This window comes from Mitsuokella jalaludinii DSM 13811 (assembly GCF_000702905.1).
GTDB classification, from domain to species: Bacteria; Bacillota; Negativicutes; order Selenomonadales; family Selenomonadaceae; genus Mitsuokella; species Mitsuokella jalaludinii.
In genome coordinates, this window is sequence record NZ_JNKR01000001.1 from 114,828 (window position 1) to 172,498 (window position 57,671).

General features: G+C 59.8%; 49 protein-coding genes, 1 pseudogene, 2 riboswitches and 2 other annotated features (2 of these 54 cut by a window edge). Of the genes and pseudogenes, 7 read left to right on the forward strand and 43 right to left on the reverse strand.

The genetic code is table 11. From position 1 onward, the window contains the following. Both T518_RS00520 and T518_RS00525 read right to left on the reverse strand, forming a co-directional pair. Window positions 1–284, reverse strand: partial view of an ABC transporter permease gene (locus tag T518_RS00520; protein WP_036373619.1) — the start only. The gene continues 469 nt to the left of window position 1, outside the view; 284 of the gene's 753 nt are visible here — the first part of the coding sequence; the start codon lies at window positions 282–284; its stop codon lies off the left edge, out of view. Then, window positions 281–1,054: an ABC transporter ATP-binding protein gene (locus T518_RS00525; protein ID WP_036373622.1), complete on the reverse strand. Its 774-nt coding sequence runs from the start codon at window positions 1,052–1,054 to the stop codon at window positions 281–283. Before T518_RS00525 ends, T518_RS00520 begins: the two co-directional genes overlap by 4 nt. A 147-nt stretch (window positions 1,055–1,201) precedes the next feature. Here T518_RS00525 and T518_RS11815 point away from each other — a divergent pair, with 147 nt between their 5' ends. After that, the gene (locus T518_RS11815; RefSeq protein ID WP_051652117.1) at window positions 1,202–1,693 is read left to right on the forward strand and encodes an HMA2 domain-containing protein; all 492 of its coding nucleotides are present in this window, start codon (window positions 1,202–1,204) and stop codon (window positions 1,691–1,693) included. Between the two features lie 79 nt (window positions 1,694–1,772). On the opposite strand, the gene T518_RS00535 is transcribed toward T518_RS11815, so the two are convergent. The 24 genes from T518_RS00535 to T518_RS00650 all read right to left on the reverse strand — a co-directional run bounded on the left by T518_RS00535 (window position 1,773) and on the right by T518_RS00650 (window position 26,175). After that, on the reverse strand, window positions 1,773–2,891 hold the full coding sequence (locus tag T518_RS00535) for an ABC transporter permease (RefSeq protein ID WP_036373623.1): 1,119 nt from the start codon (window positions 2,889–2,891) through the stop codon (window positions 1,773–1,775). Further along, a complete protein-coding gene (locus tag T518_RS00540; RefSeq protein ID WP_036373626.1) occupies window positions 2,888–4,009 on the reverse strand; it encodes an ABC transporter permease in 1,122 nt (373 codons plus the stop codon). Before T518_RS00540 ends, T518_RS00535 begins: the two co-directional genes overlap by 4 nt. Then, a complete protein-coding gene (locus T518_RS00545; RefSeq protein WP_036373629.1) occupies window positions 4,006–5,790 on the reverse strand; it encodes an ATP-binding cassette domain-containing protein in 1,785 nt (594 codons plus the stop codon). The genes T518_RS00540 and T518_RS00545 overlap by 4 nt, the downstream gene beginning before the upstream one ends. Before the next feature lie 15 nt (window positions 5,791–5,805). Then, window positions 5,806–6,807 carry an HlyD family secretion protein gene (locus T518_RS00550; RefSeq protein WP_036373632.1) on the reverse strand — a complete coding sequence of 334 codons (1,002 nt, stop codon included), beginning with the start codon at window positions 6,805–6,807 and terminating at the stop codon, window positions 5,806–5,808. Window positions 6,808–6,873: 66 nt separating this feature from the next. After that, entirely contained in the window at window positions 6,874–7,926 is a 1,053-nt protein-coding gene (locus tag T518_RS00555) for a sulfate/molybdate ABC transporter ATP-binding protein (RefSeq protein ID WP_036373635.1), read from the reverse strand. Between the two features lies 1 nt (window position 7,927). Then, window positions 7,928–8,599, reverse strand: coding sequence for a molybdate ABC transporter permease subunit (gene modB, locus T518_RS00560; protein WP_036373637.1), 672 nt, complete (start codon window positions 8,597–8,599; stop codon window positions 7,928–7,930). After that, entirely contained in the window at window positions 8,599–9,384 is a 786-nt protein-coding gene (gene modA / locus T518_RS00565; protein WP_036373640.1) for a molybdate ABC transporter substrate-binding protein, read from the reverse strand. The genes modB and modA overlap by 1 nt, the downstream gene beginning before the upstream one ends. Next, window positions 9,378–9,516: riboswitch (molybdenum cofactor riboswitch) on the reverse strand. (Overlaps the previous gene by 7 nt.) 48 nt (window positions 9,517–9,564) lie before the next feature. Further along, window positions 9,565–10,560 (reverse strand): sirohydrochlorin cobaltochelatase, encoded by a 996-nt coding sequence (locus tag T518_RS00570; protein WP_036373643.1) that lies wholly within the window; start codon window positions 10,558–10,560, stop codon window positions 9,565–9,567. Between the two features lie 146 nt (window positions 10,561–10,706). After that, window positions 10,707–10,888: riboswitch (cobalamin riboswitch) on the reverse strand. 17 nt (window positions 10,889–10,905) lie between these two features. Then, complete coding sequence (sigH, locus tag T518_RS00575; RefSeq protein ID WP_051652118.1) at window positions 10,906–11,652, reverse strand: RNA polymerase sporulation sigma factor SigH; 747 nt, start codon at window positions 11,650–11,652, stop codon at window positions 10,906–10,908. A gap of 93 nt (window positions 11,653–11,745) precedes the next feature. Next, window positions 11,746–12,615 (reverse strand): 23S rRNA (guanosine(2251)-2'-O)-methyltransferase RlmB, encoded by an 870-nt coding sequence (gene rlmB / locus T518_RS00580; RefSeq protein WP_415949644.1) that lies wholly within the window; start codon window positions 12,613–12,615, stop codon window positions 11,746–11,748. Between the two features lies 1 nt (window position 12,616). Beyond that, window positions 12,617–13,309, reverse strand: coding sequence for an FAD-dependent thymidylate synthase (thyX, locus tag T518_RS00585; protein ID WP_036373646.1), 693 nt, complete (start codon window positions 13,307–13,309; stop codon window positions 12,617–12,619). Further along, window positions 13,306–13,815, reverse strand: a complete 510-nt coding sequence (locus T518_RS00590; protein ID WP_036373649.1) for a Mini-ribonuclease 3 — start codon at window positions 13,813–13,815, stop codon at window positions 13,306–13,308. The genes thyX and T518_RS00590 overlap by 4 nt, the downstream gene beginning before the upstream one ends. Continuing rightward, the gene (gene cysS / locus T518_RS00595; protein ID WP_036373651.1) at window positions 13,812–15,242 is read right to left on the reverse strand and encodes a cysteine--tRNA ligase; all 1,431 of its coding nucleotides are present in this window, start codon (window positions 15,240–15,242) and stop codon (window positions 13,812–13,814) included. The genes T518_RS00590 and cysS overlap by 4 nt, the downstream gene beginning before the upstream one ends. Then, window positions 15,235–15,987: a serine O-acetyltransferase gene (cysE, locus tag T518_RS00600; RefSeq protein ID WP_036373654.1), complete on the reverse strand. Its 753-nt coding sequence runs from the start codon at window positions 15,985–15,987 to the stop codon at window positions 15,235–15,237. Before cysE ends, cysS begins: the two co-directional genes overlap by 8 nt. Before the next feature lie 40 nt (window positions 15,988–16,027). Continuing rightward, window positions 16,028–16,233: a binding site (T-box leader), on the reverse strand. Between the two features lie 19 nt (window positions 16,234–16,252). Continuing rightward, window positions 16,253–16,729 (reverse strand): 2-C-methyl-D-erythritol 2,4-cyclodiphosphate synthase, encoded by a 477-nt coding sequence (ispF, locus tag T518_RS00605; RefSeq protein ID WP_036373657.1) that lies wholly within the window; start codon window positions 16,727–16,729, stop codon window positions 16,253–16,255. Window positions 16,730–16,733: 4 nt separating this feature from the next. After that, a complete protein-coding gene (ispD, locus tag T518_RS00610; protein ID WP_036373661.1) occupies window positions 16,734–17,507 on the reverse strand; it encodes a 2-C-methyl-D-erythritol 4-phosphate cytidylyltransferase in 774 nt (257 codons plus the stop codon). A gap of 30 nt (window positions 17,508–17,537) precedes the next feature. Then, on the reverse strand, window positions 17,538–18,701 hold the full coding sequence (locus T518_RS00615; RefSeq protein WP_036373664.1) for a PIN/TRAM domain-containing protein: 1,164 nt from the start codon (window positions 18,699–18,701) through the stop codon (window positions 17,538–17,540). 97 nt (window positions 18,702–18,798) lie between these two features. Continuing rightward, entirely contained in the window at window positions 18,799–19,293 is a 495-nt protein-coding gene (locus T518_RS00620; protein ID WP_036373667.1) for a CarD family transcriptional regulator, read from the reverse strand. A 179-nt stretch (window positions 19,294–19,472) separates the two neighbouring features. Beyond that, a complete protein-coding gene (locus T518_RS00625; RefSeq protein ID WP_081828372.1) occupies window positions 19,473–20,423 on the reverse strand; it encodes an LPP20 family lipoprotein in 951 nt (316 codons plus the stop codon). A gap of 139 nt (window positions 20,424–20,562) precedes the next feature. Continuing rightward, window positions 20,563–21,525, reverse strand: coding sequence for an NAD(P)H-dependent glycerol-3-phosphate dehydrogenase (locus T518_RS00630; RefSeq protein WP_036373669.1), 963 nt, complete (start codon window positions 21,523–21,525; stop codon window positions 20,563–20,565). Next, entirely contained in the window at window positions 21,522–22,253 is a 732-nt protein-coding gene (locus T518_RS00635; protein WP_036373672.1) for a tRNA threonylcarbamoyladenosine dehydratase, read from the reverse strand. Before T518_RS00635 ends, T518_RS00630 begins: the two co-directional genes overlap by 4 nt. Before the next feature lie 42 nt (window positions 22,254–22,295). Continuing rightward, entirely contained in the window at window positions 22,296–23,474 is a 1,179-nt protein-coding gene (gene ftsZ / locus T518_RS00640; protein WP_036373676.1) for a cell division protein FtsZ, read from the reverse strand. 322 nt (window positions 23,475–23,796) lie between these two features. Then, on the reverse strand, window positions 23,797–24,687 hold the full coding sequence (locus tag T518_RS00645) for a DMT family transporter (protein WP_036373678.1): 891 nt from the start codon (window positions 24,685–24,687) through the stop codon (window positions 23,797–23,799). A 105-nt stretch (window positions 24,688–24,792) separates the two neighbouring features. Beyond that, on the reverse strand, window positions 24,793–26,175 hold the full coding sequence (locus T518_RS00650) for a GntP family permease (RefSeq protein ID WP_051652119.1): 1,383 nt from the start codon (window positions 26,173–26,175) through the stop codon (window positions 24,793–24,795). A 375-nt stretch (window positions 26,176–26,550) separates the two neighbouring features. Here T518_RS00650 and T518_RS00655 point away from each other — a divergent pair, with 375 nt between their 5' ends. Next, entirely contained in the window at window positions 26,551–27,810 is a 1,260-nt protein-coding gene (locus T518_RS00655) for an NAD(P)-dependent oxidoreductase (RefSeq protein ID WP_036373683.1), read from the forward strand. A 58-nt stretch (window positions 27,811–27,868) separates the two neighbouring features. On the opposite strand, the gene T518_RS00660 is transcribed toward T518_RS00655, so the two are convergent. From T518_RS00660 to T518_RS00675, 5 genes and pseudogenes are all read right to left on the reverse strand, one after another. After that, window positions 27,869–29,032 carry an EAL domain-containing protein gene (locus T518_RS00660; protein WP_255241109.1) on the reverse strand — a complete coding sequence of 388 codons (1,164 nt, stop codon included), beginning with the start codon at window positions 29,030–29,032 and terminating at the stop codon, window positions 27,869–27,871. Window positions 29,033–29,086: 54 nt separating this feature from the next. Continuing rightward, window positions 29,087–29,392, reverse strand: a pseudogene (locus tag T518_RS12290) (diguanylate cyclase domain-containing protein); the annotation flags it as partial. 51 nt (window positions 29,393–29,443) lie between these two features. Beyond that, window positions 29,444–29,821, reverse strand: a complete 378-nt coding sequence (locus tag T518_RS00665) for a hypothetical protein (RefSeq protein WP_162177172.1) — start codon at window positions 29,819–29,821, stop codon at window positions 29,444–29,446. 300 nt (window positions 29,822–30,121) lie between these two features. Further along, window positions 30,122–30,544 carry a polysaccharide deacetylase family protein gene (locus T518_RS00670; protein ID WP_211248159.1) on the reverse strand — a complete coding sequence of 141 codons (423 nt, stop codon included), beginning with the start codon at window positions 30,542–30,544 and terminating at the stop codon, window positions 30,122–30,124. Window positions 30,545–30,930: 386 nt separating this feature from the next. Further along, window positions 30,931–31,512, reverse strand: a complete 582-nt coding sequence (locus T518_RS00675; protein ID WP_036373694.1) for a flavodoxin family protein — start codon at window positions 31,510–31,512, stop codon at window positions 30,931–30,933. A 122-nt stretch (window positions 31,513–31,634) separates the two neighbouring features. Between T518_RS00675 and thiT the strand changes: the two genes are divergently transcribed. Then, window positions 31,635–32,243: an energy-coupled thiamine transporter ThiT gene (thiT, locus tag T518_RS00680; protein WP_244881828.1), complete on the forward strand. Its 609-nt coding sequence runs from the start codon at window positions 31,635–31,637 to the stop codon at window positions 32,241–32,243. Between the two features lie 12 nt (window positions 32,244–32,255). Continuing rightward, a complete protein-coding gene (locus T518_RS00685) occupies window positions 32,256–33,407 on the forward strand; it encodes an MFS transporter (RefSeq protein ID WP_036373699.1) in 1,152 nt (383 codons plus the stop codon). A 53-nt stretch (window positions 33,408–33,460) separates the two neighbouring features. Here T518_RS00685 and holA read toward each other — a convergent pair whose 3' ends face one another. The 6 genes from holA to T518_RS00715 form a co-directional block, all read right to left on the reverse strand. Further along, window positions 33,461–34,483 (reverse strand): DNA polymerase III subunit delta, encoded by a 1,023-nt coding sequence (gene holA, locus T518_RS00690; protein ID WP_036374431.1) that lies wholly within the window; start codon window positions 34,481–34,483, stop codon window positions 33,461–33,463. A gap of 117 nt (window positions 34,484–34,600) precedes the next feature. Continuing rightward, the gene (gene gdhA, locus T518_RS00695; protein ID WP_036373702.1) at window positions 34,601–35,950 is read right to left on the reverse strand and encodes an NADP-specific glutamate dehydrogenase; all 1,350 of its coding nucleotides are present in this window, start codon (window positions 35,948–35,950) and stop codon (window positions 34,601–34,603) included. Window positions 35,951–36,085: 135 nt separating this feature from the next. Continuing rightward, on the reverse strand, window positions 36,086–38,674 hold the full coding sequence (locus T518_RS00700; RefSeq protein WP_036373706.1) for a 3'-5' exonuclease: 2,589 nt from the start codon (window positions 38,672–38,674) through the stop codon (window positions 36,086–36,088). Between the two features lie 27 nt (window positions 38,675–38,701). After that, window positions 38,702–41,122, reverse strand: coding sequence for a DNA internalization-related competence protein ComEC/Rec2 (locus T518_RS00705; RefSeq protein ID WP_036373708.1), 2,421 nt, complete (start codon window positions 41,120–41,122; stop codon window positions 38,702–38,704). 15 nt (window positions 41,123–41,137) lie between these two features. Next, entirely contained in the window at window positions 41,138–41,725 is a 588-nt protein-coding gene (locus tag T518_RS00710) for a ComEA family DNA-binding protein (RefSeq protein ID WP_036373711.1), read from the reverse strand. A 146-nt stretch (window positions 41,726–41,871) separates the two neighbouring features. Then, the gene (locus tag T518_RS00715; RefSeq protein WP_036373713.1) at window positions 41,872–42,102 is read right to left on the reverse strand and encodes a hypothetical protein; all 231 of its coding nucleotides are present in this window, start codon (window positions 42,100–42,102) and stop codon (window positions 41,872–41,874) included. A 419-nt stretch (window positions 42,103–42,521) separates the two neighbouring features. Between T518_RS00715 and brnQ the strand changes: the two genes are divergently transcribed. Beyond that, window positions 42,522–43,850, forward strand: a complete 1,329-nt coding sequence (gene brnQ / locus T518_RS00720) for a branched-chain amino acid transport system II carrier protein (protein WP_036373715.1) — start codon at window positions 42,522–42,524, stop codon at window positions 43,848–43,850. 91 nt (window positions 43,851–43,941) lie between these two features. Here brnQ and serA read toward each other — a convergent pair whose 3' ends face one another. Further along, entirely contained in the window at window positions 43,942–45,528 is a 1,587-nt protein-coding gene (gene serA / locus T518_RS00725; protein WP_036373718.1) for a phosphoglycerate dehydrogenase, read from the reverse strand. Window positions 45,529–45,572: 44 nt separating this feature from the next. Beyond that, window positions 45,573–45,766 (reverse strand) — a binding site (T-box leader). A 256-nt stretch (window positions 45,767–46,022) separates the two neighbouring features. Between serA and serC the strand changes: the two genes are divergently transcribed. Together serC and T518_RS00735 are read left to right on the forward strand one after the other, a co-directional pair. Next, window positions 46,023–47,114, forward strand: a complete 1,092-nt coding sequence (gene serC, locus T518_RS00730) for a 3-phosphoserine/phosphohydroxythreonine transaminase (protein ID WP_036373720.1) — start codon at window positions 46,023–46,025, stop codon at window positions 47,112–47,114. Window positions 47,115–47,213: 99 nt separating this feature from the next. Beyond that, window positions 47,214–47,957 (forward strand): DeoR/GlpR family DNA-binding transcription regulator, encoded by a 744-nt coding sequence (locus tag T518_RS00735; RefSeq protein ID WP_244881827.1) that lies wholly within the window; start codon window positions 47,214–47,216, stop codon window positions 47,955–47,957. A 77-nt stretch (window positions 47,958–48,034) separates the two neighbouring features. Here T518_RS00735 and T518_RS00740 read toward each other — a convergent pair whose 3' ends face one another. The 5 genes from T518_RS00740 to glgB form a co-directional block, all read right to left on the reverse strand. Then, window positions 48,035–49,612: a DUF4127 family protein gene (locus tag T518_RS00740; RefSeq protein WP_051652145.1), complete on the reverse strand. Its 1,578-nt coding sequence runs from the start codon at window positions 49,610–49,612 to the stop codon at window positions 48,035–48,037. Between the two features lie 97 nt (window positions 49,613–49,709). Then, window positions 49,710–50,396, reverse strand: a complete 687-nt coding sequence (locus T518_RS00745) for a hypothetical protein (protein ID WP_036373725.1) — start codon at window positions 50,394–50,396, stop codon at window positions 49,710–49,712. A gap of 157 nt (window positions 50,397–50,553) precedes the next feature. Further along, entirely contained in the window at window positions 50,554–54,009 is a 3,456-nt protein-coding gene (gene malQ / locus T518_RS00750) for a 4-alpha-glucanotransferase (protein ID WP_036373729.1), read from the reverse strand. 82 nt (window positions 54,010–54,091) lie between these two features. Then, the gene (glgA, locus tag T518_RS00755) at window positions 54,092–55,534 is read right to left on the reverse strand and encodes a glycogen synthase GlgA (protein WP_036373732.1); all 1,443 of its coding nucleotides are present in this window, start codon (window positions 55,532–55,534) and stop codon (window positions 54,092–54,094) included. A gap of 56 nt (window positions 55,535–55,590) precedes the next feature. Beyond that, window positions 55,591–57,671 carry the 3' portion of a 1,4-alpha-glucan branching protein GlgB gene (gene glgB, locus T518_RS00760; protein ID WP_036373734.1) on the reverse strand. The gene runs 226 nt beyond the window's last position, so 2,081 of the gene's 2,307 nt are visible here — the last part of the coding sequence; its start codon lies beyond the right edge, outside the window; its stop codon occupies window positions 55,591–55,593.

Genomic DNA, 57,671 nt, shown 5'->3' on the forward strand with positions numbered 1-57,671 from the left:
TACTCCTCGAGGCTCTTGTGGTAGATGCGCTCCGCGTGCACCGGTGTGATGCTGTTGAAGCTGATGTTCATGGAATTGAGCGCGAGGATGCCCGGCACGAGGAAATCGAGGTAGGTGCCAGAGCTGACCTCGATGCTGCGCCCGAGGCCCCAGCCGAACGCGACGAGGTAGAGCATCGGCGCGACCATGCGCGAGAGGATGAACTTCGCCATGCGCCGCTTGAGCACGACCCAGTCGCGCCAGAACACCGTCGCAATGTCAAAGAGATTCTCCTTGATGTTCATACGCGCCCTCCCTTCCCAGCGGCACCGTCCTCCGCCGTCAGCGCGAGGAAGACTTCCTCGAGATTCGGCAGATCCATCTTCTGGCGCAGATTCGCCGGCGTGTCGAGGTCGATGAGATGGCCCTTCGAGAGGATGGCAACACGGTCGCAGAGCGCTTCTGCCTCCTCGATGTAGTGCGTCGTCAAAAAGACCGTCACACCGCCCTTGGCCATATCCTTGACGAGCGCCCAGATGCGCCGGCGGACCTGCGGATCGAGCGCCACCGTCGGCTCGTCGAGGAACAGGATGCGCGGCCGGTGCAGGAGCGCCCGCACGATGAGCAGCCGCCGCTTCATCCCGCCCGAGAGACGCCTGACGCCGTCGTTTATGACATCGGCAAGCTCGACGTAGCGCAGGAGCTCCTCGATGCGCGCGCGGCGCTCTTCTTTTCCCATGTGATGCAGCCGTGCGTGCAGCTCCAGATTCTCGCCGACCGTGAGGTCCTGGTCGAAGTTGACGTGCTGCGGCACGACGCCGATAAGCGATTTGATGCGCCGCGCATCCCGGCGCGTATCGAGCCCATCGTAGAGGATGATGCCGCTCGTCGGCCGCGCCTGCATGGTCATCATGCGGATCGTCGTCGTCTTGCCCGCGCCGTTCGGGCCAAGCAGCCCGAAGATCTCGCCGTTCCCGACGCAGAGCGTCAAGTCATCGACGGCCGTCTTGAAGGCCGCCCGCCCCGCCTTGTCCTTGTGCGGGAATCTCTTCACGAGATGCTGCACTTCTATCATATTCCTGAAATCCTTCCTCTAATAAACAAAAATTCGATGATACTTCCCTATTCTCTCACACTTTTTTGCAGATGAAAAGGGGTTTTGAGAGGATTTCTCTGTTTTACGGCGAATCATTCTCATATGCAATACAAAGGAGGAATATGCATGAACAAATCATTCAAGCGACTGCCCCTCGGCCTGCCCCTGACGGTCAGCGGCATCGCAACCATCGCCACGATCTTCACGGGGAAGAAACTCCATGTCGCCTTCGGCGCAGTCTGGGGCCTGCTCTCCATTCTCCACGGCCTGCAGCACGCCGGGAAACTCGAGCATGATGTCAAGGCGTTTGCGGGAAAGACCGCGCGCAAAGCCGTCGACAAGGCAGAGTCCATCTCCCTGCACGCCTTTCTCGCCGGCACGGATATCGCCAGCTACGCGCCCGGCCGCATCCGCGTCTACAACCTCGCGCTCGCCGGCAATGACAAGCTCGCCGATCAGGTCTCCTCGTTCGTCCGTTCATTCAGCGGCGTCACGGATGCCAAAGTCGCCCTGAACACCGGCAGCCTGCTCATCACCTATGAACCAGACGAGCTCCGCAAGAACCCGCATCTCGCCAACATCGAAACATTCGTCCGCGAGCACGCCAAGATACGCTGACCTGCAAAGCAGGGATCGAACCAGGAAAAGGGGCTGTGACAAAATGTAAAACCATTTTGTCCACAGCCCCTTTTTGTCGTCATGTCGTTTTATGGCGGAAGAGCCAGCCGGCCAGCGGCATGGTCACAGCCGCCACGGCGAGCATCGGCACAAAGTCCCAGGCGATGTCGCAAAGGCCCGCGCCCTCGAGGTAGATGCGGCGCACGGCATCGATGACGAAGCGCATGGGGTCGGCGTACGTGATGATCTGCAGGAACTCCGGCATATTGTGGATTGGCGTCACGAGGCCGGACAGCAGGACCATCGGGATCATGAGCACGAGCAGGTAAACGAGAACCTGCTGCATATTCTTCGCGACGGACGAAATGGAAAGGCCCAGGCCTGTCGTACTGACCATGAAGATGAAGAGGGTCAAGAGCAGCGTGAACAAGTTGCCGGCAAACGGCACCTCAAACCAGAACCGCGCAATGAGGAAGACCATCGCGGCCTGAAACAGGCCGACGATCACCGGCGGTGTCGCCTTGCCGATCAGGATCTCCGTCGGCGAGAACGGCGTGACGAGCAGCTGATCAAATGTACCCTGCTCGCGCTCTTCCGCAATCGAGAGGCCCGCGAGGAACATGACCTGCACAAAGGCAATCATCGCGAGGAATGAAGGCAGGAAGGTCCAGCGCGAAAGCTGATTCGGATTGAACCACGTGCGCGTCTCAATGGAGACCGGCAGTCTGGAAAAGCCCTTCGCCTCACTCCAAGAAGCGGCGATCTCTGTGACGTAGCTCTTGACCATCGAGGCGATCATCGGATTGCGGCCGTCCGTGATGACTTGTACAGGCGCCGGTTCGCCATGTTCCAGTTTTTTCTCGAAGTCTTCGGGCACGATGATGCCGCCGAGGACTTCGCCGGCATCGATGAGTGTGCTGACTTCCTGTACATTGCCACAGACTGCATAGCACGAGAACGTCGGGGCACCGGCGACATGCGCGAGGAAATCGCGCGCCGAAGAGGTCTCCGAACGATCGACGACAGCATACGGCACTTCCTCGATGTTGTAGTTGGCCGCATAGCCGAACAAAAAGCCCTCGATGATGACGGGCATGACGAGCTGGATCCGCATGCGCGGGTCCTTGAAGAGAGAGAGCAACTCCTTCTGGCAGAGGAAATAAAGGTGGCGCAGAAAACGCTGCAGGGAAATGTTCATGGCTCCACCTTCTTTCGCGTCATATGAAAGGCCCAGCCGAGGAAGAAGAGGGCGAAGCCCAGGAGGATGGCCGTATCGCGCGCGATTAGCGGCCAGTAATTGCCCGAAAGGAAGAGCGATTTCATGAGTTCCAGATAGTAGGTCGTCGGGATGAGGCTGCTGACCACGCGGATGGCCGCAGGCTCCGCATGCAGGTCAAACAGGAAGCCCGACAGCACGACCGATGGCAGGAAGCTGATCATCAGCGAGACATGGCAGGCGAGGAACTGGTTCTTGGTCAGCGCCGAGATGACGAGGCCGATGGTTAGCGCCACGATGAGGTAGAGCATCGACTCGCCGAGAATCAACGCGAGCGAGCCGCGCATCGGCAGGTCATAGAGCACTCGGCCGACGATGAGGCAGAGCACCATGCCGAGCATGGCGATGACGAAGTACGGGATCGTCTTAGAAAGGACGAGCTCGAGAATCTTCATCGGCGTGACGAAGAGCGACTCGAACGTGCCGCGCTCCCACTCGCGCGCCATGACAACGGACGTCAGGAAAACACCGCTGATCGTCAGCACGAGCATGAGGATGCCCGGCACGTAGAACCACGTGCTCGTATTCGCATCGTTGAACCAGATGCGCGACTCGATGGCGATACCGCCTGCATGGGCCCCGCGCCTTGCTCCCTCGCCAGCGGCCCATGTAAGGATGCCTGCCTCAAAGTAACCCTGCGCGCTCATGGCCGTCGTCGCCTCCGTGCCATTGAGGATGACCTGCAGTTCTGCCCGGCCCTCGGCAAAGCGCGCCGAGAAGTCCGACGGCACGACGAGCATGGCATCGACTTCATGACGGCGCATCATCGCCTCGCCGTCCGCCAGCGAGGAGACGAATACAGGCGCGAAATACTCCGAGCCCTGCGTGAAGTGCACGGCCTGCCGCGCAAACGGCGAGCTGTCCTCGAGGACAACGGCCGTCGGCACCTGCTTGACATCGAGGCTCATGCCGTACCCGATGATCAGAATCAGCACGAGCGGCAGCACGACGCCGAGCGCCAGGCTGCTGTTGTCGCGCAGGAGTTCGCGCGTCTCCTTGCGCATCAGTGCAAGAAGGCGCCGCCAGAATCCACTTGTCATGATACCGCCCCCTTTGCCTTGCTATCCTTCTCCGCCTCACTGCGCGCCTGCTCGACAATCGCGACAAAGATGTCATCCATGGTCGCATCCGGCAGGCGCATGCGCTGGCGGATCTCTTCGGGACTGCCGAGCACGAGCATCCTGCCGTGATCCTGTATCATGAAGCGATCGCAGTACTCCGCCTCTTCCATGAAATGCGTCGTGATGATGATCGTCGTGCCGCGCTCCGAAAGCGCCGTGATTTTCTGCCAGAATGTGCGGCGGGCCAGCGGGTCAATGCCGCTCGTCGGTTCATCGAGGAACAGGATCTCCGGCTTGTGGATGAGCGCAGCGGCCATCGAAAGGCGCTGCTTGTAGCCGCCCGGCAGGCTGCCGGCCGCATGGTCCGCCACGTCCTGCAGGTGAAATTCCCGCAGGACGGCCTGGATGCGCGCGTAGAGATGTGCGCCATAGAGGCCGTAGGCACCGCCGAAAAACCGCAGGTTCTCATAAACGGAAAGGCTGCTGTAAAGCGAGAATTTCTGCGCAACATAGCCGACCTTCGCACGTGCCTCGATGCGGGCCGTGCGCAGATTGACGCCGGCTACGGAGATCTTGCCGCTCGTCGCCGGCAAAAGGCCGCAGAGCATGCGGAACGTCGTCGTCTTGCCCGCGCCGTTTGGCCCGAGCAGACCGAAGACCTCTCCTCGGTGCACCGAGAATGAGGTGTGCGAGACGGCGGTGAAGTCGCCGAACCTGCGCACGAGGTCGTGCACCTCGATCTCCACAGGCGCAGCCACCCTCGAGCGTTCCGAAAAAGTTCCCATCTGCCCGGACGAAGCCGCGGCAGTCTGCACAGCAGGCCCGCCCTGCTCCTGTACATCCTCCTTGAGGAGCGTCATGAAGCCGTCCTCAAGGCGCGGCTCGATGGCTTCAGCCGTTAACGACAAGCGCGCGAGAGGCTTGAGTTCCACAGGATTACCGCGCGTGATGAAGCGGACGACGCCGCCAGACGGCACGGCATCGATAACACTCTTTTCCGCGAGCAGGCGGCTCTGCAGCGAGCGCAGGGGCATCCCCTCCGGCGGCGTCACCTTGTAGCACATGCCCGCTGCGACCTCACGCAGCTTTGCCGGCGTACCGCCTTTCAAGAAATGGCCGTGATTGAGCACATAGACTTTTTCACAGCGTGCCGCCTCTTCCATGTACGCCGTGCTGACGAGCACGGAAAGGCGCTCCTCGCGCACGAGCTGCTGCAGGATCTGCCAAAGCTCGCGACGCGACAGCGGGTCGACGCCGACCGTCGGTTCATCGAGCAGCAGGAGTCTCGGCGAACGCACGAGCGTGCAGGCGAGGCCGAGCTTCTGCTTCATGCCGCCCGACAGCTTGCCGGCGAGGCGCTCCGTAAAGGGCGCCAGCTCCGTCATCTCGAGAAGATGGCGGAAGCGCTGCTGCCTTGTATCCTGCGTCACACCGTGCAGGTCTGCGTAGAGGTCAAGATTCTCCTGTACGGTCAGGTCCTCGTAGAGGCCGAATTTCTGCGGCATATAGCTGAGCAGATCCTGCACCGCCTGCGGTCGTTGCGTGACATCAAGGCCCGCCACCTGCAGGCTGCCGTCCGTCTTGGTCATGAGCCCGCAGACGAGCCGCATCAGCGTCGTCTTGCCCGCACCGTCCGGGCCCACGAGAGCGGTGAGCTGTCCTTCCGGCACAGATAGGTCAATGCCGCCCAGAGCGGTCACCTGCTTGCCGTCCTTCAGGACAAAGACCTTGCTGAGCCCCTTCGCTTCGATGATCTCCATGCGATCACCCCCTGCTCAAAGTTCGATCTTGACTGTCGCCGGCATGCCGAGGCGCAGGACGTTCTCCGCGTCATCGACGTAGATGCGCACTTCGTAGACGAGCGCTGTGCGCAGCTCGTCTGTCTGCACCGTCTTCGGCGTGAACTCCGCCGTATCCGAGATGTAGCCGACCTGCCCAGCGATTGGCTTGTCCCTCTGGCTGTCGATGAAGACCCTGGCGCTTTGCCCCTCGTAGATGTGGCCGAGGTCACTCTCCTTTACGTAGGCACGGACCCACTTCTTGTCGAGCAAGGATAGCTTGAAGACAGGCGTCGAGGGCGAGGCCATGTCGCCCACTTCTAGCAGCCGCGAGCGGATGACGCCCTTCATCGGGGCGCGCAGCTCGTACTGCGAGAGCAGATACTCTTCGCGCGACTGCTCTTCTTCCAATGCCTGCAGATTGGCCTCAGCCGCCTCGATATCCTCTGAGCGCGGGCCGTTGCGCGCCTCGCGCAGGGCCTCCTTGGCCGCCTCAAGCTCCGCCTGCTTGGCTTCAGCCTGTGAGCGGGCGTTGTCAAGATCCTGCTCGCTCACGCCTTCCACGCTGTCGTAGACGGCCTGGCGGCGCTCGTAGATGCCCTGTGCGTTCGAGGCAGCTGCCTCAGCTGCCTTGTAGCGCTGCTGTGCCTGCGCAATCTCTTCGGCACGCGTGCCGTTGTGGAGCTTCGCGACCGTACTCTGCTGCGCCGCGATCTGAGCCTTCGTCTTGCGCAAGTTGATGTTGAGCTCATCCGTGTCGAGGCGCGCGAGGACCTGCCCCTCTTCGACCGTATCGCCCTCCTCGACCAGGATGTCCTTGACGCGGTCACTCCCGCGGAAGGAGAGCGTCACCTCGCGCACGTCGACATTGCCTGAGAGCGTGAGCTCCCGCGCAGCCGCCTGCTTTGCCGCTTCCTCATGGTGATGATAGGCAAAGATTCCCGCGCCGACGAGCAGCACGAGGATGACTGCCAGAATTCCCTTCTGTCTCCGTTTCATGATAATCCCTCCTATCCTTGCCGAACAATCTGCATGCAGACTTTCCCCGCCGCCACGGGCATGGCATCAGGACTCCATCAGCATGATCTTCTCCGGCGGGAAGTATACCGAAAGCACAGGTGCCTTGATAGCCCTCCACTCTGCCTTCGGCAGTTCCCAGCGGATGCAGCTGGCCTGATGCCCGGCGCTCCGGATCATGACGAGATACGAAAAGGTATCCTCGATGACATCCGCGACTTCCATCGAGAAGATGTTGCGCGCAGGGTCTTCTGCCCCTTCGCGGTATTCGAGGAAGTGCGCCCGCAGTCCCGCATACGCGACGGACTGCGGCTCTCTCGCCGCGACCGTCAGGTCGAGCTGCCAGTCTGCTGCCCGCACACGATGCGCATCGAGACGCTCCGCCTTCGAGACATTCTTGCAGCCCGTCAAGAGCGTCGCCGCGAGCGTCTGCGGATTCTCGAAGAGCGCATCGCGCGTATGCGGCGGCTGCATCTGGCCGCGCTCGATGACAGCGGCACGGCTTGCCAGACGATAGACCTCACCGCGGTCGTGCGAGACGAGCACGGCTGCGCCGCCATACGACTTCAGCACCTCGCGGAGTTCCAGCTCCAATTTCCACTTCAGGTAATGGTCGAGCGCCGAGAACGGCTCGTCGAGCAGCAGGATCTTCGCATCGGACGCGAGGATGCGCGCGAACGCCGCGCGCTGCTGCTGGCCGCCCGAGAGTTCCATCGGGTACGCGTTGCCGAGCTCCGTGAGGTCGAAGCGCGCGAGATTCTCGCGCACGCGTGCCTCGCGCTGCTGCCGCGTGCCCCGCGCGACAAAGCGGATATTCTCGGCAATCGTCATATTGGGAAAAAGGGCAAAGTTCTGAAAGAGATAGCCGACGCGCCGCTCTTGCGGGGACAGGTCGATGCCCTGCTCGCTGTCAAAGAGCACCCGGCCGTCGAGCACGATGCGCCCGCGGTCGGGGCGCTCGAGCCCAGCGATGCACTTGAGGGTCATGCTCTTGCCGCAGCCTGAAGCGCCGAGCAGGGCAAAGACCTCATCGCGCAGCGTAAAATCGGCCCGGAGCGTGAAATTGCGCAGTTTCTTCTCAATCTTGACATCTAACTCCATCTCAAACCTCCCGCCGCTGCGGCGCACCAGTACGTGAAATCAGGATATTCATCAGACTGACAAAGACGAGCGAGAAGATGATGATGACCACCGCCCACTCGAAGGCCAAATCGTAGTCGTTGGCCTGCACCGCGGCGTAAACAGCGGTGCTCATCGTCTGCGTGATCCCGGGGATGTTGCCGGCAAACATGATGGTCGCGCCGAACTCGCCGAGCGCACGCGTAAAAGAGAGCACGAGACCCGCGAGGATACCCGAGCGCGCATTCGGCACAAGGACGTACCAGAAAATGCGCCATTCCGAGACGCCGAGCGTGCGCGCGGCGCCGATGATATTGGGATCAAGCTGTTCAAACGCGCCACGGGCCGTGCGGTACATGAGCGGCAGTGAGACAACGATGGCTGCCATGACCGCGGCCTTCCACGTAAAGACAATCGTGATATCGAACTGCAAGAGGAACCTGCCGATAGCGCTGCGGCGCCCAAAGGCGAGCAGCAGGAAAAAGCCGACGACCGTCGGCGGCAGGACGAGCGGCAACGTAATAACGGCATCGGCCAGCCCTTGGAAACGCCGCATGCGCGCGACGGCCAGAGCCAGGCCAATGCCGAGAAAGAACGTGACCACCGTCGCCACCACAGCTGTCTTTATTGTGAGGAAGAGCGGTGCGTATTCCATTATTTCACCTCAAAGCCATACTTCGCAAAGCGTTCCTTGTTCTTATCATTCGAGACGAAGGCCAGGAAATCCTTTGCCGTATCGAGATGTTTTGTGTCATTCAGGATGGCGGCAGGATAGACGATGTCTTTATGCGTGCCTGCCGGGGCCTTGGCTACGACGCGGACATCCTGCGAGATGGCTGCATCCGTCGCGTAGACGAGCCCCGCATCGGCTTCGCCCGAAGCGACCCAGGCGAGGACCTGGCGGACATCTGAGCCATAGACAGCCTTGGCCTTGACCGCATCGAGGATGCCGAGCTTTGTGAGGATTTCCTCTGAATACTGGCCGACCGGCACGCCTTTCGGCTCGCCGAGGGCGATGTGCTGGAGCTTGTCGCTCGTCAGCTGGTCAAACGAGGTGATGTCCTTATCGCTGTCCTTCGGGACGATCAGCACGACTTCATTCTGAAGGAGATCTTTGCGCGTGCCTTCCTTCAGCAGGCCCTTCTTGTCGAGGGCGTCCATCTGCTTCTGCGCCGCAGAGAAGAACAGGTCCGCCGTGCCGCCATTCTCGATGGCCTGCTGCAGCGCCCCTGAACTGCCGTAGTTGAACACGACCTTGACATCTGGGTGCTCTTCCTCGTACGCCTTGCCGATCTCATTCATGACATCGGTCAGGCTTGCCGCTGCAGAGACGTGGAGTTCCACGGGTTCCTTGGCAGATGTGGTCGATTGGCTTTGGCCTCCGCAGCCGCTCGCGAGTGCGAGCAGGCAGACTGCCATCAGTGTGAGTAGTTTTTTCATGGTGCATAGCTCCTTTTCAAAAACGGAAGGCAGTGCCATTTCCAGCACTGCCCTGTGGGTTTGACCCAGGCTCAGCCTCATAGATGAAAGACATCATCCTTAGAGTGCTTTCGCTCGGAGTTTCGACTTATCCATTATAGCGGAAAATGAAGCTCTCTGCCATGAGAAATATCACGCCTCTCACTTCGCTTCGAGCGCATTCCAGGCATCGTTGGCGCGCTCGAGGTAGAGGGACTGGATGGCCGCATTCTCGCCGATGCCGTGGATGTAGGCGTCGACCTTGTAGCCGGCGGCTTCGAGGATCGACTTGTGCGAGTCGGGCTCAGCGCCTGCCATGTCGTTGTTGGCGTGATCGCCGGCGACCATCATCATCGGCATCAGTGTGACGTGCTTGATGCCGTTCTGCTTGAGCTTCGGCATGACCGTCTCGAGCGAAGGCCAGCCCTCGACCGTGTAGACGAAGACATTCTTGTAGCCGAGCTCGTCAATCTTGGCCTGGATGACGGAGTAATAGGCATTCGAGACTTGCGGCGTGCCGTGCGCCATGATCAGGATGGCATCGTGCTTGCCCTGCTTCGGAAACTGCGTCGCGAGCGCCTTGATGGTCTGCGTCACATCATCGGCCTGGCCCTCCTGGCCCTGCCAGTACATCAGCGACGTGCCGAGCGTCATCTTCTTGAACTGGTCCTTGTAGTTGTGGTAGACGCCGAGGTCGTAGTTGTACTCCATGCCCGGGATGACGTCGAGTGAGACGAGTGCCACGCGGCTGTATCCCTCTGCCTTGAGGGCATCAAGTGCCTCCTCCGGCGTCGGGAACTTGATACCCTCGTTCTTCGCCACGCGGTCGATGATGATGTGCGAGGTGTAGGCCGTCACGACCTTGACACCCGGATGCGCCGCCTCGATGGCCTTGACCGTCGCATCAATCGTCTTGGCGCGCGTATCCTTATACGTCGTGCCAAATGTCATGACGACAATGGCATCTTTATCGGCCATATCCTTGAGTGCCGGATTCTCATACTTGAGCACGCCGATCTCCGATGCCTGTTTCAGGGCCATCGTCGCATGCTTCACCTCCGGATTGAGCTGGTACGCCGCCTCTGTCGCAGTCTGGTTCCAGCCGAGAGCAGCCGTGCACACCAGGCCGGCTGCCAGCATCTTCTGCCAATGTTTCATTGTGTTTCCTCCTTTGACTAAGTCTACTCAAACAAAAAAGGCTCTCCTCGCACGCACGCGAAAAAAGCCTTCCTATCGTAAAAAACCGTGCCACAAAGACACAGCTTTGCTGATAGCAATCGCCTTCCCATCGCTCGCAGGTCGTAACGGTGATTTTCGGACAGGCAGTTCTTCTGGCTCGGTTCATCGCTCCTCTGCGCCTTCCCAGATGTTCATCCAGTGACATATCTATGCAGATTCGCTCCCCTTACAGCGGCGGGACCGCGCCGGCTTTGACCGGCTTCTCTTTTCAGCGCCTTGTGGCGTCACCTGTTCCCTCTTTATGGAATTGTCATGATGGCGAAGTCAGGGCGCGACGTCCTTGCCGCCGTCAGCAGAGCGCAGGCGGCGGTTGATGGACGAGAGTCCCTTGTAGATCGTGTTGATGTCAATCTCATCGCTGCGCGTCTCCATGTACTTCTCAAGCTTGCGCTTGACGCGCTGCAGCGCATTGTCAATGGACTTGACGTGGCGGCCGAGATCTTCGGCAATCTCCTGGTAGGACTTGCCGTCGAGATAGCTCATGAGCACCTTCCACTCCAGGTCGGAGAGGATCTCCTCCATCTTCTTCTCGATGTCGACGAATTCCTCCTGGCTGATGACAAGCTCTTCTGGGTCGGATACCTTGGCCCCTGAGATGATGTCGAGGAGCGTCCGATCCGAATCCTCGTCGTAGATTGGCTTGTTGAGCGAGACATACGAATTGAGCGGGATGTGTTTCTGACGGGTCGCCGTCTTGATTGCTGTGATGATCTGACGCGTCACGCAGAGCTCCGCAAAAGCGCGGAACGACGAGAGCTTGTCGTCGCGGAAGTCGCGGATGGCCTTGTAGAAGCCGATCATGCCCTCCTGGACGATGTCCTCGCGGTCGGCACCGATGAGGAAGTACGAACGCGCCTTTGCCCGAACGAAATTCCGGTACTTGTTGATCAGATAATCCAGTGCGACCTTATTGTTGTGTTCCTTGATATCCAGGAGGATCTCTTCGTCCGTCAGATTCTCGTATCTGCGGTACATGTCCTCCATGATATCCGTGTCTGCTGCTTCTTCCATCGCACTTTTCTCCTTTTACTGTGACAAACACGTAGCCCTTATATAGCCCTTATAGATGAGATTATACGCCCTTTCGCCCAAAAGCTCAAGGCGTCAGCCCTTCTTCTGGAGGCGCTGGCGCATGGATTCGTACATGAGGATGGAGCCAGCCACCGACGCATTGAGCGAATTGATGCGGCCGACCATCGGCATGCTGACGATGAAGTCGCACGCTTCCTTGGTCAACCGGCTCATACCACGGCCCTCGCTGCCGACGACGAGCACGAGCGGGCCCGTGAGGTCCGCCTCATAGTACGCCTTCTCACCGTCCATGTCGGCACCGGCTACCCAGAAGCCTTTCTCCTTGAGCTTCTTGAGCGTCTGTGCGATGTTGCCGATGCGCGCGACCGGCACGTACTCGACGGCGCCGGCCGACGTCTTGGCGACGGTCGCATTGAGGGAGACGCTGCGGCGCTTCGGGATCAGGATGCCGTGCACGCCAGTCGCATCCGCCGTGCGCAAGAGCGCGCCGAGGTTGTGCGGGTCCTCGAGCTCATCGAGAAGGACGAGGAACGGGGCCTCGCCCTTCTCCTCGGCCGCCTTCAGGATGTCGTCGAGCTCGGCATAGGGTACGGGCGCGACGTAGGCGAGCACGCCCTGATGGCGGTGACCGCCCGCGAGCGATTCGATCTTCGCGCGCTCCACGTACTGCACGACGATGCCGCGCTCCTTGGCAAGCGCTGCGATCTCCGCGACAGAGCCCTCGCGGTCGCCGCTCGCAATCCAGAGTTTGTTGATGCCGCGCCCCGACTTCAGCGCCTCGGTCACGGCGTTGCGGCCGACGAGCACATCGTCCGGCAGCTCACGCGGCTCTTCGCGGCGCTTCGGTTCAGCCTCCATCTGCGGCCTCTTGCGGCGCGGGGTCTCCCTCTCGAATTTCCTGCTGCGCCGCTCCTGCGGGCGCGCCTTTTTCTTCTGTTCCATCTCAATCCTTTTCTCTGAGCTTGATCATCTCAGCAAACTTGCCGCAGGTCATCTCTCCCTCCGGGCAGCGGCCCGTGTTGACGCAGCTCGCGCCAGCATTGAAGAAGAGCGTCGGAGCGACCTTCTTGACTTCGGCGAGCATCTTGTAGGCCATCTCGCGGATCTCCCACTGCGCGCGATTGCAGCAGCGCAGGTTGAAAAAATGCATCAGGGAGCGCGCGTTCATCGTCACGAGGATCTTCGTCTCCGTCGCATTGGCGAGGACGTAGCGCGCGTCTTCCTTCGGCACGCCCATCTCCGTGAGCTCGTCGTAAACACTGCGGATCTCTTCCATCAGTGCCTCGTACTTTGCCTTGGCCTCTGGCTTCTCGGCAATGGTCGGCGGCGTGATGTACTGGAAGCCGTGCGCGGCGACGTAGCGCTGCGACTGCTGGTCATACGAGGCGATGCGGTGGCGCACGAGCTGATGCGTCAGGACGCGCGAGACACCCTCGATGCCGAAAGTGAAGGAAGCGTGCTCAAGCGTCGAGCCATGACCGATCTTGACCATCTTGCGGACCATCTCGCGTACCTTCTCCTCGCTCAGGCGCTCTGCTAGCTCCTCCGCACCGGATGCCGAGTAGCAGAGGCGTGCGGCCATGGCCACGACGCGCTCCGGCTCCGGCGTGTAGTCGAGTAATTTGACTTTGATCATTGTTTCTCCGTTCCCTCCGTCGTTTTCCCGTGGATCTCCTCCATCATAGCCTTGCTGATGACAGCGAAGGCCGCCTCGCAGAGCTCCTGCAGGCGCTCGAACTTCTCAGACAGATAGAGCGTCCCGAGGAGCGCCTCAAAGCCGGTGCTCGAGTGGTACTCGGCCACGCTCGAGCTGCGCGGCGCATGGCTCTTGGCGTTGCGGCCACGGCGATAGATGGCCTTCTCCTCGTCGGTCAGCATGGACTCGATGCCGAGGTACGCCTTGTGCTGCCAGACCGCCGAGACGATCTGGGCGCTGAAGGCGTGCAGCGCGTGCACCCTGGCCTGCTCGTACGAGAGCAGGCGCGTGCGCACGAAGAGGTGGAAAAAGGCATCGCCGACGTAGGCGAGCACGAGCGGGTTCATCTGACGGACATCCGTACCGTCATAGCGCGTCTTGATGCCGCCCTGCTCATCCGGCGTGAACATCATGTCGACGAGCAGCTTGAACTGCGAGAATTTCATGCTTTCTTCCACCGTACGCCGTTCGGCGTGTCCTCGAGCACGACGTCGGCATCCTTGAGCGCATCGCGGATCTTGTCGGCGACAGCCCAGTTCTTCTCCTTGCGTGCATCCTGGCGCAGCGTGATGATGATCTCCATGAGCTTGTCCGTCAGGCCGTCATCCTCAGCCTTTTCCTGCTGCTCGAAGATGCCGATGATTTCCGCCATCTCGGCGTAGATAGCCGCGACCGTCTTGAAGCCCGCCGCGTCGAAGGCCTTCGTGCCGTTCGTGACTTCCTGATAGTAGATGTTGATTTCCTTCGAGAGCGCAAACATCTGGCTGATGGCAAGGGCCGTGTTAAAGTCATCGTCCATCGCCTCGTAGAATTCCTTGCGCAGCGCTTCGGCCTTAGATGCAAGCTCTGCTGCTGTATCAGCCGTGCCCTGCTTCGCGCAAAGCTCGTCGACGTAAGCCTTCGTATTCTGCAGGCGTGCAAGGCTCGTCTGCGCTTCCTTGAGGCGCTCGTCCGAGAAGTCGAGCGGGCTGCGGTAATGCGTCTGCAGGATGAAGAAGCGGATGACTTCGCCCGGGTATTCCTTGAGGATGTCCTTGACCGTGAAGAAGTTGTTCTTCGACTTCGACATCTTCTCGTTGTGGATCGTGATGAAGCCGTTGTGCAGCCAGTACTGCGCGAAGCTGTGGTCATCGCCGATGCAGGCCTGCGACTGCGCGATCTCATTCTCGTGATGCGGGAAGATCAGGTCGCTGCCGCCGCCGTGGAAATCGAACTTCTCGCCGAGATACTTCAAAGACATCGTCGAGCACTCGATATGCCAGCCCGGGCGTCCCTTGCCCCACGGGCTGTCCCAGGACGGCTCGCCCGGCTTCGCGGCCTTCCAGAGCGCGAAGTCCATCGGATGGTGCTTGGCCGTGTTGACCTCGATGCGCGCGCCGGCCTGCATGTCGTCGAGACTGCGGCCGCTGAGCTTGCCGTAATGCGAGAACTTCTCGACGCTGTAGTAGACATCGCCGTTGTCGACCACATAGGCGTAGCCCTTCGCGATGAGCTTCTCGACCATCGCGATGATCTCCGGCATCGTCTCACTGACGCGCGGGTAGACATCGGCATGGCGGACGTTCAGCGCATCCATCGCCTCGAAATAGGCCTTGATGTAGCGGTCGGAGATGTCCTTCCACGTCACGCCTTCCTTGTTGGCCGCATTGATGATCTTGTCGTCGACATCCGTGAAGTTCTGGATGTAGTGGACCTTGTAGCCCTTCTTGGCAAAGTAGCGGCGGATGACGTCCCAGGTCACGAAGGGGCGTGCATTGCCGATGTGCGGGTGGTTGTACGGCGTGACGCCGCAGCAGTAGATGCTGACCTCGCCCTTCTTGAGCGGCTTGAACTCCTCCTTGCGGCGGGTCATCGTATTGTAGACTTTAAGCATGTTCTTTATCCTCCAATCTCTTCTCGAGTTCATTGACTTTCTTTTCCAATGCCTGGATCTGGCGCATCATGCACTCGCGCATCTCCTCGTCCGGGTCCGGCAGCATGTCGTGGTCGAGGTCGACGTCGAGCTCGTCCTCGATATCCGTGAGGCTATCGTCCGACTCGACGAGCCGCGTCGCGCGCAGGGCTTGACGGAGCTCTTCCGCCGTATGGACGCGCTTGCCGCCCATGACGACGATGCGCCCTGGGATGCCGACGACCGTCGCATACGGCGGGACCGGCTTCAAGACGACGGAGCCCGCACCGATCTTCGCGTGGTCGCCGACCGTGAAGGAACCGAGCACCTTCGCGCCCGACGCCACGACGACGTTGTTGCCGATGGTCGGATGGCGCTTGCCCTTCTCCTTGCCCGTGCCGCCGAGCGTCACGCCCTGGTAGAGCGTGACGTTGTTGCCGATCTCCGCCGTCTCGCCGATGACGATGCCCGTGCCGTGGTCGATGAACAGGCCCTCACCAATCGTCGCACCCGGATGGATCTCGATGCCCGTCAGGAAGCGGGCAAAATTCGAGATCATGCGCGGGATGAGCACCCAGCCGCGCTTGTAGAGCGCATGCGAGATGCGATGGAACCAGATTGCATGAAGGCCGGAATAACAGAAGAGCACTTCAATCACGCTGCGCGCAGCGGGGTCGCGCTCAAAGACGACGCGGATATCCTTGCGAAGCCGCGAAAAAAAACTCATAGTCCATCCTCCCTGTCCTATACAAAAGGCCCCGCATCTCCTCAGAGACGCGGGGCCGTGGTTCCACTCTGGTTAAGGGCCATGCCCTTCACTCATGAAGATAACGCCTTCCTGCGTCAGGGCCTACTCCATTCTGCCCTGCAGCTCCCGGGTGCATTTCTGGCGGATATCCATAGCCCCTTCACACCACCCGGAGCCTCTCTTGATGGCTGGTCCAACCGTACTTCTCCCGTTCCACGCCTTTTCATATACGGGATTCATTCTATCACAGCTTCTCGATTCCTGCAACCGCATAGGCGGAGATTCCCTGCTCTGCTCCTGTGAAGCCGAGCTTCTCCTCTGTCGTCGCCTTGACATTGACATCGTCAAGCGAGACGCCGAGCACCTGCGCGATGTTCTCGTTCATCTTGGGGATGAAGTCCTTCATCTTCGGCTTCTGGGCGACGATCGTCGCATCGACATTGCCGATGCGGTAGCCCTTCGCCTCCAGCAGGTGGCGGACTTCCGCGAGGAGCTTCATGCTGTCGGCGCCCTCATAGCGCGGGTCGGTATCCGGGAAATGGCGGCCGATGTCGCCGAGCGCCGCCGCGCCGAGCAGGGCGTCAGAGATGGCGTGCAGCAGTACATCGGCATCCGAATGGCCGAGCAGCCCGAGCGCATGCGGGATTTCCACCCCGCCGATGATGAGCTTGCGCCCTTCGACGAGGCGGTGCACATCGTAACCCATGCCAAAACGCGTCATACAATCAATCCTTTCTCTTCTCGCTCTTCGCACTCTTGATGAAGTCGCAGACTTCCGAAGCGGCCCGCCGCACGGTCCCCGTGAAGCTGCCCGACTGGCGCAGGAATGCCTCCGCCACGACGAGGTCTTCAGGTGTCGTGACTTTGATGTTCTGGTAGGAATCCATGACGACATGGACCCTGGCGCCATAGCGTTCCACGAGGCTCGCATCGTCCGTGCCGAGGAAGCCATCGGACTCTGCTTTCTCGTTAGCGGCCATGAGCAGGCTCCTGGAGAAGCCCTGCGGCGTCTGCACGGCCCAGAGCGTCGAGCGGTCGGGGGTCGCCGTGACGACACCGTCCTCGACGACCTTGACCGTGTTCTTCTCCGGCACAGCTGCGACGGCCGCGCCGTGCTCGCGAGCCGCCTCGATGACAGCCTCGATCGTCGCGTGCGAGACGAGCGGGCGCGCTGCATCGTGGACGAGGATGACATCACTCGCTTCCGAGGATGCCTTCAGTCCGTTCCAGACAGAATACTGGCGCTCGCTGCCGCCCGCGACGACCTTGACCGACTTGGCAGCCTCACGAAAGAGCCCGAGGCCCTGCAGGGCGCGGCGCAGCGGCTCGACTTCCTCCGCGCCCGTCACGACGATGATCTCCTGCACCTCCGGCACTGCGGCAAAGACCCGCAGCGTGTGGAACAGGATGGGCTTTCCCATGAGGCGCAGGAATACCTTGTTGACGCCCGCCTGCATGCGCTTGCCGCGCCCTGCTGCGGGCAGGATGACACTGACCATGCTCTACCTCTCCTCTCGCAGCGACCAGCATCAATGCGCTGGTTTCGCGAAGATCATGCGGCCAGCCGCCGTCTGCAGAGCAGACGTGACTTCCACCGTGATGGATTCATTCATGTGACGGTTGCCGTTCTCGACGACGATCATCGTGCCGTCATCGAGATAGGCGACGCCCTGGCCGGGCTCCTTGCCCGACTTGACAATCGTCACGCGCATCGTCTCACCAGGGATGACGACTGGCTTGACGGCATTCGAGAGCTCATTGATGTTGAGCACCTCCACACCGCGCAGCTGCGCGACCTTGTTGAGGTTGTAGTCGTTCGTGATGATCTTGCCGCCGACCTGCTGGCCGAGGCGCACGAGCTTCGAGTCGACCTCCGAGATATCGTCGAAGTCAACATTCGTGATCTCGACCTTGACCTTCGTGCTCTGGCGGATGCGCTGCAGAATGTCGAGCCCGCGGCGGCCGCGCGTGCGCTTGAGCGCATCGGCCGAGTCGGCGATGTGCTGGAGCTCTTCGAGGACAAAGACCGGGATGAGCAGCGTGCCCTCGATGAAGCCCGTGTCGCAGATATCGGCGATGCGGCCATCGATAATGACACTCGTATCGAGCAGCTTGTAGGCGTGCGCATCGGCTGTAGGAGCGGCCTTTGCCGACTCCTCTGGCGCTGCGCCAGGAGCCGCGCGCATCTCCCTCATCTTCGCGAGGTCCTTCATGAAGCGCGGCACGAAGTCAAAGAGCCCCGTGAGTTCCCGGCGCTTCTTGATCGTGATCGTGATGCCGAGATACCCGAAGACAATGCTGAAGATGACCGGGATGTAATCTCCGACAACAGGGATCTTCGCAAATGAATAGCCGAGAAGATTGGCGAGTATGAGTCCGATAGCAAGGCCGACGGCGCCTGCGATGACGTCGTGGATCGGCATTTTGCCGAGCTGCAGCTCCACCCATGCAGAAAACCGCTTGAGGCAGCGGATGAAGTACGGGGAAGCCAAAAAACCAATGATGCCGCCGAGAATTGCGCCGAAGAGGATGCAGAGCAGACTTCCCATGGTGATGCGCACAACGCCCATCTCCATCTTGAGGATCTCCGTGCCGACGTACATCGTCAACACAGGGCTCGCAAGGTCCAGCAGTGCGCCTCCGGCAATCGCTAAGAACAGTGTGATAAAGAAACGCAAGACACGATCTAGCATACATTCACCTCCTTGAACAGAAAAACAAAAAGAAAAGTCCGAACAGAATCAGTATACTCTACTCTGCTTGGACTTGTCAAAACTCAGGTTCGCATGTTCAATGTGCAAACGCATTTTCAGAAAGGACAGAAGTGAGCCAGTTCTCGATCTCCTTCGGCGTCTTATTGCAGGCGTAGACGAGCTCGCTCACGAGGATCTGCTTCGCGAGATCGAGCAAGCGGCGCTCTCCCGATGAGATATGGCGGCGGCGGTCCTGCAGGATGAGATTGCGCGCCACAGCGGCCACATCGCAGATATCGCCGCTCTTCATGCGCTCCAGATTGGCATGGAAGCGCTTATTCCAGCTGCCCTTCGGCTTCTCCGGCTCCTTCTCGAGCACTTCGCGCACCTCATCGACCTTCTGCTGCGGGATGATGTCCCGCAAGCCGATATTTTCGGCATTGTCCGTCGGGATCATGACCTTCATGTTGCCCAACGGCATCTCGAGGACATAGTAGGACTTGCCCTCTCCGAGGACTTCACAATTCTCGATGCCGGATATCACACCAGCACCATGCATCGGATAGACGACCTTATCTCCTATCTGTAACAAGAGCACCCCTCCTCTACACACGAGCCAACCACCAGCTAAGTCAACACATCTACGTTCTCATTGTACCACAAATAATCCAAAAAGTAAAATTTTTATTTTATCACAACAGCTTCGCATCGTCAATAAGCATATGCAAAAAAATCAGGCCCCATGATGGGACCTGACAGATGACGCTTGACTCAGCGGACAAAGACGACATTCGTGCGGTCGAGGAAGCCCGAAGCGCCGTTCTCGATGAGGACGCGGTTGGCATCAGCGACCGAGAGGATCGGGTTGCCGTTGTGGTTGTCAAGGCCGACTGCCTTGACAACGAGCGGGTTCGAACCGGCGCGGGACGCCTTGCTGAGATCCGTCGTGTAGCTGGCCATGCCGTTCGCGATGACCGTAGCCGAGTCGAGGTTCTTGTAGCCGTAAATCGGCTCACCGTTGGCGTTCTTGATGACCGGGGACATGACCGGCTTGAGGCCGAGGCCGCGGCAGTCCACGATCAGGCCTGTGTAGCCGCCAATGGCCTGGCCAGCCGGAGCCGCTGCAGCGGAAGAGCCCTGATGCGACGGCGTCGTGACGGACGGGATCGTCGTTGCAGGCGTCTGCGTCGTACCCGGTGTCACCTGGACGTTGACCTGTACGGAAGACGGCGTGCTGGCCGGCACGGATGCATCGGGAGCCGGGAAGCTCGTCGGCACCGTGTTCGTCGGCAGGACGGCCGTCGCGAGGGAGTTCGAAGCGCCAAAGACAGACATCTCCATCGTGACCGTGTAGCCGCCGCCATCGACGGCCTGCTCCGAGACAATGCGCGCACCCTGGATGAGGGCTGTGACCTTCGTCTTCGTGACATCGCTCGTCACCATCATGTTCTCGACCGTCGTCTCCGAATCAACGTTGACGCCCTTGACCATCTCAGCGAGCTGGCGGTAGGCATCGACGACAGCAGCGCGGCGTGCGAGCATGCGCGCCTGGATGGCATTGACGGCATACGTCGGAGCTACGCCCATGCCCTGTACCGTGATCTTGCTGTCACCGCTCCAGTCCATCCCCGTGCCCGCCGCAAAGGCGCTGGCAGCCGAGACGACCATGAGCGTCATGGCCATCACGCAGGCCATGAGCATCTTGGAAATCTGTCTTCTCATCCTTACTTCCTCCTCTTGGGGCTCTCTTTTGCAATCTACACTGTGAGCTTACACCTGCAATCTTAAGATTTCCCAAAAAACAGTTAAAAATATTATGCTCTATCAACTATTTTCACCGCAGGACCAGATCGTGCCGCCGTCACTCCGATTTCGTCGCGCGCATGAAGAGCTGCATGAGCTGTTCTTTTGGGTCCTTGTGGTCGTGAATGATCGCGTAGACTGTCGCGCAGATCGGCAATTCGACGTGGAACTCACGCGAGAGGTCCATGAGCGCCTCCACTGTGTAGACGCCCTCTGCCAGCTTCGCGAAGGGCTTGCCCGTGATGAGGTCCTCGCCAAAGCGGCGGTTATTGCTGTGTGGCGAGAAGAGCGTCGCCTCGTAGTCGCCGAGATGCGAAAGGCCGTAGACTGTCATGCGGTCACCGCCCATCGCCTCGATGAGGCGCGAGAGCTCGTGCGTGCCGCGTGCCATCAGGGCACCCTTGAGGCTGCTGTAGCCGAAGCCGTCGAGCATGCCAGCGGCCAGGCCGATGACATTCTTCGAGGCCGCGCCGATCTCCGTGCCCAGAAGGTCCTCTCCATAGTAGAAGCGGATCAAAGGGCTCGAGAACGCATCGACGAGCTCGCGCGTGAGCTTCATCTCGCGCGCCGCGATGACCATGCAGTTCGGGATGCCGCGCACGAAATCCTGCACGTGTCCCGGGCCGACCCAGACTGCCACGCGCATCGACGAGCCGAGCTCCTCGTAGAAGACCGTCGTCAAGCGCTTGCCCGTGCCGATCTCGAGCCCTTTCATGCAGAGCACGAAGCGCTTGCCAGAGAGGTCGATGCCAAGTGCCACGAGATCCCTGCAAAAGGAGCGCAGCTGCTGGGAGCTTATAGAGATGACGAGGATGTCTGCTGAAGCGACTGCCCCCGCAAGGTCATCTGTCAGCTGCACCGAATCGGGCAGCGTCAGGTATTCATTCTTGCGCTGTTCCACCAGGGCAGCGAGATGACGGGAGCCCTTGCGCCCCCAGAGCGTCACCGCATGGCCGATGTGATCGGCATACCAGGCATGGAAGGAGCCCCAGCGGCCACAGCCGAGTACGGAAATATTCATGCCGAAACCTCCACTTTCGCCCCCGTGAGGTCGCGCACGACTTCGCCGGCGATGATGAGGCCGACAACAGACGGCACGAACGAGATGCTGCCCGGCGGGCAGATGCAGTTCTTGCCGCAGCCGCTCTGGCGGACACGCAGGGGCTTTTCCTTGGAATAGACGACCTTGAGCTTCTTGACGCGGTTCTCCTTGAGCTTCTTGCGCATGACGCGCGCCAAGGGATCCACGCTCGTCTTGTAGATGTCCGTGACCTCGAATTTCGTCGGGTCCAGCTTGTTGCCGGCGCCCATGCTGCAGATGATCGGGATGTGGCGGTCGCGGCACTGCAGGACGAGGTCGATCTTGCCCGTCACCGTGTCGATGGCATCGACAACGTAGTCGTAAGGCATCGTGAAGAAGCGCTCGGCCTGCTCGGGCAGGTAGAAGTCCTCAATCGTATCGACAACAGCCTTCGGGTTGATGTCGAGGATGCGCTCCTTCATCGTCTCCGTCTTCTTCTTGCCGACCGTCTTCGACGTCGCATGGATCTGGCGGTTGATGTTCGTCAGGCAGATGAGGTCATTGTCGATGAGCACGAGATGGCCGACGCCGGCTCGCGCGAGCCCCTCTGCCACAAACGAGCCGACGCCGCCGACGCCAAAGATGGCCACTGTGCTGTTTGCCAGCTTCTCCATGCCGACCTCGCCGAGCAGTAACTCCGTGCGGGAAAAGCGACCTAATTTACTCAAGATATCTGTTCCTTTCTATTTATTTCTTATTTCTGGTAGTTCTCATTTCTGATCTTTATCGTCAGGCGTCAGGCGGAATGCCGGGAAGGCAAAGGCGCCATTTGACGCGGGCTTCGCGGGCTCCGACTGCTGCCGCATGAAACTCGGCGGCTCCAGCGTGAATGAGTCGCGCTTCGGCGCGGCCTGCTGTACAGGCTGCTGCGCACTCGCCTTGGCGGGCTTCTCCTCTGCCTGCGCGGTGTTCTTGACCATGACGCCGTCCGTGAAGTCCGTCGCGATGATCGTGGCGCGCACATCGCCGCCGAGGGAATTGTCGATGACCGTGCCGAGGATGATGTTGACCTCGGGGTCCGTATGCTCGTAGATGTAGCGCGTCGCCTCATCGACATCGTAGAGGCTCAGCGTCTTGTCGCCCGTCAAGTTCAGGATGATGCCGCGCGCGCCGTCGAGGCTCTTGCTGATCAGCGGGCTGTCAACGGCCTGCTTGACGGCCTCTACCGCGCTGCGCGAGCTGCGCCCGATGCCGAGCAGGGCATCGCTCGACGCACTCTGGCGGAAGATCGTCGTGACATCCGCGAAGTCGACGTTGATGACGCCCGTCGTCAGGATCAGCTCTGCCACGCAGTTGATGGCCTGCTGCAGGATGCCATCGGCGCAGGAGAACGCCTTGACGAGCGTCATGTGGCGGTTCTCCGGCAGTTTCATGAGGTTGTCATTGGCCACGAGGATCAGCGCGTCCATCTGGGCCTGCATCTTCGCGAGGCCCTCATTGGCCAGGCGCTTCTTGCGGCTGCCCTCGAAGCTGAACGGCAGCGTGACGACGCCGACCGAGAGCGTCCCGAGGTCGTGCGCGATCTTGGCGACGACAGGCGCCGCCCCTGTGCCAGTACCACCGCCGAGGCCGGCCGTGACAAAGACGAGATCTGCGCCGTTCATCGCTTCGCGGATCTTATCCTTTGCGTCGAGGGCCGCCTTCTCGCCGAGCGCGATGTTGCCGCCCGTGCCGCGTCCCTTCGTCAGGTCCTCGCCAATCTGCAGCGTCTCGACGCCTTCTTCTGCCACGCGCGCGAGCTGCTTGGCATCGGTATTGATGGCGACCAGATCGATGTCGAGTTCTTTATGATGGCCCATGCGCATCAGGACGCTGTTGCCGCCACCGCCAACACCGAATACCTTGATCTTCACTTTCGGCTTTATGATTAACGTTTCTTCTGCTGCCATGCGCTCCTACTCCTCTCACATCAAAAATCTCTGAGAATTATTTCGCCATCTCAAAAACAATTTCCTGCCCCCGATGAAAATATAGGGCATTTCACCGAAAAGAGCAGGGCCGTCACACGCGGCTCTGCTCCCTTGCTTTTTCTCTATAGCGGATCAATGGAAGAGGAGTACGGCCAGGCAGGCCAGGACGATCTTCAGGCTATCGAGTTTCAAATATAACACTTCCTTATCTTAAATCGTGACACTTCATGACAATAATGATTCCGAGCAGATATGCATCTTCTGCTGATGAATACGATTATACAATGAAGCACCTTGTTTTTCAAGATGCACGGTGACGATCTTCCAGCAACGGACGCACCTGCGTCACGATCATTCCCGCGAGCATCAGGGCGCAGCCGAGAATCTGGACGGCCGTCATGCGCTCCCCGAGCAGCAGCCAGCTCGAGAGCACGCCGAAGACAGCCTCGAAACTCATGATGATGGCCGCCTGCCCCGGCTCCGCGTACTTCTGCCCCAAGATCTGCAGCGTAAAGGCCACGCCCGCCGACATGACGCCGCCGTAGAAGATGGCAAACCAGGCGTTGAGGACAGGCTGCACGGCCACTGTCTCAAAGCCAAGTGCCGCGATGAGGCTGCCCGCTGCGCAGACGCCGACCTGTGTGAGCGAGAGCTCGATGGGATCGACGAGGCTCGCGAAGCGGTCGATGAAGAGGATGTGGCCCGTCCAGAACAGCGCGCTGATGAAGACGAGGCCATCGCCGAAGCTCAGCGAGACGGCTCCGTGTATCGAGAGAAAGTAGAGGCCAAGCAAAGCCATCGCCGCGCCGACCCAGTTCTCCGGATGGATGCGCTTTCCGAGCAGCACCGCGCCGAGCGGCACGAAGATGATGTAGAGCGCCGTGATGAAGGCCGTCTTGCCGGCCGTCGTGTAGAGCATGGCCACCTGCTGCAGCGAGGTGGCGACCATCATGATGCAGCCGGCGCCGAGACCGGCCTTCCAGCCCGGTCGGTACGTGCCGGCGCGCTTTGCGCCCTCGCGCGAACCGCGCCAGGCATACCAGAGCCCCGCGAGGAACAATAGACCTAAGATGTAGCGTGCTGCGGCATAGGTGAACGGACCGAGCCCGTCCATGCCGACCATCTGCGCAACAAACGTCGTGCCCCAGATGAACGCAGCCAGCAGGAGCATGAGATTCCCGCGTAAATGCATGAATAAATCCTCCTATCAATCGTGCAGTCGTGCTATCGCCAAAAAGACGAGAAAAAACAGGCACGCGTATGCATGCCTGTCTCTATTGTATGATGTTTTCCCGCCTCAGGCAAGTCCCGTTACCATGTAGAACAGGATGCAGAGGAATGGGACGAAGAACTTGAGTCCCATGATGACCGCGATATCGAAGTACGAATCGTGATGCGTGAGGCCGCAGATTGCGAGCAGCGTGACGAGCGCGCCGCAGTGCGGGACCGGATCGATGCCGACCGAGGCGATGGCGACGATGCGGTGCAGGACCTCGAGTGGGATGCCAGCGGCCTGTGCCATGGCTGCCCACTGGTCACCGAGCATCGAGAGCGCGATCGTCAGGCCGCCCGAAGCGGAGCCCGTGATGCCAGCCATGATGTTCGTCGTGATGACGGCCGAGAGCAGCGGGCCGAACGAGTCCGCGATGCCGATGAGCGCCTGCGTGACAGGGACAAAGCCCGGCAGGCTCGTGATGACGCAGCCGAAGGCGTAGCCCGATGCGACATTGAGGACAGCTGTCGCCGACGAGATGGCCGCGTAGTTGATCGGTGCCAGGAAGCCGTCCATGACGATGAAGCGCTTGCGGCCGATGAAGGCTGCCGCAATGCTGCTGATGATGAGCGCGACCGTGATGGACCAGATGGCCGATACCTTGCCGACATTCGCCGCCAGCAGGCTGAGCTTGAGCGGCAGGAAGGCCGAGAGCGCCTCAGGATCCCAATGGAAGCCCCATTCCCATTTGAACGGGTTCGAGAGGATGATATTGATCACGATGACCATGACGAGCGGCAGCAGAGCCCAGTACCACGGGATGTGGATCTTCGGGCTCGGCTTGTGGTGCGGGCCGCCTTCGAAGTGGCGGCCATACCCCTCGCCGCGCGCCTTGAGGATTTTCGCACGGCGCGTCACCCAGCCCCAGCCGATCAGCAGGAACAGGAACGAGGCGAAGAGGCCAATGATTGGCGCCGACCACGTACTCGTCGAGAAGTACGAGGACGGGATGATGTTCTGGATCTGCGGGGTGCCTGGCAGGGCGACCATCGCGAAGGAGAAGATGCCGACCCAGAGCGTTGCTGGCAGCAGGCGCTTTGGGATGTCTGCCTTGCGGAAGACAACCGCACCAAATGGATACATGACGAAGGCGACGACAAAGACGGAAAGACCGCCGTATGTCAGTGCGCCGCAGCCCAGGAGGACTGCGAGAACAGCGCGCTTCTCGCCGAGCACATCGACGATTTTCGCCGCAACTGAGGAAGCCAGGCCGCCCTTCTCCATCAGGCGCGCAAAGACTGCACCGAACAGGAAGATCGGGTAGTATGACTTCGTGTACTCAGCCATGCGTGTCATGTAGAGCTCACTGTACGTCGGCAGGACGCCGAAAATACTCGCAAGCGCTGCAACACCTGCAAAAATTGGTGCGATCAGGATGATCGACCAGCCGCGGTAAGCAAAATACATGAGACCGATAAGGGCCACCGCAATACAGATTCCTTCTAACACAGACGGATCGTCCCCTTTCTTTCATGTTTTGCACCCCCCCGGTGCAAAACATGGAGAAAGACAGCCGGTCGGCTATTCCGGCTGCCTTTCATTTGTCTTACCCTGCGCCATGCATGATGGGAAGATATTCCTTGCATGATGCGCATTACCTCGTCTATCATAGCATTCCCCTTATTTATTGTCAACTGGTTAACTGTTAATATTTAATAATGACGTAATATTGAGAATATAACTGAAACTTGTCTCTCCGAAAAGTTTCGGTTACAATAAAGGAAATACACAGTCACTCCCCGAAAATGGGAACGGTACAACAAAAGGAATAGGTGATAGTGCATGGCCATCCATGTCATCAATGAGGCACGCCGCTGCCTCCAGTGCAAGAAGCCGCTCTGCCGCCTCAAAGGCTGCCCGGCTCAGACGAATATCCCCGAGATGATCCGGCTCTTCCTCGACGGACAGATCAATGAAGCAGGCGAGATGCTCTTCATCAACAACCCGATGAGCATCGTCTGCTCCCTCGTCTGCGACCACGAGAAGCAGTGCGAAGGCAACTGCATCCAGGGGCGCAAGGGTGCTCCGGTGCAGATCTCGAGCATCGAACATTACATCTCCGACATCTACCTCGACAAGGTCATCATGGAACACGAGCCGCCCAAGGGACAGAATGTCGCCATCATCGGCGCGGGCCCGGCCGGCATCACGGTCAGCGTCAAGCTCGCCCAGCTCGGCTACGATGTGACAATCTTCGAGCGCAAGAGCAAGCTCGGCGGCATGATGCGCTACGGCATCCCGTCCTTCCGCCTGCCGCTCGACATCCTCAACCGCTACCAGAAGAAGCTCGTCGAGCTCGGCATCCACATCCGCCCGAACACGACGATCGGCAGCATCCTGACGCTCGATACCCTGTTCAAAGACGGCTACGATGCTGTCTTCATCGGCTCCGGCGTCTGGCGTCCGCGTGGCCTCGGCGTGCGCGGCGAGAGCCTCGGCAACTGCCACTACGCCGTCGACTACCTGCAGAACCCGGATGTCTACCAGCTCGGCGACCGCGTCGCCGTCATCGGCTCGGGCAATTCCGCGATGGATGCCGCCCGCACAGCCATCCGCAAGGGCAGCCGCTTCGTCACCGTCTACGCGCGCCGCAATGAAGTCCGCGCGAGCATCCGCGAGTACGAGTACGCACAGGCAGACGGCGTCGAGTTTGATCTCTGCAAGGGCGTCGCCGCCATCACGAAGGACGGCCCGATGCTCTACGAGCGCCACTTCGATGCAGACGGCAACCTGCTCAGCGAAGATGAGCCGCAGCTCTACCCCGCCGACAGCACGATCATTGCCGTCAGCCAGGCCCCGAAGGACAAGATCGTCCGTACGACGACGGGCCTCGAGGTCGACAACCGCGGCCTCGTCGAAGTCGACGAGAACGGCGCTACGACACGCGAGGGCGTCTTCTCCGGCGGCGACGTCGTCCTCGGCCCGGCCAACGTCGTCGAAGTCGTCAAGGATGCCAAGCACGTCGCCAAGGCCATGGACGCCTACCTCACGCGCAAGCGCGAAGCAGCCAAAGAAAAGGACACCGCCAGCCAGGACAACTGAACGGGCAACAAAAAAACTTCCCATCCCGGGAAGTTTTTTTGTTGCCCGCTCGCTTCGCTCAAAGGGAGTCGGCATCGCGCGTGAGGTCCACGATCTCCGCCATGTGGATGTGGAAGCCCGGCAGGCCGGCCAGGGTCTTGGCGCGGACGCGCAGGCGCCTGCCGTCCAGCAGGAACGTCTCCGACACCTTGCAGGGACGGTTGCGCGTCACGCGGTCGGCATAGGCGCGCAACCTCTCCTTCCGCGCGTCATCGAGCGAATGGATGATCCAGTTGACGGCGCGCCGCCCCGAGATGCCCACGCCCTTCATGACCTTCCGATAAGCGTCGTTCTCGTAGGCCATGTACAGATTCCGGCCATCGTCGAGGAACAGGGCCACCGGCGAAGCCATGATGACATTGAAGAGGCCTGCCTTCTCATAGATGCGCGCTTCCTCGCGCGTCTCTGCGCGCAGATGACGCTCCTGGCAATGCACGAGCAGCTCGTCATACGGCATCGGGCGCCCGTAATGATAGCCCTGTATCTTCTCGCAGCCGATGCTGCGAAGGAACCTCACCTGCTCCCTCGTCTCGACACCCTCTGCCAATGTGTGGATGCCGATGGCCTTGGCCATCATGACAACCGATGTGATAATCTTGCGACTCGTGTCATTGAAGGCGCGCAGGAACTCCATGTCGATCTTGAGCTCATCGAAATGGTAATCCTTGAGCACATTCAGGGAAGAGTAGCCGCTGCCAAAATCATCGAGCCAAACTGAATAGCCATTGCCGCGGAAGCGGTCAATCATCTTCAAGATCTTGTCGCTGTCCTGCACCATGGCCGTCTCCGTGATCTCGATGCGCAGGTAATCGCGCGGCAGCTCATTCTCCCGGACGACCGCCTCGATCTCTGAAAGGACATCCATGAGCTGGAAATCCATGCGCGACACATTGAACGAGATCGGCACGATGGGCCGATGTGCATCGATCTGCCTGCGGAGCTGGCGCCCACATTCCCGTATGACATAGCGGTCGAGCTTGTCGATGAGGCGCTCCTCCTCGAGCACCGGGATGAACTGATCGGGGCGCAGGAATCCGTAAACCGGGTCACGCCAGCGCGCCAAGGCCTCCATGCCTGCGAGTTTCCCCGTCAACGTGCGCACGACTGGCTGGTAGTAGATCTCGATGTAGCCGTTCTCGACGGCCTCGTCGATGTGGGAGATGACATAGGAGCGAATCTCCAATTCCTGCCGGAGATGCTCTGAGAAGATGCAGTAGGCGCGGCTGCGCTCCTTCTTGATGGAATCACAGGCCGCCTTCGCCTGCTCGCAGGCCATGCTGACCGGCACGCGCTCCTGTGGCGAGAAGTAGCGTATGCCCGCGTGCAGGTACGTGTTCTCCCCCTCGAGCAGGCCATTGACTTCCTGCACGGCCTCCTCAATGCGGCTCTGCGCATCGCCTGCCGGCACCAAGGCCATGAAGATATCCGACGACATGCGGGCCAGTGGCGCATCGGGAAAGGTGTGCCGCAGGACCGCCGCGATCTTGCACAGGAAATCATCGCCGCCCTCCGCACCGTACGTCCATTGTACTGCTTGAAGTTCGTCAGATTGAAGTACGCCAGCGCGTCCCTGCCGTAGACGCCTTCAGCGCGGTCAGCTTCCTCGCGCTCCGACACCTTGGAAAAAAAAGAGGTGCCTGCCCATGAGATTCGTCAGGGCATCGCGCTCCACCGCGAGAAAGCGCGCGTAGACATCGACGAGCAAGAGCGACCAGAGCCATACGCCGCGGTGGCAGACACGGCGTATCGAACCCTCGACCGAGCGGAACCGGCCCGTCTTCGTGCAGATGCAGAAGGAAAGATACGAGTAACTGACCGGCAGGCCCCCCTGCAGAGCACTGCCGTGTTGCATCGCCTTCTCCACCATCATGGCAATGGACTCGTAATGCTCTGGCAAGACCATGCCGCGGAACGATGCCCCCGTCAGCTCAAAGAACTCCCTCTGTGACTGACAGTCATACAGATCTTGCATCGCTTCATTGGCACAAAAAATGCTTTCATCCGCCCGGAACAGAGCCACAGCCCCCGGCATGAGATTGAGCACCTCATCCGATACATTCGTTGATTCCATGCCCTATTGAGCACCTCTTTTCCAAATAGTGTATACAAATGGCATCCAAATGTAACATTTTTCGCAGAAACTACCTCATATGCTACCATATTGTCACAGAGAAGACAATAACCGTGCTAAAAATGATTTTATTCATAAAAACAAGGTCTAGGAAATATTGACAAGAATAATATTTCCTAGACCTGATATAGATATCAACTATTAAAAATCAATCCGCTTCTCACGCATATCCTTCGGTGTCACCATGCGTTGGTCGTAGCCATCTATAAGATAATCTCCGAGCAGCCCGACCTTGAACTTCTTCGGGTCGCCTTCCGGACGTTGATCATTCTTCGTCAGCAGCAAATCAAGTGCATACGGCGTGCGCGTGGCCGTTCCACTCATATGCATAATCATGATGGCGCCGCGGCGCACATCGCCGTTGCGCTTGTGGACGATGTGGTCCATGATGCCCTCAAGTGACTCCATGGAAACAGAGCCATAGTCCTCGGCACTGCCTGAGCCGCTGACCAAGTAAGTGAACCCCTCGTCTAATGCAACGGCACAGCCCGGACGGCTGACTGCCAATTCTGGCGGACGTAGGAGCCGCGTAAGGCCATAGCGGCTGCCCCCCTCAATCTTCATATCACCGATGGTATTGAACAATTTCTCATACGAGGATCGGACGTTCTGGCGATACGTTGCATCGTCTTCCACAATATAGCTTCTTCCCTTCTCATCCACGCGCAGCATTGGCACATGATGGTCGGTATGGCTGCCCACCTCATTGCCGTCTGCCACAATGGCACGAAAAAGTCAACCGATACACATTCCTCAACCCTCTCTCATGATACACGTTCAGATGCAATAGCTACCTTTACAGATGATACTGTCAACTTTAAGCACATTTTGTTTTAATTTATTATACTACACGTTTTTGTAATTATCTACATCTCTTGATGAATGATTCGTCTTTTCTATTTTATTTCTTCCAAAAAAAATAGGCCCGCTAAAGGAGCCAAATTATGCGATTAATCTTTATCTGTCTTTTTTTGCCGCAAAGCCGCCAGCTTGGCTGCCTTCTTTGCCAGGAACCGCTCGCGCATGGCCATCTTGTGCTTCATGCGATCGACAAGATCCTTAGCGTCGGCAATGTCCTGTGCATCGGGATGCGTGGAGGCGAGTTTCCAACGCTCCATGCTCTGGGGACCGCCGTGCGGGTCGTCTGGACCTGCGTTCTTGCGCTTGGCGAGCATCGCAGGGTTGATCTTGCCGCGGCAGCCGAACGTGCCGAGGATCGTGCAGCCGGGGCCGAGATTGTATCCAGCACGCGCGAAGCTCGTGATGGCGTGCTCGCTCGTCGGTGACGTGCCATGCGTCTGGAAGAACACGACCTGTGCATCGCGGACCTTTGGCAGATACTTGAGCATCAGCGGGTCCGGCTGCCCGAGGCGGAGCCAGTAGCCGAGTGCCACCACCTCATAGCTCGAGAGGTCCTCCGGCGCATCCTGCACGCAAAAGACATCGGCGTCTCCTGCCTGCTCTGCGATTGCCTCTGCGATCGTTCTCGTATTGCCCGTAACTGACGAATAAATAACGGCCCATTTTCCCATGTTCGTATCCTCCTCTTTCACTCTCTGTATCGTAGCACAACGCCTTGTATTTCACAGTAACCTTTGTTACAATGAGAGTCGTTGTAAATCGTCTCACATTAATATTAGAAAGAAGTGTTATCATGACTGAACTTCTCGCCTCGCCGACAGCAGGCTTTGCCATGCTCGGCACGCTCGTGCTGATCCTCGGCGGGCTCTACACGCGCCACATCCGCCTGACAACGCGCACGATCATCGACATCGCGCTGATGCTCGCACTGACCATCGTACTCCATCAGATTCGCATCTTCCACATGCCGCAGGGCGGCAGTGTCACGCTCGGTGCCATGGTCCCGCTGCTCCTGCTCTCGTACCGCTATGGGCCCGGCATCGGCGCGCTCGCCGGCTTCCTCTACGGCCTCATCAACATCATCCAGGACCCCTTCATCGTCCATCCAGTGCAGGTGCTCTTCGACTACCCGCTGCCGTACATGGCGATGGGCCTCGCAGGCCTCTGGAGCGGCCATCTCTATCGCGGTACGGCGCTCGCGTTTCTCGCGCGCTTCCTCTGCCATGTGGTGTCCGGCGTCGTCTTCTTCGCCTCGTACGCACCGGAGGGGATGAACCCGCTCGCCTACTCGCTCGTCTTCAACGCGACGTATCTCATCCCGGAGTTCGTGATCTGCTGCATCATCCTGCGCCTGCTGCCCATCAGACGCCTGCTCGCGGCCATGGGCGGGCAGTCCCGTTAAGGAGGTATCTGTATGAAAAAAGACGGCACCTGGCTACTGAGCACAGGCCACTTCCTCAATGATTTCTACTGCAATTTCCTGCCGATCCTGCTGCCGATCATCATGCCGCAACTCGGCATCTCGCTGACGGTCAGCGGCCTTCTTGTCATGGTCCTGTCCATCACGAGCAACATGATGCAGCCCGTCTTCGGCTACGTCATGGACCGCCACAACCTCAGCCGCATCCTCATACCGGTCATCCCGTTCGGCGCCATCTGCATCTGCTCGATTGGCCTGATCTCGACGAAGGCGATGCTCTTCACCATCATTGCCCTCACGGGGCTCTCCGTCTCGGCCTTCCACCCGCTCGGCTCGACGCTCGTCGCCAAGACGGCGCCGTCGGAACGCCAGGGCCGCTCGATGTCGTACTACATCGCGGGCGGCAACCTCGGCTACGCGCTCGCGCCGATCATCGTCATCGCCTTCCTCGACCGCTTCTCGATGGCAGAGCTTCCGTGGCTCATGGTGCCCGCCTTCCTCTTCGCCTTCGTCTGCCTCAAGAGCGGCCTGACGCGCTTCTCGACAGTCGCGGAGCAAGCCAAGGGCAAGGTCTTCCACCTGCGCGAAGTTTTCCACAATGCTGCCATCCTGCGCCTCAACGTCGCAATGGGCCTGCGCTGCTGCACGCATGTCTCGATGTCGACGCTCCTGCCCCTGCTGCTCGTCAGCCACGGCTACTCGGGCATCCTGTCAGGCACGCTCCTGACGTTCTTCCTCGTCGGCTGCACGGTTGGCGGGCTCGTCGGCGGCTACCTCGGCGACCGCATCGCCCACAAGCGCATCATCATCATCGCACTGACCCTCGCAATCTTCCCGACGGTCTACTTCTACCTGCATCCTGGCACGGAGCCGCTGTCACTCATCGCACTCTTCCTCACAGGGGCCCTGCTGCTCGCGCCGCAGCCGAGTTCTCTCGTCTGGGCACAGCGCGCCATGCCCGGCAGTGAGGGCATGGCTTCGGGCATGATGCTCGGCTTCTCGTTCGGCCTCGGCAGCCTCGGCACGGCCATCACCGCCGCCCTCGGCGACCAGATTGGCCTGACGCCGGCGCTGCTCGTCTCCTCGCTGACACTGCCGCTCGCCGCCATCTGCACGGTCTTTGCGCCGTTCCCTCAGAAAAAATGATCTTGTGTATAGAAACGCCATGGATTGCCGCACACAGCAGTCCATGGCGTTTTTCATCTCCTGCAGAGCGTGATGACAGCCTCTTCGAGCATCTCATTGCCGGCCTGTCCCGTCTTGAGCAGATAGTCGGCATCGATGAGCCGCAGCATCGCGCACTTCAAGGTATCCTCCTTGAAGGCAGCGGCCGCCCGCCCGAGTTTCTCGGCGATGAAGGGATTGAGCTCCAGTGGCTTGGCGAGCGCCTTGCCGCGCACGCCCCTCTTCATGAGCACCTTCGCCTGCCAGAGCTGGCGCACGTGGCGCGTCAGCAGGGCCAGCAGCACGGTGAAGTACGTGCCGTCTGCCAATTGACGGTGCAGCAGCATCAGGGCCTTCTTGCTGTCGCGCGCGCTGATGGCATCCATGAGCGCAAAGACCGAGACTTCCGGCAGGCCCGAGAAGACTTCGACGAGCTCCGCCTTCGTGATGCGCCGCCCCTCGCTGAAGAGCGCGAGCTTGTCGAACTCCTTATCGAGGTACGAGAGCGAGATCTGCTGCATCATGCTGACAGCTCCAGCAAAGTAGGCGTAAGCATCGCGGTCCATCTCCTTGTGGATGGCGCGCAGCTTGTCCTGCAGCCAGTCCTGGATGTTCCAGGCGCGCAAGGGCTCCGCCTCGAGCACAAGGCCATTTTTTGACAATGCCTTGTAGAGCTTTCGCCGCTTGTCCGCCTTGTAGGGCGCGACGAAGATCAAGTAGCTGTAGGGCGGCATGTTGCCGAGCTGATGGCAGAGCGCCTCGAGCTCCTTGGTATCAGCAGGCGCCTTGTTCTCCCGGAAGAGATTCGTCCCCGAAAGGGCGATGACATTCTTGTCGGCAAAGAATGGCGCCGCTTCGATGCTCGCGAGCAGGTCTGCGAGCGCCATGTCGCCATTGACCTTCTGCAGCGCATCCTCCATGCCGACGCCGTCCGGGAAGAGCCTCCCGAGCAGGGCCCCCTTCGCCTTATCGATGTAGTACGGCTCCTCGCCGCTCAGCAGGAATACATGCGGCAGCTCCCCCTTGCGGATGGCCGCCATGAACTCGCCGAATTTCACCAGCAACGCCCCTTTCCAAAGTCTTTCTTCCTGATAGCATTATAGCATAAAAGAACGCCGCTCCACCAAAAGATGAAGCGGCGCTTTTGTGCCCGTCCGTATCGGGAAAGCTCTCGGTCAGACAAGCCCCTGAGCCAGCATGACATCGGCGACGCGCACGAAGGCTGTGATATTCGCACCGGCGACAAGGTCGTCGGGGTCTGCGTATTTCTCGGCATTCTTGCGAGCGCTCTCGTAGATGTTCTTCATGATAGCCTTGAGGCGGCCATCGACTTCCTCGAACGTCCACTGCAGGCGCTCCGAGTTCTGCGCCATCTCGAGGGCTGAGACAGCGACACCGCCGGCATTTGCAGCCTTGGCTGGCGCGAAGAGGACCTTTTGCTGCTGGAAGTAGGCGATGGCGTCGAGCGAGGACGGCATGTTCGCGCCCTCGCCGACAGCTGTAACACCGTTGGCGACGAGCGCCTTGGCGCTCGCGAGGTCGATCTCGCCCTGCGTCGCGCACGGCAGCGCGATGTCGCACTTGACCGTCCAGACACCGCGGCAGCCCTCGTGGTACTCAGCCTGCGGATGCTTCTCGACGTACTCCTTGATGCGGCCGCGGCGCACCTGCTTGATCTCCTTGACAGCGGCGAGGTCGATGCCTTCCGGGTCGTAGATGTAGCCGTTCGAGTCGGAGCAAGTGACGACCTTCGCGCCGTACTCCTGCGCCTTCTCGATGGCATACGTCGCGACATTGCCCGAGCCAGAGACGACAATCGTCTTGCCTGCAAGGTCAATGCCCTTGGCATCGAGCATATTCTTGACGAAGTACAGCAGGCCGTAGCCCGTCGCTTCCGTGCGCGCAAGAGAACCCCAGTAATCGACGCGCTTGCCCGTCAGCACGCCGGCGTCGTAGCTGTCGCGGATGCGCTTGTACTGGCCGAAGAGATAGCCGATCTCGCGGCCGCCGACGCCGATGTCCCCGGCCGGCACGTCGACATTCGGGCCAATGTGGCGGCAGAGCTCCGTCATGAAACTCTGGCAGAAGTGCATGACCTCATTGTCGCTGCGCCCGTGCGGGTCAAAGTCCGAGCCACCCTTGGCGCCGCCGATTGGCAGTCCCGTCAGGGCATTCTTGTAGACCTGCTCGAAGGCCAGGAACTTCAGGACATCGAGCGTGACGCTCGGATGGAAGCGCAGGCCGCCCTTGTAGGGGCCCATCGCGCTCGACATCTGGACGCGGTAGCCGCGGTTGACCTGGACCTCGCCCTTGTCGTCCTGCCAGACCACGCGGAAGGAGACGGTGCGCTCTGGCTCGACCATGCGCTCCAGGATCTTGTTCTCCCTGTACTCCGGATGCACTTCCAGGACTGGGACAATGCTCGAGAATACCTCGGATACCGTGTCGTGGAACATCTTCTGCTCTGGATCCTTCTGCTCGATGCTCGCGAGCACATCCTCAACATACTGTTTCATATCAGCCAAAACTAACCCTTCCTTTCCAAATCGAAAATCCCCATTCAGGCTTACAACGTTACAGTCATAGCCATCTAAAAAAATTATACTATACGAGCGCGGCAATGTATATAGTATTTCAAAAAGAAGTATAATTCCAACATCTCACTCATTCTGCACGAACTCGCGCGGCAGGTCGAGCAGGAAACGGCTCATGTGCGTGTAGTGGCCGTATTGCGTCTGGCACCAGGACAGGAAGAGCTGGCGCTTCGGACGCGTGATGGCGACGTAGAAGAGGCGCGCTTCCTCATCGAGGCTGTCGTTCTTCTCTGCCTGGAGTCCCGGGAACGTCCCCTCCTGCAGGCCCGCGACGAAGACGTAGTCGAACTCCGCGCCCTTTGCCTGATGCACGGTGACGATGGGGATCTGCTGCCGCTTCGTCATGGCGTCGAGGTTCGTGTTGGAGAGTGTCACGTAGTTGAGGAAGCGCATCAAGGCGTCGAATGGGCGCGCCTCGCTGTCGTCCATCGCGCGCGCCTGCCGGAAGAGGTCGCGAAGGTTCTCGATACGCTGCGCCTCCCCGCGCCTGCGGTAGTAATCATCGATGCCGATGTCCACGACGATCTTGGCGAGCAGCTGCCAGGGGCGCATCCTCACGGCCTCGCGCCGGATGGAGCTGATGTGTCCCGCGAGCTCGTTGAATACATCCTGCCACTTCTCCATGAATTCCTTGCGCTCTCTGGCATGCGGGCGTATATCCTTCTCGATGGCGTAGACGAGGATCTCGGCCGTCGCGCAGACATCGTCCATTGCATCGTGTGTAGAGCGGTGCGAGACATGACAGAATTCGCCGAGGTACTCGAGCTTGTGGTTCGGCAGGTTCGGGTAGAAGCGGCGAAAGATGTCGAGCGTGTCGTAGTAACGCCGGTACGCGAGTGGCGGCAGGCCGAGCCGCGCGAGCTCGCTGCCGAGGATGCTGAGGTCATACGTGACGTTGTGGCCGACGATGACGCTGCCCGCGGCAAAGGCGCAGAACTCGCGCAGGACTTCCTCCGGCTCCTGGCCTTCCTGCTGCAGTAATGCGTCGCTGATCTTGTGCACCTTGTAGCTGTCTCCAACAGAGCGGCGTGCCTTCAAGAGGCGCTTGAACTCAGCCTTTGCCTTCCCGTCCCGGCCGAGACGCAGGCCGGCAATCTGGATGATCTCATCGCGCGTCGGGTCGACACCCGTCGCCTCGACGTCGAAGACGACGATATCCTCCGCCTCGAACGCCTCTACAAGCACTGCGAACGGGTCGCCCGTGCGCCGCGCATCCTCGTCGAGGTAATCCGTGATGCGGATGCCAGCCCGGCGATACGACTCGTGCGAGATCTTGCGTATTGTGCCCGGGCCGATGCCCCTGCCGAAGCGGTTGAGAATGCGCACGAAGCTCGCCGCATCGTGCGGGTTGACGACGAGCCGCAGGAAGGCCAGCGCGTCCTTGACCTCCTGCCGCCGGAAGAACTTGAGCTCATCGAGTAGCATGAAGGGCAGGCGCTCGCCCTCCGCCAGATGGCAACCAAGGTTGCGGAAGTAGAGCGACAGGTCTTTATTGTAGCGGTTGCTGCGCGTCAGGATGCAGACGCGCCCGTAATCCTCCACCGGCAGCTGTTGGATCTTGTAGTAGATCCACTGTGCTTCCTCCGCGAAGCTCATCGCGCCCTTCAGCACGATGGGCAGGCCGTGCTCAGCGCTGACCGCATGGATGCCCTCGGGGTAGAGCGCCGAGACGCGCTCGGGGAAGCGGTTCTTCAGCCACGCGAAGGACGCGCTCAAGAGGACCTGCGTCGAGCGGTAGTTCTCCGTCAGCACGATGCGGCGCGGATGCCAGTCGCGCTGATAGGCGCGCAGGACGACCTCGGGATGCGAGCCGCGCCACTCGTAGATGGTCTGGAAGTAATCGCCGCAGAGCAGCAGGCGGCTGCTGCCGAAGATGCGCGAGAGGATGCGGTACTCGAGCTCGCTCGTGTCCTGCACCTCGTCGATGTTGATGTAGAGGAAGCGGCGCGCCCACTTGATGGCGATATCCGCCTGAGCAAAGAGCGCTTCGGCCTGCACGATGAGATCCGTGAAGTCGAGGCCGTGCACATCGTGGAGGCGCGCATCGTAACGCGCCGCGATTGTCGGGCCCCAGGCCTGCCACGCTTCGAAGAGCTGGCGGTAGAACTGGTAGTGCTCTGTGACGGCAAGCTTCCGGACAGCAGCGGGGTCTTCTGCCAATAATCTCTGCAGGGCAGCCTTGTAGTCGGCCTCAGCATCATCCGTCTGGAGGCCGTACGCCGTCCGCGCTTCCTTCAAGAGAGCAATCAAGGATTGGACGGAGCGCACGGGCCAATCCTCGGACAGGAGATCTCGGATGATGGCGAGGCAGTCCGCCTCATCGAAGATCGTGAAGTCCGCGAAGATATCCGAGTGGCGCTTGGCCTCCGTCTTGATGACGTCGTAGCAGAAGCCATGGAACGTCCGGACGAGCACGCGCCGCCCGGCCTCGCCGGCGCGCAGGACGATGCGCTCCTTCATCTCACGGCACGCCTTGTTCGTGAAAGTCAGGCAGAGAATCTCCTCCGGCTCGGCCCGCTCTGCCGCCAGTATGTTGGCGATGCGGCAGGCCAGCGTATTCGTCTTGCCCGTACCAGCGGGCGCGAGCAAGAGGATGTTGTCCGACAGGTTCTCCACCGCCTCGCGCTGCGCCGGATTCAGTTCTGCAAATTCCATACGATCACCTCAAGATCTGCCAATACGTCACGACTGCTTGACATGCGTCCTCACCCACATCTTCTCTCCGTCCGTCTCAAAGACGATGGCCCCTGCCTGGTCCGTGCGCAGGATCTCGATGCCCTGCTGCTCATAGCGGCGCAGGACCTCTTCCTTCGGGTGGCCAAAGGAATTCTCGAAGCCCACACAGAAGACACCGTAGCGCGGCTTGACAGTCTGAAGGAATGCCAGCGAGCTCGATGTCGCGGAGCCGTGGTGGCCGGCCTTGAGGACCGCTGCCCGCACGTCTTTGCCCGTCTCCAATAGCTTTGCCTCCTGTTCCTTGACGAGGTCGCCCGTGAAGAGGAACTGCGCCCTGCCGTAGGAAACGCGGTAGACGTTTGAGACTTCATTGCCCGTGCCGCCGCCCTCCGGCGCAGGCGGGGCAAACAGCACCTCCACCTTGACGCCGTCTATGGTCAAAGCATCGCCCTCCTGCGCCCGGCTGAACTTCTGCAGCAAAGGGTCGGCATCGCCTATCCCCATGCTGCGCGCATAGGCGGCCGTGCCCTCGTCCGCCGTGTATACATGGCCGACCGGCATCTTCTGCAGGATGGCACCGCAGCCTTGTGCGTGGTCCTCGTGCGCGTGCGTCAGGAAGACAGCCTCGACCTCCCGGATGCCGTGATGCAGGAGATACGGCACATCGACGCGCGCGCCGATATCGAAGCTGCCATTGCGCGTGCCGCCCGTATCAATGAGCAGAGCCCGCCCCCTCGGCGTCACGACGAGCGCCGCATCGCCCTGTCCCACATCGAGGAAGTGGACCGCGAGGCGCTCCGGCGTGACTGCACGGTAGACTGCGACAGCAGCCGCCAACGCGAGAAACAGCGCGAACGCCGGCCGTCGCCAGGGCACAAGGCGGGTCCGCAGCCATTCCCGCTGCTCTTCTGTCAGCAGCAGAGTGCCCAACGCGAAGTAGTAGAGCACGACAGCAGGCCAGCCCATCGCCGAGAGGTAGAAGATGCCGCCTGGGAGACTCGCGAGTACGTGTGCGAGCTCCGCCGCCAATCCCAGCAGCAAACTCGTCAAAGCGAAGACGATATGGCCGAGAAGCGGCAGCAGGAAGGCCACGAGCCCCGCAAAGAGCCCGAGGATGATGATGAGCTCCAGGATGGGCACGACGAGCAGATTAGCGAGCAGTGCCGAAAGCGACACCTGCCCGAAGTACCAGGCGAGCACAGGAAGCGTCGCGAGCTGCGCTGAAAGGGTGATGGCGAGGCCCATCGCTAGGACATCTGGCATGCCCCTCGCGCGCAGCCATGCCCGGAAAACAGGCGCGAGGAACAAGAGCCCGGCCGTCGCCAGATATGACAGCTCGAAGCTGATGTGGAAGAGCAGCAGCGGGTTCCAGAGCAGCATGAAAATGCCCGTCAGCAGCAGGACACAGCGCGATTCGCGCTCGCGCCCGAGCGCCAGGGCCAGGAAGGCCAGTCCGCCCATGATGGCCGAGCGGATGACAGGCGGCACGCAGCCCGCCAGGATGCTGTAGAGGGCGATGCAGGAGAGCACGAGCGCAGCAGAGACGGTGCGCGGCAGGCGCAGCGCCGCGGCCAGCCAGGCCATGACAGCCGCAATGAGGCTGATGTGCGAGCCCGACACCGAGAGGATGTGCACGATGCCCGTCGCCTGGAAGTCCGCGACGAGGTCCTCAGAGAGCCCTTGATAGCCGCCGAACAGCATGGCAAAGACGGCCGCGGCATCTTCCTTCGGCATGGCGCGCTCCATGCCCGTCCTGTAATGTTCGCGGATCCCGGCAATGAAGCGCCGGAATGCATGGCCTTCGCGTGCCTCGGTCTTCGCGCCGCCCTTGCCCGCCACGACGCTCGCCGTGATGCCGTCGGAGCGCAAGAGGAGAGCTGTGTCAAGCTGGCCGGGATTCTGGTAGCCGCGCGGCAGGCGCACCCTGCCCGAGGCCGTCACAGCATCGCCGATGCGAGCGACCTTATCCGGCATGACGGACGCCCTCGCGTAGAGATAGCACTTCCCTGCGGCCTTCTGCCAGTCGCCGCCCGGGCGCCTGACCTGCTCCACCGCCACGAGATAGCGGACCTTGTAGATGCGGCTGCCATCCGGCAGCACCGCCTGCGTCCAGCGCGGCTCATCGTCGATCGTGCCGCTGACCTTGACCTCTGCGCCCGCCCCCGCGAAATACGAGATGTCCGCCGGCGGCAGAAAGAGCGCCGCCTGCAGCCGGACGATGCCGAGTGCGAAGAAGAGCAGCAGCACCATGATGGCGCAGAGACGGTTCCCGCGCCATAGCAGGAGCAAAGATGCAAGCAGCAAGGCAGCCAGAGCAGCCCCTCCCCAGCGGATGGAGAACGACTGTGCAAGCGACAGCTCAATGCCAAGTGCCAGCACGAGCAGCACAGCGGCGAGGAAGAGTACGGGATACTGTCCTGTCTTCATGATACCCTCCCGATATTAAAGGCAGATCTTGTCCTTCATCTTCTCGAATTTCGCCTCACCGATGCCCTTGACTTTCTTGATGTCCTCGATTGCGGTGAAAGCTCCCTCCGTCTCGCGGTACTCGATGATGCGCTTGGCCATGGCGGGGCCGATGCCAGGCAGCGCATCGAGCTCCTCCGCGCTGGCCGTGTTGATATTGATGGGGCCGTCCGCCTTCGTCTTGACTGCAGAGGAGGCCTTGCCGGTATTTGCCGGCAAAGCAGAGCTCCCCGCCTGCTTCTCCGGCACGCGGACCTGCTGTCCGTCCTTGAGCACCTGCGCCATGTTGACCTTCTCGCCGTCAGCTGTCGGCAGCAGTCCGCCGCAGGCCTTGACCGCATCCGCCATGCGCGCGCCCTCCCTGACGGTCACGACGCCGGGCTTGTTGATGGCCCCCGTCACATACACCGTGATCTCCGCGCGGTCTTCCTGACTGACAGCCTGCGAGGCTGCATCGAGCTGGATGCTCTCCTTCTCCTGCATGTAGCAGCCATAGTAGGTGCCCCCGGCCACTGCCAGGACGATCAGCAGCAGGATCAGCATCGATTTCCGGTACATCGGCAAGATAATCGCCTCCTTTGACTCTGGCAATTGGATTGCAGACGAGTGTATCCCTGTTAAGAACATTCGCCCTCAACGAAAAAAACTCCTGCCTCAGCAGGAGTTTTCGGAATCAAAATGATGGCAAAGGATGGCGGCCGCGCCATGACTCAGGCAATGGCAGCGCGCACGCGGAAGTAATCTTCGAGGTAGCTCGTCCAGCCGATGTCGTAGATCGTCTCTTCCCCGATCTCGTTCTGATAGAGTGCGAGGACGATCATCATGAGTGAATCGGCCACATAGCAGTCATCGGCCATGCCCATCTCCTCGTAGTTCTCGTAAATCGGAACGACGATGCGCGTCAGGCGCTCTTTCGACATGCTCGCAATGATATCGTACATCGCCTCACAGTATTCCATTGTGTCTTTTCGATACGCCATCGGATTCCGTTTTACAGAATCTTCAATATTGCGAATCTGACTCAGTGCAATCAACTTTATTCTCATTACAAGCATATCTTTCATATACATACGTCATTCCTCCATCCGTGGATTTATTATAGCGCAGGTTTACATGTATTGCAAATTGTATGCATGTATACTTTAGATATGTTTCTTTAATAGCGTGATTATTTTATATCTGTATACATGATACAGGATATTGCTGTGTACATTTTTGGGGAAATCAGAGTGGATAGAGGCAGAAAAAACAAATTTGTCCATGCAGAATTGACATTTCTGAGAAAAGCACTTAGAATGGATGAGTCATGCCCATGACAAACACATATACGCATCCCATCAATACGAAAGGAGTCTTTCCTATGTTCAAGCACGGCCTGCAGATTGGGCTCTTGCTCTTCGGCATGTTCTTCGGCGCTGGCAATCTGATTTTCCCGCCATCGCTCGGCTTCATGTCAGGCGGCATGTTCGCACCTGCAATCCTCGGCTTCCTGCTCTCTGGCATCGGCATGCCGGTCATCGCGCTGATCATCGGCACGTTCAACCCCGGCGGCTTCCGCGCCGAGATGAACCGCAAGATCTCACCGCTGTTCTCATTGCTGCTACTCTCCCTCATCTATCTCTCGATTGGCCCGCTCATGGCCATCCCGCGCACGGCGGCCACATCGTTCTCCATCGGCGTCCTGCCGATCACGGGTGACGGCGCCCTGCCGCTCGCCATCTTCACCATCCTCTACTTCGCCTTCGCCTGGTGGCTGGCCATCACGCCGACGAAGCTGCTCGCACGCCTCGGCAAGGTCCTGACGCCGATGTTCGCCGTGCTCATCGTCGTCCTGATGATCACAGGCCTCTTTGCCTACACCTCGACGAGCCTCCCCGCACCTCTCGGCAAGTACAGCGCCTCGGCCTTCGGCACAGGTTTCATCGAGGGATACAACACGATGGACACGCTCGCCTCGTTCGCCTTCTGCATCCTCGCGCTCAACGAGATGCGCCGCATCCACTTCCGCTCCGAACGCGAGCACTACACGAGTGTATGGATGGCCGGCCTCGCCGTCGCCGTCCTCATGGGTTCGCTCTACCTCGGGCTGGCGCTGCTCGGCAATCACTTCCCAATCCCGCCAGAAGTCTACGGCGACTCGCACATCAACCTCGGCGCCTACGTGCTCTCCCAGTCTTCGCTCCAGCTCTTCGGACCGGCTGGCATGTACTTCCTCGCCGTCATGGTCACGCTGACCTGCTTCACGACGACAGTCGGCCTCATTGCCGCCGTCTCGACGTTCTTCTATGAGGAGTTCCCCGTCATGTCGTACCAGCGATACGCGACGCTCGTCAGCCTCGTCAGCCTGCTGCTCGCCAATCTCGGACTCAACCAGATCATCAAAGTCTCACTGCCCATCCTGCTCTTCATCTACCCGATCGCTATCACGATCGTCCTGATGACGATCCTCAACAAATTCGCCGCGCTCTCCCGCTTTGGCATGCGCCTGACGGTCGCTGTGGCCGCCCTGATCTCAGCCCTTGACATCCTGCACCAATTCGCAGGGATTGACTGGGCCGGTGCTATCATAAAGAGCCTGCCGCTCCACGAGAGCAGCCTCGCCTGGCTCCTGCCCGTCCTTGCTGCCCTCATCCTCTCCCTCTTCCTGCCCGGCAAGATCCGCGGCGAGACAGAGCTGGAACTCCACTGAGATAACGTAGAGACAAGAATCATCACGAAATAAAAAAGCCTGTTGCAGATGCAACAGGCTTTCCTTGTCTTCCTATATATAGGGCGCAGGCTCAGATCTCATAGAAGTTGACGAGCTTGGCATCGAAGATGCCGTCGAGCGCCTTGACCGTCTCTAAGAGAGCGGCCGGGATGTCATTGTCGACCGTCAGGACCATGAGGTTCTTGCCCTCTTCTTCCGTCGTGCCGACCTGCATGGCCGAGATGTTGACGCCATTGCCGCCGAGCAGCGTGCCAACCGTGCCGATGACGCCCGGGCGATTGATGTGCGGGCAGATCAGGATGCGCGCATGCGGATCGACATCGACGCGGAAGTCATTGATGCGGACGATGCGGCCCTGCGTGCCGAACAGCGTGCCCTGTACGGAGAGCTTCTGGCCGCCGGCGACGACGTCGACCGTGATGAGGTTGGCGAAGTCCTCAGATGCGCGGTCCTTGCGTTCCGACACCTTGATGCCGCGCTCTTTGGCGAGGCCCGGTGCATTGACGTAGTTGACCTCGTTCTCCATGACAGGATTGAGAAGGCCCTTGATGACGGCCGTCGTCAGGAGGCCCGTGTTGACCTCCGTGATCTCGCCGTTGTAGGTGACTTCAACCGACTCGATCGGACCGTCGGCGAGGCCGACGACCGTGCCGCCGAGGCGCTCGGCCAGCGTGAGGTACGGCGCGATAACGCGCATGACCTGCGGGGAGACAGGCGCCATGTTGACGGCCGTCGCGACGGGTTCACCGTGCAGCGCCGCGATGATGCCCTTGGCGACATCGACCGATACACCGATCTGCGCCTCGACCGTCGAAGCGCCGAGATGCGGCGTCAGCACGATGTTCGGTGCCTCGAGCAAAGGATTGCCCTTCTCGGCAGGCGGCTCGCTCGTGTAGACATCGATGGCAGCTGCTGCGACAATGCCCTGCTTGAGCGCCTCGGCGAGGTCTGCCTCGTCGATGATGCCGCCGCGCGCGCAGTTGACGAGGCGGACACCCGGCTTCATCTTCTTCATCTGCTCCATCGCGATCATGCCCTTCGTGTCCTTCGTCAGCGGCATGTGTACCGTGATGAAATCGGAGTTCTCGATGACCTCATCGAACGTCGCAATCTTGACTCCGAGCGCCTTCGCGCGCTCTTCATTAATATACGGATCGTAGGCGAGCACGTTCATGTCGAAAGCCATCGCGCGCTTGGCCACGCCCGAGCCGATGCGGCCCATGCCGATGACACCGAGCGTCTTGCCGCGCAGCTCGACGCCGACGTACTTCTTGCGGTTCCACTCGCCCTTGTGCATCGTCTCATTCGCAATCGGGATGTTGCGCGACATCGCGAGCATCATGGCCATCGTGTGCTCCGTTGCCGCGATCGTGTTGCCACCCGGGGAGTTGATGACGATGATGCCCTTGGCCGTCGCAGCCGGGATATCGATGTTGTCGACGCCAACACCGGCGCGGCCGATGATCTTGAGCTTCTCGGCGCGCGCGATGACCTCTGCCGTGACCTTCGAGGCCGAGCGCACGATCAGCGCATCAAAGTCCGGGATAATCTCGAGCAGTTCCTCTGCCGGAAGCTTATCCTTGACGACAACCTCGAAGTCCTTCTGCAAGAGCTCAATGCCTTTCGGCGAAATACCATCTGCTGCTAATACCTTCATGATTCTTCTCTCCTTGTCCATCAACAAAAAAAGCGCCCGTCCCGATTTGGGACGAAACGCTCGATTCCGTGGTGCCACCCAAGTGAGGCAAAGCCTCTCTCTCGATGCTGTAACGGGCATGCCCGTCTGACTTTCATCAGCTGCTCCGGGGCGGAACCTCGATGTTCCCTGCTGGCTCGCACCTGCCGCCAGCTCTCTATAAGGGTCTTCATCTCGGCTTCCCCATCTTCGCCTTTTCGTATTGTGCATTTTTCGTGCATAAGTGTATTATAGGCCATCCATTTTCAGCCGTCAAGTGTCTGCTCCGAAAAAACAGTTTTTATTTTTCTGCTTGCTTTTCTGTTTTTTTCGCGCTAGAATATAAAAAACGCCGCTTGTCCACAATGAATGGACAATATGAGGAATCCGGCGCTTCAAAAGCTGGAAAGCAGCGAATCATCCGCCAGGGATATCAAGGAATACCAAGATTCTATACGTTTTGGGAGGTTTTTTTCATGGAAGCAGGTCGCGTCTACAATTTCAATCCGGGTCCGGCAACGCTGCCGCTCGAGGTACTCAAGGAAGCACAGGCAGAGTTCCTGAACTTCAACAACAGCGGGATGTCCATCCTGGAGATCAGCCACCGCGCACCGCAGTACGCCGCTGTCCACGAGAAGGCAAAGCAGGACATCAAGGAGCTCATGGGGCTCGGCGATGACTACGAAGTGCTCTTCTGCCAGGGCGGCGCCAGCCAGCAGTTCGCGATGATCCCGCTGAACTTCGCAACGAAAGAGCATCCAGGCAGCTATGTGCTCTCCGGCAGCTTCGCCGAAAAAGCCTACAAAGAGGCCGAGCATCTCGGAGTCGGCGAAATCGTCGCCTCGAGCAAGGAGACGGGCTACCACCATGTGCCGCAGCAGTCTGAGCTCAAGATCGACCGGAACGCTGCCTACGTCCATGTCTGCTACAACAACACGATCTACGGCACAGAGTACCACTACATCCCGGAGACGAACGGCGTGCCGCTCTTCGCCGACATGTCCTCCGACATGCTCTCGCGCCCGATTGACTTCCACAAGTTCGACTTCATCTACGCCGGTGTCCAGAAGAACCTCGGCCCGGCCGGTGTCGTACTCGTCGTCGCCAAGAAGAGCCTGCTCGAAAACAGCCCTGAGTCCCTGCCGACGATGTTCCGTTACAGCACGTTCTACAAGAAGGATTCGCTCTACAACACGCCCCCAGCCTTCTGCATCTACATGGTCGGCAAGGTCGCTGCCTGGATTAAATCGCAGGGCGGCCTCGAGGAAATGGCACGCCGCAACGAGCGCAAGGCCAAGGTCGTCTACGACGCCATCGATAGCTCCAACGGCTTCTACCGCGGTCATGCTGACAAGGATAGCCGTTCCTTCATGAACGTCACCTTCCGCCTGCCGAGTGAGGAACTCGAGAAGAAGTTCATCGCTGAGGCGCTCACGCATCAGCTCAGCGGTGTCAAGGGTCACCGCAGCGTCGGCGGCATGCGCGCTTCGATCTACAACGCGATGCCGTACGAAGGCGCTGTTGCCCTTGCGGATTTCATGGAGAAATTCCGCAAAGAGAACGCCTGATTGCATTGCCTGAAAGAGCTCCCCTTGCCTGCGGCAGGGGGAGTTTTGTGTTGTTGACAAATATTGACGAAAGGAACGAATCTGATGCACCCCCGTCATATGAAACTCCTCGATCTCATCTGCCAGAACGGGCGCCTGGCTGTTACGGAACTCTCCGCAAAGCTCGGTGTATCCGAGGTCACGATACGCAAGGACCTCAACATGCTCGCCCATCAGGGCCTCCTGAAGCGCGAGCACGGCTTTGCCTGCATGGTGGCGAGCGACGACATCGGCCATCATCTCTCCTTCCACTACGAGAACAAGCGCCGCATCGCCGAGCGGGCAGCGCGCTGCGTCCAGCCCGGCGAGACGGTCATGATCGAGTCAGGCAGCTGTTGCACGCTGCTCGCCGAGGAACTCTGTGCGCGCGACTGCCACATCACCATCATCACGAATTCCGCCTTCATCGCGAGCTTCGTGCACAAGATGCGCTCGGCCCGCATCATTCTGCTCGGCGGCAGCTACCAGAATGAAGCGCAGGTCATGGTCGGCCCGCTCGTCGGCCTCTGCGCCCGCAACTTCAAGGTGGACAAGTTCTTCCTCGGCATCGACGGCATGGACGAGCGCGGCGTCAAGAGCAGCGACCACCTGCGCATCGAAGCGGCGCAGGCCATGGCCGCCCAGGCCCGCGGCATCATCGTGCTGACGGAGTCTGTGAAATTCCACCGCGATGCATCCGAGCTGATTTTCCCCTACGAGAACATCCGCGCCATCTACACCGACGCAGATGTCGCGGACAGCGACATCGAGCGCTGCCAGACGCTCGGCCCCGAGATCGTCACGGCCGCAAAGCGCCGCTCTTGAGTGGCACAAAAAAGACCTGCTGGAAGCAAAGCTCCCGGCAGGTCTTTCTTTTATCTCATAGCTCCGCGTCGCATCTCTCACTTCTTGGGGAAGTAGGAGATGTCGACCGGCTCATCCGCCGTGTGGATGATGTCGGACTCGAACATGCGGTTCCATGGGAAACGCACTTCGATGTAGGCGAGCGAGTCGATCGGCGGCAGATTTTCCTCGACGAAGCGCGTGAGCATGCGCTCGGAGCGCGTCGCCACGGCCCCCATCTTCGAGTCGAGGCTGCCGTAGACGCCGTCGCCGCGCAGCCAGGTCAGCTGACGGGCAATCGTATTGCGCACGTTGGCCTGATAGGCCCAATCGTCGAGGTAGCGCGTGAGCAACAGGTCATCGACGGCCTCATCCTTCATGTGCTCGGCCATCATGCCCTCGCCGATGACGAAGCCCGTGCTGTTCGTCGGCGTGTTCCAGCCCGCATAGGCGCGCAGCTTGAAGAGCAGGCCGCGGTCGCGCAGCTCGTCCATCAGAGCATTGTCAGAGCCGTTCGCGTAGGCGATATCGGCAATAGCGACAGGGTAGCCCTTGCCAACGTAGTCGCTGACGATATCGGCGAAGTACTTCGTGCCCTCGCGCGGCGTGCCGTCATTGGCGCGGTCATTGGCCTCGTACGTCTTGCCGTTCGGATTCGTGTTGACCGTCAGCACGAGGTCAGCCTTCTCAGGAGACTTGACCTGCATGCCGCCAGCAGCCGTGATGGCCGCCGCGATTGAATCGCCGATCTTCTCATCGGAGTACGACGGGACCGTGAACTCGCCCTTGCCCCAGTTGTAGCGGACGTAGACGAACGGCACATCGCGGCGCATGTCATTGACGGCACGCGTGAGCAACAGCATGCCGATCTCATCGATGCCCGCCATGGCCTGGAAGCGCGTCTTGCCGAGGTCCTGGCCCGCTGCGGCGAGGTGGCGGCTCTCGAGGTGCGTCTGCGAATACGGCGCATTGTCGTCGCGACCCAGCACGAAGTAGTTGAAGGCATTCTTGCGCGTCAGGTCGATCATCTTCTCGTTGGCCGCAAAGTTCTTCTCGCGGCGACCCATCCAGTCCGCGAGCGATGCCTTTGGAATCAGGCGCTGCAGGAAGTCGTACTCCTTCTTCTCGCGGCGCGTCAGGCCCTCCATCTCCTCCTTGTCCTTGAGGACGGTGTAGCGGAAGATATCCGCGCCGTAATTGCGGTAATAGCCCGGCTCCTCATGGCCGGATGCCTCGCCAGAGCGCGGCGTGCGCATGATCGAACCGAAGACGTAGAGTTCCATCTTCGGGTGCTCCTTGCGGAACGACTGGAAGCGGTCGGCGCGCTCGAGTACCTCTTTCTTGCTGTACTCGTGCTTGCGCGAGCCGACGAGGCTGCCGTAGAGCATCGAGTCCGACGAGATGACGGCAGCATCGGCATCCTGCGCGTTCTGCTTGAGCCAATCCCAGAGCTCATCGGGGTGACCGAGATCCGTGCGGCTGCCGAGCATGTTGTCGGGCGGCACGACGACTTCATAGCCGAGCTTGCTGATGACTTCCGCCGTCTGCTTGTCCGAGATTGGGCGGTTGTCGTGCGGGATGTAGAGGATCTTCTCTACTTTCTGTTCATTCTTGTGGTGCGCCGCGGCCTCTGGCATGCCAGTGAGCGTCACGGCAAGTGTACAGAACACTGCTGCGAGTGCTACAATCTGCTTTCTCAAAGAATCGCTCCCCTCTTATCTCATTCCATCTTTTTTATTCCAGCTGGTCGGCCAGCACGGCCACCAGCGCCTTCTTGACATCGTCGGGGACATTGAGCTTCGTGTCGAACTCGATGCCGCCGTCTTTCGGCTTGGCGCCCTCGATTTCCAGCATGTCCATGAGCTTGTGGCCCTGGTACTCTGTCTTGCCGAAGTCCGACTCGGCGAGCACCTTGCTGTAGTCAACGGTGACCGTATTGTGGCGGATGGATATCGGCAGGTCATCGGAAAGCTCCACATGGCCCACCATGCGTTCTGCCATGGCAAGCGAGACGCGTGAGAAAATCCACGACATCAAGCCGTGCTCCGGGATGTTGCGGCTGCGCACGCGGTACTTCATGTACGACTTGTCGCCCTCGTGGATGAACTCCTGGATCTCGCCCGACAGCTCGACGGGACCGACTCTCTTCGTCTCCGCCCGGATGTCGAGGCGTCCGTTCGCATGCGACTTGATTGTCACGCCTGTGACGGAGCCGCCCTCCGGGATCTTCTTGGCAATGGCTTCATTGATGACCGAATCCGGCACGAAGAGCTTGCCCTGGCTGATCTCGAGCAGGGATTCTTTCGACCAGGTCTGCTGCAGAACCTTGATGGCTGGGCCATAATCCTTGACGGATTCCCGTACTTTCGACCAATCGACGTTCTGGATCTTCTCCATCCAGTTCGCTGGTATATCGATCATGAAAAACACCTCTATTCCTGCAGATATCCAGATTGCTGAAAAACAATACGATACTAGGATACCACAAAAAGATGAAAAACAAAAATGACAGCTCCATCTTTTTCAAGATAGAGCTGTCATTCATCTCATTCCCACAGTGAAGTGGCCAGTCGCTCGATCAGGCGCGGCCCGTGCGAACGGCGAGCGCATGGAGCTTCGCCGCATCGACTTTCTCGAGGTCGCCCGGGCGCATGCACCACTTCCAGTTGCCGTCCGAAGTGCCCGGTGTGTTCATGCGGGCACTGCCGTCGAGCTGCAGGAGGTCCTGCATCGGGATGACGGCGAGGCGCGCATTCGACGCATAGGCAAAGCCGATGAGATGGCGTGCAATCTCCTCCGGCTTGCGCACATCGGCGCGCACGAGATCGGCAATGGCCTTGCGCAGCGACGGTGAGATCTCGTCCTTGAGCCAGCCGACGATCGTGTTGTTGTCGTGCGTGCCCGTATAGACGATGCTGTTCTCCGGCACAACGGTGCTCAAGCGGTGCTGGTGGTTGAGATAGAGCGTGAACTCGAGCACCTTCATGCCCGGGAAGCCGCAGTCATCGCGGAGCTTCTCGACCTCCGGCGTGATGATGCCGAGGTCCTCTGCCACGATGGGCAGGCTGCCGAGCGCGCGGCGCACCTCGTCGAAGAACGGCTTGCCAGGTCCCGGCAGCCAGCGCCCCTGGATGGCGTTCTTCGCCTTGCCGTCGACTTCCCAGTACGACTCAAAGCCGCGGAAGTGATCGATGCGCACGATGTCCACCATCGAGTAGAGCTTGTGGAAGCGCTTCTTCCACCACGTGTAATTCTCCGCCTTCATGGCCTGCCAGTCATACTGCGGGTTGCCCCAGAGCTGCCCCGTCGCGCTGAAGTAATCGGGCGGTACACCGGCGACCGTATGGGCCGTGCCGTCCGGATTGAGGTCGAAGAGCTGCTGGTTGGCCCAGACATCGGCGCTGTCCTGCGCGAGGAAGATCGGCATATCGCCCATGATGCGGATGCCCTTCTCCTTTGCGTAATCGTGCAGGTGCTGCCACTGGCGGTGGAAGATGTACTGCATGAACTTCTGCAGCGCGATGTCTTCCTCCAGGCGGCTCTTCAGCGATGCGATTGCCGCCGGCTCCCGTTTCTTGACGTTCTCCGGCCAGTCCATCCAGCCCTTGTTGTCGTATTCCTTCTTGGCTGCCTCAAAAAGCGCGTAATCATCGAGCCAGTCTGCCTCCTCGCGACAGAAGGCTTCGTAGTCCGGCTGTGCTGCTGCATCGCGCAGGAAAGCTGCATGTGCCTTGCGCAGGCACTTGTTCTTGAAGACGCGCGCCTGCTCGAAGTCGGCCGACGAATCGAAGTCAGCATAGGTGACCTTGGCCTCCTGCTTGCTGAGCCAGCCCCTCTCGATGAGCGCATCGATATCGATGAGCAGCGGGTTGCCCGCAAAGGCTGAAGGCGACTGGTACGGCGAATAGCTGTAACCGACCGGGCCGAGCGGAAGGATCTGCCAGACGTGCTGGCCCGCCTTAGCGAGGAAGTCGACGAAGCGGTAAGCTTCTTTGCCGAAATCGCCGACGCCGTACTTTGACGGCAGCGACGTCGGATGCAGCAGGACACCGGCCTCATGCTTGTAGTGGTGCTCTGGCGGTATGTTCTGCAACAGGAAACCCTTGAGCGGCAGGATATCGACGGTCAGCTGGCCGTTCTCGACTGTGAAGCGCGTCTCCGGATGGAAGGCATCGGCGAAGACGCCGTCCGCAAAGTCGCCGACCTGCAACGTGACCGTCTTCGTCTCCTTGAGACTCCTGTTGAAGAGCGAGATGAAACACTCGTCCTTCGCTGGCTCGCCAAAGACATCGCGGCCGCCGCGCACGAGGCGCGCGAAGGCCATGACATCGTCCTCCGCATAGAGCGGCAACAGCTCGCCCGTCTGCAGGGCCGTGTGCTCGTTGCGCACGCGGATCATGCGCTCATAGCGGCTCCTGACGTACGTGTCGCCATTCGCCCAGTTGTAGGGGCGGCGGTTGTACGGGTCCTTGAAGCCCTGCATCGCGATCTCATCGCCGTAGTAGATGCACGGTACGCCCGGATATGTCATCTGCCAGAGCGCCGCCATGAAGAGGCGCGCCATGCCGAGGTTGTACTGGTCGTCCGACAGGTGCGCGCGCGACTGCTCGATGGCCGGCATGCCGTCGTAGAACGGCTCCTCACCGAGCACCGTGACGGCGCGTTCCACATCGTGGCTGCCGATGAGGTTCATCATCGCATAGAAGTTCTCGCGCGGGTAATTCTCGCGCAGGCTCTCGAAGCGGCGCAGGCTCATCTTCGCGTCTGTGCGGCCGAGCAGGAAGTCAAAGAGGATCTGGCGGAACGGGTAGTTCATCGCCGAATCCATCTCCTGCCCGCAGAGGTATTCGCGCGGCACGCCGTAGGCGACTTTGTGCGACGCATCCTCCCAGACCTCGCCGATCATGACGGCATCGGGATCTGTCTTCTTGAGCTCTGCAAAGAACGACTGCGAGAAGGCCGCCGGCAGCTCGTCGATGACATCGAGGCGCCAGCCAGCAATGCCTTCCTTCATCCAGTGGTGCAGCACGCTGTCCTTGTCGTAGATGATGAAGTCCATGTAGGAAGGCGTCGTCTCCTTGACGTCAGGCAGCGTGGAGAAATTCCACCAGCTCTCGTATTCGTAAGGGAAATTGCGGAAGTTATACCACTCAAAATAAGGGGAATCCGGTGACTGGAAGGCGCCTATCGTGTCGTACTGGCCCTCGCGGTTGAAGTAGCGGCTGTTGCTGCCCGTGTGGCTGAAGACGCCATCGATGATGATGCGGATGTCCTTGTCCTTTGCCACATCGACGAGATGGCGGAAGTCTTCATTCGAGCCGAGGATTGGGTCGATCTTGTGGTAGTCGCCCGTGTCGTAGTGATGGTTGCTCTCCGACTCGAATACCGGGTTCAGGTAGATGACCGAGATGCCAAGGCCCTTGAGGTAGTCGAGTTTCTTCTCGATGCCCTTGAGATTGCCGCCGAAGAAGTCGTAGGCGACGATCTCCTTCGTGTCCGGATCCTTGTAGTAGCACGGATCATCCTGCCAGCTGGCATGGAAGACCGCACCCCTCTTCTCGATGATGGCATTGCCGTCGCGCGAGAAGCGGTCCGGGAAGATCTGGTACATGACAGCGTGCTTGAACCAGTCCGGCGTCTTGGCCCCCTTGTTGAATACCGTGATCTGGAACGATGGCGGCACATGGTCGTAGAGCGTGCCCATGCCGCCGAGTTGTTCTGGATTGTTGCCGTAGTACCAGGTACCGTCCTCCATCGAGATGATGAAGTAATACCAGACGAGGCCTCCCTTTTCTGGCAGCGGCAGCCAACCGCTGTAGAAATGCTCCTCCTGAAACGGGTCGTCCTGCGTCTCCAAGGGAATCAGATGCTCCCCTGTCTGGTCCTGCCAGCAGCGCAGGATGACCTGCCGGATGCCCTCCTTCGTGCGCAGGCGCAGCCCCATCCTGACCTTTGATCCCGCTTCAGCCGCCCCGACGGGCGATCGGTAGTTGATATCCTGAGAATCATGCCAGACTTGATCCTGTGTCAGCATGAAAACTCCTCCTTCCCAACAAGAAAGGCGGCATCATCTGCCGCCCTCCTTCTCACTTACTTGCTCTATTTTCTATTTTCTCTCATGCTTCCGAGCCAGTCAGCTTCTCATAGAGTGCCTTGTATTCGCGAGCCGATTCCTTCCAGCTGTAATCCGAATTCATGGCATTCTCCACGATCTGCTTCCACTCCTCATAGTTCTCGTAGGCGCTCAGGGCGCGCTTGAGGGCATACATCATCTCATGCGCATTGTAGTCGGCGAAGCGGAAGCCATTGCCCTGCTTCGTGTACTTGTCGTACGGGATGATCGTATCCTTGAGACCGCCCGTCTCGCGCACGACCGGCACAGAGCCGTAGCGCAGCGCGATGAGCTGGCCGATGCCGCACGGTTCGTAATTCGACGGCATCAGGAAGATATCCGAGGCCGCGTAAATGCGCTGTGCGAGCTGGTTCGAGAAGTAGATATTGGCCGAAACCTTCGTCGGGAAGCGCCAAGCCAGGCCCTTGAACCAATCCTCATACGCCTTGTCGCCCGTGCCCAGCAGGACGAACTGGATATCCTCATGCTGCAGGATCTCGTCCATCATGCGCACGACGAGGTCGAGGCCCTTCGCAGCGACGAGACGCGTGACCATGGCGACCATCGGCGTGCGGCGGCTGATTGGCAGCCCGAGGTCCTTCTGCAAGAGGACCTTGTTGTCGGCCTTGCGGTCGAGCGTCGTGACATCGTAGCCCTCGTAGAGGTTCTTGTCCTTGCTCGGGTTGTAGACATCATAGTCAATGCCGTTGACAATGCCGAAGAGCGTGTCTTGGCGGCTGCGCAGCAGGCCGTCGAGATGCTCGCCGAAGTACTCGTACTGGATCTCCTTGGCGTACGTCTTGCTGACCGTCGAGATGTAGTCGGCGTAAATCAGGCCACCCTTCATGAAGTTGACGGCATCGTAGAACTCGAGGTCGCCGTTGTTGAAGTACTTCCAGTCAAGGCCGAGTACATCGCTCATGACGTTCTTCGGGAAGACGCCCTGATACTTGAGATTGTGGATCGTGTAGAGCGTGCGGATGTTCTCGTAACGCTCATCGCCCTGGTGCTCGATCTTCAGCAGAACATTGACGAGGCCAGAGTGCCAGTCATTCGTATGGATGACATCCGGCCAAAAGTCCATGGCGGGCAGCAGGTTCAGGACGGCGCGGCAGAAGAACGAGAAGCGCTCTGCATCATCGTCATAGCCGTAGAAGCCCTCGCGCTTGAAGTACTCTTCGTTGTCGACAAAGTAGTACGTAACGCCGTCGTGCTCGAGCTTGTCGAGGCCAACGAACTTGGAACGCCAGGCGACAGGGATCTCCCCGTCGTAGACATGCTCCATCGCATCGCGGAACTTCTCCGGGATCTTGCCGAATTTCGGCATGATGACGCGGACATCGACGCCCTCGGCCTTGAGAGCCTTCGGCAGCGAGCCAGCCACATCGGCAAGGCCGCCCGTCTTGGCAAAAGGCACAGCCTCAGAAGCAACATATAGAACTTTCATTCCAGAATCCCCCTCATAGTGTACATTGCAATATCGATAACAGGAACTGAACAAGATCAGGATTCACCGGCTGCGGCTTTTGCCGTCTTGCTGGCGGTCTTCTTGGCCGTTGTCTTGCGTGTCGTCTTCCTTGCCGTCGTCTTGGCGGCCGTAGAGCGACGGCGTCGCGCCTTCTTCGGCGCAGCCTCGCCCTCTGCTGCGGCCTTGGCGGCCTTTTCGGCCTCTCTCTTGGCCTTGGCGGCAGCCTTCTCTTCCTCCGTCATGCGAGGACGGCCGCGGCGCTTCGGCTTGTCCGCAGGAGCCCCTTCCGAAGGCTCTACTTTCTTCGCAGCCGTACGTCTCTTCACCGTCTTCTTCGGCATTGCTTCGGCGGCTTCTGCCTTGTCGGCAGAACTTTTCTCTTCATGGCCTCTGACCTCGAGCTCCGCCGGAGCCTCGTCAAAAGAATTCCGGCCAGATGCCACTTGTCCCTTGTGGCGCAGGTAGATGGTCGCCATCGGCGGGATGGTCAAGAGGATGGACTGATCGCGGTCATGCCACTTGACATCCTCCGTCTTGATCTCGCCCTCATTCTTGACACCGCTGCCGCCGAAGGCCTCATCATCCGAGTTGAACACCTCGATGTAACTGCCCTTCTCCGGCACGCCGATGCGGTAATCGTGGCGGACCTCCGGCGTGAAGTTGCAGACGGCGACGATGTAGTCGGACGGGTCCTCCGCCTTGCGGATGAAGGAGACGACGCTGTTCTCGTTGTCGTTGCAATCGATCCACTGGAAGCCATTCCAGTCGAAGTCGACCTGCCAGAGCGCCTTGTGGTCGCAGTAGAACTTGTTGAGCGCGCGGCTGTACTCGAGCATCTTCTTGTGCATCGGATACTGCTGCGGCAGATGCCAGTCGAGGCTGTCATCGTAATTCCACTCGATGAACTGGCCGAACTCGCCGCCCATGAACAGCAGCTTCTTGCCTGGATGTGCGATCCAGTACGCGAAGAACGTGCGCAGGCCGGCAAACTTCTGCCAGTAATCGCCAGGCATCTTGCTGATCAGCGAACACTTGCCGTGCACGACCTCATCGTGCGAGAGCGGCAGCACGAAGTTCTCGCTGAACGCATACATGAAGGAAAACGTGACCTTGTCGTGGTTCCACTTGCGGTAGATCGGGTCGAGCGACATGTACTTGAGCATGTCGTTCATCCAGCCCATGTTCCACTTGTAGTTGAAGCCCATGCCACCCATGTAGACAGGCTTCGAGATCAGCGGCCAGGCCGTCGATTCCTCGGCAATCATCAAGGCCTGCGGATGGTACTTGAAGATGCTCTCATTGAGTTTCTTGAGGAAGTCCATGGCCTCGAGGTTGCCCGTGTCGCCGTACTTGTTCGGCGTCCACTCGCCGTCCTTGCGGCCATAGTTGAGGTAGAGCATATTCGCGACTGCATCGATGCGCAGACCGTCGATGTGGAACTCCTCGAACCAGAACATCGCGTTCGAGATCAGGAAGCTCTGGACCTCCGTGCGGCCGTAGTCGAAGTTTGTCGTGCCCCACTCCCAGTTCTCGGCAAGCTGCTCGTTGTCGGACTCGTAGAGCGTCTGGCCATCGAAGTGGCGCAAGCCCTGCTCATCCTTGCAGAAATGGCCCGGGACCCAGTCCATGATGACGGCGATGCCGTTCTCATGCGCCTTGTCCACAAGATAGCGGAAGTCGTCCGGTGTGCCGAAGCGACTCGTCACGGCGTAATAACCCGTGATCTGGTAGCCCCACGAGCCATCGAAGGGATGCTCGCAGAGCGGCATGAACTCGATGTGCGTGTAGTTCATCTTCTTGACGTAGTCGATGAGCTGATCCGCGAGGTCGCGATAGGACAGGTACTCTCCATCCTTCGTGCGGCGCCAGGAGCCTGCATGCACTTCATACGTCAGCATCGGGCGCTCATAGGATGATTCCTTTTTCTTCTGCTCGAACCAGTCGCCGTCCTTCCACTCGTACTTCGAGAGGTCGTAGACGCGCGATGCCGTGTTCGGCTTTTTCTCCGCATAGAAGCCGTACGGGTCGGCCTTCATGATGCGCGGCCCTCCCCACTGCGGCTCGATCGCATACTTGTAGATGGCGCCTTCCTCGATACCTGGGACGAATACCTCCC

Bases quoted from the DNA above. Each gene is read 5' to 3' on its own strand.
- T518_RS00525 (WP_036373622.1), bottom strand. From the start codon at position 1,054: ATGATAGAAGTGCAGCATCTCGTGAAGAGATTCCCGCACAAGGACAAG.
- T518_RS11815 (WP_051652117.1), top strand. From the start codon at position 1,202: ATGAACAAATCATTCAAGCGACTGCCCCTCGGCCTGCCCCTGACGGTC.
- T518_RS00535 (WP_036373623.1), bottom strand. From the start codon at position 2,891: ATGAACATTTCCCTGCAGCGTTTTCTGCGCCACCTTTATTTCCTCTGC.
- T518_RS00540 (WP_036373626.1), bottom strand. From the start codon at position 4,009: ATGACAAGTGGATTCTGGCGGCGCCTTCTTGCACTGATGCGCAAGGAG.
- T518_RS00545 (WP_036373629.1), bottom strand. From the start codon at position 5,790: ATGGAGATCATCGAAGCGAAGGGGCTCAGCAAGGTCTTTGTCCTGAAG.
- T518_RS00550 (WP_036373632.1), bottom strand. From the start codon at position 6,807: ATGAAACGGAGACAGAAGGGAATTCTGGCAGTCATCCTCGTGCTGCTC.
- T518_RS00555 (WP_036373635.1), bottom strand. From the start codon at position 7,926: ATGGAGTTAGATGTCAAGATTGAGAAGAAACTGCGCAATTTCACGCTC.
- modB (WP_036373637.1), bottom strand. From the start codon at position 8,599: ATGGAATACGCACCGCTCTTCCTCACAATAAAGACAGCTGTGGTGGCG.
- modA (WP_036373640.1), bottom strand. From the start codon at position 9,384: ATGAAAAAACTACTCACACTGATGGCAGTCTGCCTGCTCGCACTCGCG.
- T518_RS00570 (WP_036373643.1), bottom strand. From the start codon at position 10,560: ATGAAACATTGGCAGAAGATGCTGGCAGCCGGCCTGGTGTGCACGGCT.
- sigH (WP_051652118.1), bottom strand. From the start codon at position 11,652: ATGGAAGAAGCAGCAGACACGGATATCATGGAGGACATGTACCGCAGA.
- rlmB (WP_415949644.1), bottom strand. From the start codon at position 12,615: ATGGAACAGAAGAAAAAGGCGCGCCCGCAGGAGCGGCGCAGCAGGAAA.
- thyX (WP_036373646.1), bottom strand. From the start codon at position 13,309: ATGATCAAAGTCAAATTACTCGACTACACGCCGGAGCCGGAGCGCGTC.
- T518_RS00590 (WP_036373649.1), bottom strand. From the start codon at position 13,815: ATGAAATTCTCGCAGTTCAAGCTGCTCGTCGACATGATGTTCACGCCG.
- cysS (WP_036373651.1), bottom strand. From the start codon at position 15,242: ATGCTTAAAGTCTACAATACGATGACCCGCCGCAAGGAGGAGTTCAAG.
- cysE (WP_036373654.1), bottom strand. From the start codon at position 15,987: ATGAGTTTTTTTTCGCGGCTTCGCAAGGATATCCGCGTCGTCTTTGAG.
- ispF (WP_036373657.1), bottom strand. From the start codon at position 16,729: ATGACGCGTTTTGGCATGGGTTACGATGTGCACCGCCTCGTCGAAGGG.
- ispD (WP_036373661.1), bottom strand. From the start codon at position 17,507: ATGGTCAGTGTCATCCTGCCCGCAGCAGGGCGCGGCAAGCGCATGCAG.
- T518_RS00615 (WP_036373664.1), bottom strand. From the start codon at position 18,701: ATGCTAGATCGTGTCTTGCGTTTCTTTATCACACTGTTCTTAGCGATT.
- T518_RS00625 (WP_081828372.1), bottom strand. From the start codon at position 20,423: ATGAGAAGACAGATTTCCAAGATGCTCATGGCCTGCGTGATGGCCATG.
- T518_RS00630 (WP_036373669.1), bottom strand. From the start codon at position 21,525: ATGAATATTTCCGTACTCGGCTGTGGCCGCTGGGGCTCCTTCCATGCC.
- ftsZ (WP_036373676.1), bottom strand. From the start codon at position 23,474: ATGGCAGCAGAAGAAACGTTAATCATAAAGCCGAAAGTGAAGATCAAG.
- T518_RS00645 (WP_036373678.1), bottom strand. From the start codon at position 24,687: ATGCATTTACGCGGGAATCTCATGCTCCTGCTGGCTGCGTTCATCTGG.
- T518_RS00650 (WP_051652119.1), bottom strand. From the start codon at position 26,175: ATGTATTTTGCTTACCGCGGCTGGTCGATCATCCTGATCGCACCAATT.
- T518_RS00655 (WP_036373683.1), top strand. From the start codon at position 26,551: ATGGCCATCCATGTCATCAATGAGGCACGCCGCTGCCTCCAGTGCAAG.
- T518_RS00665 (WP_162177172.1), bottom strand. From the start codon at position 29,821: ATGCAAGATCTGTATGACTGTCAGTCACAGAGGGAGTTCTTTGAGCTG.
- T518_RS00670 (WP_211248159.1), bottom strand. From the start codon at position 30,544: ATGAAGATTGAGGGGGGCAGCCGCTATGGCCTTACGCGGCTCCTACGT.
- T518_RS00675 (WP_036373694.1), bottom strand. From the start codon at position 31,512: ATGGGAAAATGGGCCGTTATTTATTCGTCAGTTACGGGCAATACGAGA.
- thiT (WP_244881828.1), top strand. From the start codon at position 31,635: ATGACTGAACTTCTCGCCTCGCCGACAGCAGGCTTTGCCATGCTCGGC.
- T518_RS00685 (WP_036373699.1), top strand. From the start codon at position 32,256: ATGAAAAAAGACGGCACCTGGCTACTGAGCACAGGCCACTTCCTCAAT.
- T518_RS00700 (WP_036373706.1), bottom strand. From the start codon at position 38,674: ATGGAATTTGCAGAACTGAATCCGGCGCAGCGCGAGGCGGTGGAGAAC.
- T518_RS00705 (WP_036373708.1), bottom strand. From the start codon at position 41,122: ATGAAGACAGGACAGTATCCCGTACTCTTCCTCGCCGCTGTGCTGCTC.
- T518_RS00715 (WP_036373713.1), bottom strand. From the start codon at position 42,102: ATGTACGATATCATTGCGAGCATGTCGAAAGAGCGCCTGACGCGCATC.
- brnQ (WP_036373715.1), top strand. From the start codon at position 42,522: ATGTTCAAGCACGGCCTGCAGATTGGGCTCTTGCTCTTCGGCATGTTC.
- serA (WP_036373718.1), bottom strand. From the start codon at position 45,528: ATGAAGGTATTAGCAGCAGATGGTATTTCGCCGAAAGGCATTGAGCTC.
- serC (WP_036373720.1), top strand. From the start codon at position 46,023: ATGGAAGCAGGTCGCGTCTACAATTTCAATCCGGGTCCGGCAACGCTG.
- T518_RS00735 (WP_244881827.1), top strand. From the start codon at position 47,214: ATGAAACTCCTCGATCTCATCTGCCAGAACGGGCGCCTGGCTGTTACG.
- T518_RS00740 (WP_051652145.1), bottom strand. From the start codon at position 49,612: ATGCCAGAGGCCGCGGCGCACCACAAGAATGAACAGAAAGTAGAGAAG.
- T518_RS00745 (WP_036373725.1), bottom strand. From the start codon at position 50,396: ATGATCGATATACCAGCGAACTGGATGGAGAAGATCCAGAACGTCGAT.
- malQ (WP_036373729.1), bottom strand. From the start codon at position 54,009: ATGCTGACACAGGATCAAGTCTGGCATGATTCTCAGGATATCAACTAC.
- glgA (WP_036373732.1), bottom strand. From the start codon at position 55,534: ATGAAAGTTCTATATGTTGCTTCTGAGGCTGTGCCTTTTGCCAAGACG.